The organism is Akkermansia sp. JRP_AM1 (assembly GCF_049262625.1).
GTDB lineage: Bacteria > Verrucomicrobiota > Verrucomicrobiia > Verrucomicrobiales > Akkermansiaceae > Akkermansia > Akkermansia massiliensis.
The window spans coordinates 3,091,597-3,146,808 of sequence record NZ_CP118234.1 but is presented as its reverse complement, the minus strand read 5'-3'; the positions used below and the strand labels follow the sequence as shown (position 1 = coordinate 3,146,808).

The window sequence follows — 55,212 nt, the reverse complement described above, 5'->3', positions numbered from 1 at the left end:
ATGGCCGTCTTGGCGTCGGTTTTCTCCCCTTCAAAAATCACGGAGTTATTGCCGGCAAACCCAATCACGCGGATTTCTCCCGCCAGCATCTTGCGCAGCTTGTTGGCCGCAAATTTCTCGTTGCTTTTATCCACTACCAGCGCCTTGCGGTAAGACTTTGGTACGGGGTCGAGTACATGCCGGATTATGGATTTCATCACGTCCATGTCATCCGTTTTCCAACGCACGACCAGCCGTTCGTAAAAGATGCCTTCCCACTGTTCCGTGACAGTCAGGGCACTGGGGTTCGATTTGTCGTCAATGGTGCTGGCCACGTCCAGGCCCAGGCATACCTTGCCGCCTTTCAAGTGTTCCGCCCAGGTTGGCGGGATGAGTTTGTTTAAATCCATCATGCTGCCAGTACCTCCTTGCTAAGATCAATGCCCGTGCAGCACTGCGCCCCCTTGTACATGGCATTGTTGATCCACGCCAGCTGCACGGCGGATTGGCCACCCTGGACAAACTTGAGCGCATAGTTGCGATCGGCAGATGCCTTGTCCATGGCGTGGGCGCGGTATTCTTCAAACGCCACCGGCTTGCCGGAGAGAGGATCGAACAGGGACAGGCCCGCCAGCTCGCTGTCAAAAATGTCCACACGGTGGACCGGATAGCCGGCCTCCGTCTTGTAAAAATTCCCCTGGGCGTTGGGCGTGAATTCCAACGGGCCGGGGTTGAGAAAATCATAGGTGAAATGCTTGTCGTCCTCCGGGGGCGTCGTGAACATCCACATCAGAAAATCAGGATTGCGGGAGATGATCGGCTCCACAGCGTCCAAGACCGCCCGGAAGTCTGGCCAGAACCCGACCTCATCCCCAAACACATCTCCGGTCCAGCCGCGCGCCGTGTCCGGGTTGGGGGCCAGAATCTTGGTTCGGCTGTAAGAGGTGCGCGTATGGTAGATGCGCACCTGGGCCGCCTGCTTGTCCATCAGTTCCGCCAGGTCATCCACGGCCAGCAGCTGATGGGATCTCTTGTCCACCACGTTGCCGCCCAGTTCCTTGCCCAGCGCTTCCTGCTTTTCTCGCAGTTTGGCCAGCGCGTCGTGCCAGATTTGAGCTTCCTTTTCCACGATTTCCTTGCCCGTGGCTATGGAGGCGCTGACAAAATAACAACTCCGTCCAGCACGTTCCAGCATGCGGTCTATCGCCTTGGCGGCAATAAGGTAGGACTTGCCGCGCTGCCGAGCCCACAAGAAAAACATGGTGCGCAGCCGCAGCCAAAAGGCCACTTCTTGGAAGGTAAGCAGATTGATCAGGGGCTGGGAGTTGCCTTTATCCATTGATAAATTCCGGTGTGATTGTTTGTGCCTTGCCAAACAGCAGCGGGCGCAGCATGGCCACCTTCTGGGCGTCACTGCCCTCGCCATTGACGATTGCCTGGACCTCCGGCGAAAGCGCCTTGTCCAGCAGTGCCTGGGCGGCCATCGTCTGCCATTTGTCGATGTCCAGTTGCAGGCGGGAGGATTCCAGCTTTCCCTTGGCGTAACTCTGCACGATGCCGAACAGAGTTTTCAGGGTTTTGGGGTCACTACCTGGTGAGGTAGCCAGGTCAAACACCGTGGAGCGCACAGCCTGCAAGGTAGCCTCATCCAGGTCGGAGGCATCCATTTTGTTGAGCTTGGCGGCTATGTCCTTGCGGCGTGTCGCCATCAGCGGCTGGACGTGGTTGTGGTAATACTGCGCGATGCTCGTCAGGCTCCAGCTGATGCCGTCTTCCGCCACCCGTTCCTGCACAGCCTTGTAGGTCGTCCCGGCAAAGAACATTTCATCCACCGCGTCCCGGAGATAGGGCGGCAGATTGGCGGCTACGCTGTCCTGACGGAGTTTCTTCATCGGTATTTGAAAAATAAATAGAGAGCAGTTAAGCTGAAAGCCATGGAGGCGACGGAGACAATGGCATCCGGGATAGTCATATCTGTCCAAGCTGCAATATGCCGGCATCCGTGATCATCCACTTGCGTTCCCCGGTCAGATCATTGCGGGTGCCGATAATGCAGGAGGATTGTTCCAGGTCCGTAAGGGCATCTTCCAGTTCCAGCAGCGTGGGGCGCGGCTGAACGTCCAGACAGACCTCCGCGCGCAATGCTTCGTCGCGCATCGTGTAGGTCTTGGGCATCCTCTTGAGACTGCGCAGGATAGCGATTTTAACCTTGGCATGTTGGTTCATAGTGATTTCCGTGATTTAAGAATTTCGATCATCATGTTTTGCTGTCCGTACATTTCATTGAGCTTGACCGTGATGCCGGTTAGGCGCGCGTGGAGGTCGGACACCTCCGCCCGGTGTTGTTGCTTGATTTCGGCAACTTCTTCACGGGTGGCGAATTTATCTTCCAGATAAACGCGTTGGGCATCTTCTGATTGCTGGGGCGACTTACGCGCCTTGCCCATCGCGTACCCACCCCCGCCGATCACGCCTGCTCCCATCAAGTAGGCTAGCATCTGGCCCACCGCTCCGGCGTCCATGGTGGCCGCCGCCTCTGCAATTACGCCCCACATTGCACTGCGTAAGCATGGATGCCGTGAGCAACGGCCTGGGCCAGTACCTCACCCTTTTTGCGGATAAATTTGACATCGGATTCCACGGAGAGGAAAGCCCCCTCAACTATCACAGCCGGGCAGACGGTGCCCTGTAAAAACACGTCGCCACGGTTGGCATAAGGCGTCCGTATGTTGCGGTCGGCCAGCTCCGCGATCAGGTCAAACTGCGCGTCAATCGCTTTGGCCAGGGCAATGCCTCTGGTGCTGCCGTCGTAATGCACCACCTCATGCCCACCTTTGCAGGCAGGACTATCGGCGGAGTTGAGATGGAGGCTTACCGCCACATCGGCCCCCCAGGCGTTGATGGCCACGCATTCATTCTTGATGCTGCGGCTGTAATCCTCGCGCCGGAAGACGCGCACCTGGTGCCCCAGCTTTTCAAGTTCCCTGGCGATTGCCGGCGTGTACTGCGCCCAAAAAGGATGCTCTGCCAGGCCGTCGCGGCTCACTGCGCCCTGGTCGCCCGTGGAGCAATGCCCTATGTCCAGTGCTACTTTCACAATTAGTTGATAGTTATTAGTTAAAGTTAATAGTCCGGTTACTTGGAAGTAGCCTGTACCACGGGAGGCGCCACAACCACCTCCGGCGTGGACTGGGACCAGGCAACGCTGTGGTTGTCACGATCCACCACCAGGGAAGACCCGCCACGGATGACCACCACCCGGCCGTCAGTAAGAGCCACGCTGGCGGCAGTCTGCTTGTCCGTGCTGCTGCACGCCCAGGTCATCATGACCAGGGACATGCCGATCATCAGCAAGAGAGCGGAGCCGCCGGCGCCGGATGTATGGGACGCTCTCGGCGCTGACTTGTCTGCGCCTCCATCCTGATCACCGGTCGGCTCCGCAAGTTGATACTTGCCCACGGTCACAAACCGGAGCAATACGTTGACCGCCCCAAGGGCGGCTGTAAATTCCACAGGGTTGGATTCAAGCCAATCCCTTACTGCCGGCACCAATAAAGAGAACAGGGCGGCAGCGTTGATCCAAAATGTCCGGCTCAAATACCAGGGCGTATTATTCTTTGCCGTTTGCTGCGTGGTAGCTGCCCCGGCGTTTGATTCGTTCGCCTCCGGCTCACTCACCCCGGCGTCTCCCGACGCCGGGGTGAGGGCTTGTTCGTCATGCGTTCCACTATCCGTTACAGCTCTAAAATCTTGTTTTTGCGCGTCGTTCATGTGGACAGTTTAGCCCACTTGCCGGATGGTGCTGCGGCGTTTGCGGCAAATGCGGCGTTTGCCGCAAAAGCTGTATTTGCGGCATTTGCGGCAAAATTAAAGGGGAAGCGTCAGTTGCTGCATGTCCCGCGCATACTGCACCGCCTGAGCCTGTGCCCTGGATGCGACATCTTTTACTTGCGCCCTGTACATCAAAAATTTACGGCCTCCGCGCCTGGCACGCCAACCGATCAATTCGCCGTCCTCAATCATCCGGCGCACGGTGTCCTGGCTGTAACCAAGTATCCGGGCGGCCTCCGTCACTCCACAAGTCCCCCCTTCACCCAGCGAGTGATATTTGCGTCCATGTGCTTAATATAACACACGGGCAACAGCCTTGTTCCAATATTTCAGGCCATACAAAAGCCCCATGCAATATCATTGCATGGGGTTTGCAAGAGGAATGTAGGAAAGATTATTTGAACGGATCACAATCCTCTGGATTATTAGGATCATGATAGAAAGAGTCTTCCGTGGTAACGTGGCTTGTTTCTGTTTTCTTGTAAACGATAACTACATCTTTATCAGTTTCGTACAAAGTACCGACATATTCTTCATCGTAAATAGGATCTAGTAATTGGTGGAGATTATCTTCAACAGTATCTCAATCAACACTCCCCTTTTTTACAAGGTCATCGTTGTCTATTTCTTCTTGTACATATTCTTCCGTCAATTGATCTTTTGGGACAGCTCTCCAGTAATAAGTAGTTATTTTTGATGTATTTAACTGTTTATCAAACTCTTTCTTCTTTAGATATTGAACTGCTTTCATTGGGAATACAGCCTCTGATTGCACCATACGGTAAGTGGTCCATGCTTGCATCAAGGTTATACATGCCGCAAGGCCAATTAGAGTGTATATCTGCCATGTTTTCATCCTACTATTTTTCTCCAAATTACAAATATCCTTTATTCTATGGATTTTAAAATGTATCTCTTATAAATAGGATTTCCCTTACCATCTCTGATATAAACAGCATAAATATCTGCACGAAAAGGCCTATCTAGAGAGTGGGCGAATATCTCTTTTTGTAATTCTGGTGAATCAACAATGAGCTGTTTTACTGTTTTAGGTAAAGGTATATTTTCATCCTCCTCTACTTGTGCTGACCAACTTACTTTCTCCTTACTCTTGCTCATTCGCGTTACGTTTAACAAGACTCCACCAAAAAAGGCTTTTTGCTCCTTTTGTTCCGGCTCTTCGTATTTATCAGGCACAAAATTTAACTGATCTTGTGTCAAAATTGGCGGCGGTAATGCAGACCCTTCTTCTTCATTTCCCAAAGTAATTGCGGAAACAGGTTGTCCATTAGGGGATTTTAATTTAACTAATCCTTTTTTTGCTGATTCAAACAATGTAACTTTTTTTTCCAAGGCTTTATCCACAGCCTCTAAAACCGCATCTATTTCCATTTCTCGTCCTGGATATTGTCTTAGTAATACTTCCTTGAGTTGTGGAGACGTATTTTCCCCAATAATGATGGGAGCATTGTTTTCTATACGGATATCATTTCCTATCAAATTATTCGTTCTACCGCCCTCTTTAAAAACGTCTATTCCCTTCCATAAGACAGCGGCAAGACAGATGGGAATAACGATTTTTGGATCCATACTATTCAATGCTGGTAGAGTTTTTTCAGTAATAAACTTGAGTTTTTTTAACCAAGAACTACCTGATTGTATCGATCCAATGGCAAGCCCTTCCAATGCTACCCGTTCCTGATATACCTCGGAAAGAATCGGAGTACAACTTTTTATTACGCTATCTAATCCGCTCAGAACATCCCTTAAGGAACGTGATGTCATAACTCCATCGTGTGATAATTTGATAAAAAAATCACCAGATAGTTCGTATTCAGATCCTTTCATAGCTATCTCTTCACTCATATTATTTCCGGCAACTTCTTATTTTTTTTTGGTTATGTCAAGAGAACTGTTCCCCGCGAACATTTTTGTAAATTTTTTTCAGCCACCCCTGCATGGCTGATTTCAGCATCTTCAGCTTCTCTTCAGACTTGAGAGCGCGGTCTCGCCAATGATTGTCCTGCGGGGCAGGATCTTTTGTGCGAGATGTTTCTCCAGATATAAGCCATTCCATAGACACTTCCAGTGCTTTTGATAGCCTGTAAAGCACCTCCGAGGATGGCATGCCTTTCTCATTACAATAGTTTGATATAGCTCCTTGAGGAACACTTGCAATTTCTGAAAGCTCTTTTTGGTTAATGCCTTTCCGCACCATCGCCTCCATCAGTCTGTGAGAAAAATTCATAATTATGATATTTCTTTCTTGCCCTTAATTCATAAATCGTATATCTGATTTCTTATGTTCGCACGAGCACAAGAGAAACACAAGGCCAAAGCCCTGACCGGGAATCTGGTGAAAGCACGGCAAGAACTCAAGGACAAGGGCTGGAGCTATAGAACAGCCGCCCCGGAATTAGGTGTCTGTTACCAGCACTTGGCCAGCGTCCTCACAGGGATAAGACAGAGTAAAGCTCTGCTGGACAGGATTAGCAAGCTTCCTGAACGCCTCCGCCATTAACATCAATATCACTATGCGGGACATTGCAAAATTTGCTGGAGCCGTTGCCGTTATGGCCCTGATGGGCTGGCTGGTGGCCTGGGCGGTGGTGTATTGCCTGGACAAGGAAGCCGCCCAGGTCCGCGAGGGCCTCAAGGATGGCCGCACCGCCGTATTGCCTGTACCCCTCACCAAGTAACGCCATGCAACCTGAGGCCGACGTGAACATGAACACCCCCATGACGGAGGAAGAATGGGCCATTTGGCAGGCCCTCTGGCGGGTGCCGGAATTCCGGCGTCATTATGGCCTGGATCATGCCGGCAGCCTGACGCAACGGGAAATTGGCCTCTATCTGGGCCTGACCCGGCAACGGGTTTTCAGCATTGAGCGCGCCGCCATGCGCAAAATCAAAATCGCTTTCAGAAAATTCAAAGATGAAATATGAGATTCAGATCATGCCTCAAAATGAGGTGACAACTACCAACCGGGATTGGGAAATTGCAATCGTCCGGGCCAACGCGCTGCACGGCCAGATCACCGGATTGACTGGGCAAATTCAAACCCTTGAACAGAAACGCTGGATGACTGCGGTAGTACTGGGCGGGTTGCTCGCACGCATGAAAGCGGCAGCCCAGCACGGAGAGTGGAAAGCTTTATTCACCAAAAACGACACATGTGTCGTTTTTGACAAAAGGACCGCTCAACGCTACATGAAACTCTACCGAGAAGTGCTCAAGCGCGCCCGGAAGCTAGGCACGGTGGATGTAGCGCTTATAGAAAGCGGCCGCCGAGACGCCCGCACGCTGGAAGAGATCGGCAAGCTGTCCGACGCCGACAGCCTCCGGCAAGCCTACTTTGACTTTGGCGTGGTCACTCCGCCCAAATCTCACGGATTCCAGGCATCCGGCAACCCTGACGGACGCCCGGCAAGGGAAAAAGAAACCGACCCGGAAGCGGAACTCGCGGAAGCCCGGAAGCTGGCCACCTACGCAAAAAACAAACTTTGCCAGGACTTGAGCGAGTTCTGCGACCTTGGCCGCCACGCCTTGTTGGACAAGGACGACCTGGCCGCCCTGGAAATCGTGCTGCGCTCCACCCTGGACCAGGTACAGTCCGCCCGAAAATCCGCCCAAGACAGGCCCAGCAATCTGGACAGCCTCCCCGTGGCGGATGTGTTTGCCGGTAACGGCGAGGGCCTCCCTTCAATTCCTTTCCCCGCAGTATAAGCCACTATGAAAAAAGTACCCGTACCTGCCCATGATCCAGACTGGCTGGCACTTGACATGCCTACCCGCGACCGGGTCTATTGCTGGCTGGCAGCCCTTTCCGACTTGCCTTCCGGCCTGCCGATTTGCGGAACGGGTGGCATCATCGACCGGCTGGCCAAGGCTATGGGATGCAGCAAGGGGCTTGCCAAAAAAAGATACTATGCCTGGCGTGAAGACCCCGGCAACTGGCGTTCCTTGGTAAATGGCAACACGCTTAAATCCCGCACCGCCAACACGGGGGTTCATTCCCCCCGTTTCATTGCCTGGGGCAAGGCGATCCTGGACAAGCACCAGAGATCGGAGCAGCAGGGCATTCTGGAAATCCAGCACCGCATCATTTCCGGCAGGGAACAAGTGCCGGGGTTTGAGGACTGGACCAAGGCCACATTGCCGCCCGGATGCTCGGCGGCCAATCTCCGCAAAGTGCTGGCCCGCACCAAGGCCGAAAAACAGCAGGGCAAATGGGGATCGCGCGCCGCCGCTGCCGTGCTGCCTTACGTGCGCACTTCCCGCGTAGGGCTGCCCGTGGGAGGTCAATACATGTTCGACGACGTATGGCATGACCACTACGTCACCTTTGCAGGCAAGCCTGTGCGCGTGCTGGAATTCGGCGCCCATGACGTTGCGTCCGGCTGCCGGTTTGACTGGGGGCACATGCCCTTTGTGACATTGCCGGATGATCCCAAAAAGCGGAAAGCCCTGGACAATGAAATGTTCCGCCTCTTCCTGGCCAACATTCTTTATTCCACCGGCTACCACCCGGATGGCTGCCTGCTGATGATGGAACACGGCACGGCCAATCTATCCGAAAAATATATTGCCGCGCTTCACGACCGCACGGGCGGCGTGATCCGCGTGGGTATGGGCGGCATGACCGGAGCCGGCAACGCCCTGATGGGAGGCTGGGCCGGACGCGGCGCGGGTAATCCGCGCTACAAGGCCATGATCGAATGTCTGCACAGCCTGATTCACAATGTACTGGGGGCGTTGCCCGGACAGTCAGGCCGCGACCGCCGCCAGCCGGAAAGCACCGACGGCATGATTGCCTATCAGAACCAGCTGTGCAAGGCGCTGCCACGCTTGGGTGAGTATGCCGACATGATCAAATCCCCCTTCCTGGATTTTTACCAGTTCAGCCTGATTCTGCGGGACGTGTACGCCATCATCAACAACCGCACCAACCACATGCTGGAAGGCTGGCGGGAATGCGGCCACATGATCCGCGAGTACGCGCTGGCGGAAGGAGTATGGACGCCGGAAAACAAACTGCCCGATCCCACCAGGGGACAAGCGGAATTGCAGGCATGGCAGGCTATCCGCGCGCTGGTGCTGGCCGATCCTTCGCGCCTCCGGGAAACGCGCCTGTCTCCCGCCGCTGTGTGGGAGCAGGGTAAAAAGCAACTCTGGCGCATACCGCTGGACCTGTACGTCACCCTGCTGGGGCCGGAAAAGGTGCGTACCCTGACCGTCAAACGGGGGTACATGACCTTGCAGGACAAGACGCTTTCCCCGGAACCGCGCATCTACCACGCCTATTATACAGACCTTGACGACGGGCGCCGCCATGAACTGGCGGACGACAAGCATGATGTCGTGATCAACCCGTTCAAGCCGGACACGGTGATCGTGCTGGACAAGCGCGGCGGCATCCTGGGGGCGGCTCCGTTGAGCGTGGCAGCGCCCAGGCATGACGAGGATGCCGTGAAATCCCAAATGGGCCTGATCGCTTCCCGCCGCGCTGACCTGATGATGGACTACAAAGTCCGCAATGCCCCCGCCAGGGAAAGTGCGGCGGCGCTCAAGGAACACAATGATGCCGTGCTCCGTCTGGCGCGCCAGCAGCCTGACGCCCTCCCGGATGACCGGGACGCGCTGCCCGGCGCCCCCTCTGCCCCGGCGTGGACGTGTTCGCCGCTCCATCCTTGCCTGACAGGGAAGACGAACCGGAGCCAGAAACAGGAGCGGAATATCACCTTTCCCTGGAAGACATGATCCCCGGCTAAAGCTCTTTTTTCAAACAACAACCAAACCAATAACAATATGGACGCAATAGAAACAACCGAATCCCTCTGGGACAATTACGCCGCATCACTGGCGGCATCCGGCTACGATCCACGAACCAAGGACTTGCTTGCCTGGCTGGTGGCTACGGCCAAACAGGAAAAATGGACGCTCAAGCAAACCGCCGAGACTGTGGGGTATTCCCCCTCCACGCTTTCCAAACTCTTTTATGAGAGCCGTGAAGCAGCTCCGGACCAGGTAGTGAACAGCATTGCCAACTTCCGGCGCAGGTACAACAACAAGACATGGGTTGCGGGCATCCCGTTTGTTGATACGGACATATTCCGCAAAATCAGCCAGGCTTTTGAATATTCCGTGGAGTACCAGGAGATTGTCAGCCTGGTGGGGAACCCGCAAATAGGCAAAACCTGGGCCTGCGAAGAATACAAGCGCCGCAAGGATATTGCCGACCGTCAAGCCGGTTGCGACACCAGCCGTGTGGTACTGGTACGCATACCCACGTCCCCTTCCGCCTTGCGTGTCGTGAACCTGATTGCCCGTGAATTGGGCCTTGGGCAAAACCTGCGCTATGAAAAGATGGTGGACCGCATCAAGCAGACGGTTACTCCGTCCCATCTCCTGATTTTTGACGAAGTGCATCAGGTGTGCATGACCGGAGCGCGGGGCCTCAAAACCATAGAAACCCTGCGGGAAATCTATGATGAAACGCATTGCGGCATGGCTCTGGTAGGCACGGATGTATGGGGGAAAACCCTTTCCGGCCAGTCCAAAAACGGACAGGTGAAATGGCATGGGATGCCCGCGAGCTGGGAAGGTGTGTTGAGCCAGACCATCCTGCGCGGCATCAATATCTACTTGCCCAAGAACATCACCTATGCCGACCAGCAGCGCGTCTGGCAGGCGTTCGGCTTGCCGGACCCCGACCCGGCCACGCTCAAAATCGTGCAGGAAATGGTCAAGCAGTACGGCCTGGGGCGTTATACCAAGCGCATGCGTTCCGGAGCCACGACCGCCCGCAAGGCCGGCAAGGAATTTACGTGGGGCTATTTTGTAGCCGTTCACAAGCAACTGGAAAAACTGGCCACTGCCTCCTGACCATGCCCGCTCCTTTATATATTGCCCTGATCCGGTATGCCAACGGCTCGCTGGACATCCGCACCTACATCACCCCCTCCACCATGCGGGCAGACAGCAAATGCGCCCGCATCGTGGTGGATTGGGAAGAAAGGAACAAACTAAAGAACATCATCTGCACGGGTCAGGACTGGCCCGTGAACATTCCCGAAAATCAGAGGGAAGCCATGCTGGGAAAGCTTAACCGCCTGATTGCCCTTCATGATGATCAAAATGACTAACCCACTCCACTATCATGAACAACACCAACAGCAATAAAAACTGCGGCACTTTGGCGACGCCGTACACTGTGCTCGGACGGTTACTCAAGGATGAGATTTTCCTTGTGGGAAGCCATAATTCAGCAAGAAAAAACTAACCTTTGATCATCATAACTATCATGAAAGACCTAGTGGCAGAAAAGTGACCAAATGAGGAAGCCGGCAGTTTTCTGAAAGAGACGAGAGGGAAATATATATGAGGAAAAAATGTATTTTGAAAATGCTCCTGAATAGTGAGGGCGCATTTCATGCATACCTCACGAACAGAAAAAAGAAAAAAATGAATAATTCCCATATTCGTCGATTCAAGTCAAAACTGCTGGCATGTTCCGTATCTCAAAATTTCCACCTTGCTAAATTGGAATGGAGACACGTAGAAACGTATTTTCCCGAAGACGGAGAATTTGGAACGTGTATTTGCGGCCATTTCATCATTGAACATTGTGTAATCCGGAATATTCACAACGGAATTTCTCTCATTGTAGGGAACTGTTGTGTGAAAAAAATTCTGAATATTAATGTATCCAAAAATTTTCCCGCTATACGGAGAGTTCAGAAGGATATTACTAAACCGCTTAATCTATCATGTTTACGGGAAGCATTGATCAACAAAACTATTAATAACACTGAATATATATTTTATTCTGAAACATGGCGTAAGAGGACCCTTTCCTCTAAACAGATAAAATGGCGCATTGCCATCAACGAAAGAATCTTGAGAACAAAAAAAATGACTATTGAACTTGAAACTATCTGCACAAAAATCTGCATGGAATTAAACCGTTTCCCCGGTCTTGGTAACGCTTGGACAAACTGCGATTCCCGCTGGCCTGGGAAAGTTGCCATCAAGATAGAGCAGGTTGGGGATGTATGGATTCCGGTCAAGGGACAAGAATTTATGACTGGATTACTGACCCCAAACGGACATTGAAAGATGTTCTCCAAACAATCCACCGCAAGCAAAAATCACTTAACAAAAAACGCACACACAACAATGGCTAAAATAACAACACGCAACACCGGGCTGTCCACATTGGCCGAATATGAACAATGCCTGGACAAGATTGCCGATCTGACCGTCAAGCGAGACAAGGCACAGGCCCAGCTGGACAAGGCCATTCTGGCCGCCCGTGAAGAATACGGCGGCGTGATTAAAGGTCTCAACAACCAGATTGCCGTCAAGCTGGCCCAGGCCGAGCAATACGCCACCCGCAACCGGGAAAATCTGTTGCAAGGAGATGCCAAGTCCGGCGAAACTGGCAAAGCCCGCTGGGGCTGGCGGCTGGGCAACCCCACCCTGGTACTGCTTTCCCGCAAATTCACCTGGGGGGCCGTCTGCGCCAGAATCAGGGAAATGGGCCTGACCTCCTATCTCAAAGTTTCCGACCCCAAGCCCGACAAGGATAAACTCAAGGCCGAACTGGATGACGAGCGGCTGGCCTCCCTAGGGTTGCGCATTGAGCAGACGGAGGCTTACTGGGTAGAACCAAAAACCGATACCGGAGAAAGAATCAGCGCATGACCAAGATTGAGGTTAAAGACTATGGCTTCCGCATCCTGCTGGCTATCTGGACAGGCACTGAAAGAGGAGGAGCAACTGCCACTCTTGTCTATCTGACGCCCAAGCAGAGGCAACAACTGATCAAGGCTCTACAAAATCCCGAATAACAATCCGATCATGAGCAATAAGCCACTTACCAAGCGACAGATTGCCGTACTGTCCATTATGGCCGGCAAGGCCTACAAGCGTATCCAGTCCCAGGGATGCCCCCTCCCGTCTCTGACGGATTGGAGGCACGACGAGGTCTGGGCTGCCACAGGGATCACCGAGTCACTGACCAAAGCCACCCAGGAGCACTACGTGCCTATCTATAATAGGCTGGCATCTTATCTTGGCTGTGCGCCTGTCAAGGACCGTACCTGGTCGGAGATGGACAAGGCCATCCACCTGCTTGATGATGCCATGCAACGCTATGAGATAACTCCGGACTATCTGGCCGAGATCGTGCGCGACCAGCTGCACCTGCCTTGCACGGGCCGGGATGTGTACCAGGCATTACGCAACTGGGCCGCCGTGGAACACGTCCGGCAGCTGATGTACACCGTCATCAACCGGGGACGATCAGAGGCCCGCAAGCTGGCCGCCGAGACCGGCCAGGAGACCTACGAGCCGCATGCCCGCCGCGACACCATGCCGCCCGGCAGGCTGGCTGATCATGTCGGGGCTGTACGTATTGTTCCCACTCCTGGGCCGCATAAGTCCACCAAGCGGGGATTCCGCAGTAATATATGGATGCCAGATCAGGAGGTGCAGCCATGAGTGATCCTGACTATCCACTCACATGGCCTGAGGCGCTCATGGCTGCCAAGGATGGGGCCGTCATCGTTGACGAGTTCCCTGTCCCCAATCCTTCCACATCCCGTGGATGGAAAAACGCCGTACAATTCCCATTCTAACTCTTTTCGCCCCCTTGTGGGGCGCGGATTGAACCAACAGAAAAACCATCATGAAAACCTTAACGCCGGGCGATAAGCTTAATTGCTACGTTATTGATCGCAATGGTCAACAGTCCAATTTAGCCATCCAGATGCTTGTTGTCGCTACCAAGCAGTCACTATATGCTGATGGTCTCTATTCTACTGTCCTGTGTATCATTGACGAAAGGATAGAGCAACTGCTGGAGGATCATCAGGGCGAGGAAATGACGCCTTTTGTCCGTGCTTTATGTTGCGATGATTAGCCCACTGGGCAGATACAATTCAGGCCGTCAGGTTGTTCCTGGCGGCCTTTTTCTTTTCAATCATCTTTTCTTTCGTTCCTGATCACAATCCACACGTTGTCGAGCACATCCCGCACCCAGCATGTCGTCTTGCTTCTTTCACGAGTTGTCCACATCAACACGACAGCGGTATCATGGAGATGATAAATTTGCGGATTCTTTTTCCTTCGGTCTTCGGGCGAGATAACAGTCATGGAGCCATACAAGGGGATGCAATATGCAGGTGTACACATGCGGGACATCTTACCATGATTATTTTCCACGATGCTTGATAATTTCCTCTTCTGACAACAACATTTTCCACACTGTCTTTCTCTGCTCACTTAACGCTTGCACCCCTTGATTTTTCTAGCGTTCACCCCTATTCACCCTAAATTCACCCCTTTCCACCCTTCATTGATAAAGATCACGTGGATTGAAACATACCATTCGGCGGGATAAAGCGTTAAGTGCGCTGTCGCACTCCGCAAGGAGTGCGTGGATTGAAACTTTGAACATTTCACACGGCCTTAATTCGCATCCAGTCGCACTCCGCAAGGAGTGCGTGGATTGAAACCCCACTATGGGCGTGGTAAGGGAAAACGCGGTCCGTCGCACTCCGCAAGGAGTGCGTGGATTGAAACCGTAGTTGTATTCCCACGCGTAGAATTGAGCGGGTCGCACTCCGCAAGGAGTGCGTGGATTGAAACTTCACCGTCTTGACGGCAAACACCCCAGCCAGTTGTCGCACTCCGCAAGGAGTGCGTGGATTGAAACGGTATCATGGTCACAGGTCAGGTGCAGGACAACGGTCGCACTCCGCAAGGAGTGCGTGGATTGAAACTCGTTGAGATTATCCAAAGCTATAGCAGACAAATGTCGCACTCCGCAAGGAATGCGTGGATTGAAACATCGGAAAGGCTTGCTATGTCCGGATTTGCGTAACTCTTCCTAAAAATGAAAAGCTCTCCAGGCTTGTTTGGTCTGGAGAGCTTTTTTTCGGGTTTCGTTGTTTATTTTTCAGCCGGGGGCTGCCGGTTCAGATTGAGTTCTGCGGGAGGGAGGGACTGGAGCAGGGTCAGAATGGGGTCCTGCGGTGCGGCGCCCGCTTCCCGCTGGCGTTTGAATTCCTCCTCTTCCTGCTGGAGGGCCGCCAGTTTGGTATCTTCCACCAGCGCCTTGAATTTGTCCGCCTGGGAGTATTCTCCATCCGTATCCCGGAAGACGCGGGCCAGCCAGCGGCGTTTTTCTTCCGTGCTGAGCAGGGGCTCTTTCATGGGCTGGGGAGGGTGTTTTTATCCAGCAGGTTTCCTGCAAGCTGTTCCCCATCCGCGGTGGGGCGGTAGACGTAAGGGCGGCTGTCCCCGAAGCGGTTGATGTATCCCTGTGCAATGAGGTCCTGCAGGATGTTGGTAACGGTATTGGGATGCAAGCGCGTGGCTTCCGTAATGGTACTGTGGCGCCTGTATCCGGCAATGACGGCCAGGATGACCTGGGCGCTGCTGAGGCGGAAGTCCAGCCTGCGGACGTTGGAGGCGAATATCTGTATGAAGTCCAGGGCTTTCATGAGCTTGTATTCACAAGTTGTTGTTATGTTGCTGCCTTGTTATTCTCCTGTTATTCACATTCCTCCGGGCAGGCGGGCGACTTGATTTTCCTCAGCAGGTCCAGCAGGGGGTGGGAGTCGTTGGAGAAGCTCTGCACCGCATTGACGGTTGCCGCCTGCGGGAGAATGATTTTATGGAATTCCTGGTGAAGATTCTGGCGAAGGCTTTGGTTGCCCGTCAGGGGCATGGCCAGCTTTTCTGCCAGGCGGGTAGCCAGCGCGTCCATGAAGAGGGGATCGAATTGTTCGGCGTCTTCAATGTCGGCTATGTAGCTCATGGGCAGCGGCGCGCGGGAGGCGTGGATGCGCCTTCCCTGCATTTTCCATTCCGTGCATTCCACATCCAGCACGCGCAGGCAGTCCGCAGGCAGGGTGAATTGATAGGGTGTCAGGGAGTTGGGCGCCTGAGCGGAGACGGAGTCCAGCGTGGTTTGCGTGGTGGCGAAGGTCCAGCGCGCCATGCAGAGGGTTTCCCTCCGTGCCGGGTGGTAATGAAGAACGCAGAGACGGGATGCCGTGGATTCATTGGCAATCAGCGCGTCCAGCGGAGCCTCCCCTATTTTGGAGAGTGCCGCGTTGCAGATGTCCAGCGCGGAGGGAGTGTCCGGCTGAAGTAAGGATTCATTGATCATAACGCCACATGTTTGGCGGAAACGGATGCGGAATGCATCACGTTTGGGAACACCCTCTTTGATGCCACCGGTGGCACGTATGCGCCCGGTTTTTCCCCGGATGCATTTTCCTCCAATTCATCTATTTGATAAATGCATGCACCTTCCCGGGCAATTCCGGGCAGGTGAGGAGACCGCCCTTTTCCTCCGCGGGGAGCGAACGTTCCCGCCGCATGGATCGTCCGTGCGGCAGGCGTGGAAGGGGCCATCAGTATAAACCATGCATAGAAAGTAAAAGAGATTATGGGATTTATGAAACCGTCCACTCCTTCCACTCCAGCTCCGGAGCAGGCCATCCCGGTTAAGGCGGAGAGCGTGGGAGAGGAAGTGGGAGAAGATTATCAGGCCCGGGAGCGGCAGAGGCAGGGGATGATTTCCACCATTCTGGCGCGCCGCAATTCTTCCGTCGGGCAGGGGGAGGTCAATCCCCGGACTCTGCTTAGGAAAACCCTGGGATAGGCACCGCCATGGAAGAGAGAGTTGCGGAGCTGAATTCCGTGTACAAGTCCCTGGCCGCCCAGCGCGCGCCGTGGGAGACGTGGTGGGACCGCCTGAGGGATTACGTGCTGCCCCGCCGCCTGAACCGGGAAGGGGAGGTTTCCCTCCCCAACAGGGACGCCATGGACCGCATGACGGATACCACTGCCGTGGAGGCGTGCCAGAAGCTGGCCAGCGGCCATATGTCCTACATTACGCCCAGCCATGACGTGTGGTTCAAGTGGTCGGCTCCGGACGACCGGGGAGGGGACGAGGCGGAGGCCTGGTACAATCAGTGTTCGGAGATTGCCCTGAAGGAGCTGTCCGTTTCCAATTTCTATACGGAGATCCATGAGTGTTTTCTGGACCGCGTGGCTTTGGGGACCGGCAGTTTGTTTACGGGAAGTTCCTCGGACGGAAGGCTGCTGTTCACCAATATTCCGTGCGGTCAGTTCGCCTGTGCGGAGAATGCGGAAGGCCGGGTGGATACCTACGTCAGGGAGTTTACCTATACCGCCCACCAGGCGCGTTCCATGTTCGGCATGAAGGCCCTGGGGCCCAGGGCGCGGGAGGTGCTGGAACGCGGCGGCAATCCGTACGCCACGTCCCTGCGGTTCCTGCATGTGGTGCGTCCGCGCACCCGCCGGAGCCGCCGCAGGGAGCAGGCCGCCCACATGCCGTTTGAAAGCGTGTATCTGTCCCTGGACGACCAGGTGATCGTGGAGGAGGGGGGATATATGGAGTTCCCTACCTGGTAACCCGGTTTTTGAAGTGGGGCAGCGGTCCGTACGGCCTCGCGCCCGGCAGGCTGGTGTTTCCCGCCATCCAGCAGGTTCAGTTCCTGAACCGCATTCTGGACACGCTGGGGGAGGTGGCCGCCTTCCCACGCATTCTGGAGCTCGCCAACCAGATTGGGGAGGTGGACCTGCGGGCCGGCGGCAGAACCGTCATTACCCCGGAGGCCGCCTCCCTCCACCTTCCGCGGGAGTGGGCCACGCAGGGCAGGTATGACGTCGGGATGGACCGTCTGGCGCAGAAGCAGGACGCCATCCGGCGCGCCTATTACCTGCCCATGCTGGAGCTTTGGAGCGGCCACCGCGGCAGCATGACCGCCACGGAGGTGATGGCCCGGGAGAACGAGCGCGTGCTGATGTTTTCCCCGTCCTTCACGCTGTTTGTGAGTGATCTGTATTCCACCATGACGCGCATTTTCTCCCTGCTGTTCCGCATGGGCAAGTTTCCCAGGCCTCCCCGCGCCGTTCTGCGGGAGGGGAGGGACGGCTCCATTGCCGTCGGAGAGCCCAGGGTGGTGTACCAGTCAAAGATTGCGCTGGTGCTCAGGCGCTTGCAGAGCGAGGGGATGGACCGCAGCCTTCAGCGCCTGAATATGATGATGCAGGCCGCTCCGGATTTGGCGGATCATGTGGACTGGGACCATTGCTTCCGCCTGTCCACCCGTGTGGACGGCGCTCCGGAGAGCATGCTGAGGCCCTGGGCCGATGTCCAGGCCATGCGGAAGGAACGGGCGGACCGCCAGCAGGGGGCCGCACAGGCTCCGGCGGAAGAGGATCCGTACGCTTCCCTCAATCCCTTGCTTGACCAGTTAACCACGATTCAGGAATGAACCAGGATACGACATTGCAGCAGGAGGCCTCCGTCCGGGAGGCCCGTCTCAGAAGGCGCCAGCTTTTCCGGGTGTTTGACACTCCGGACGGGCGGGAGGTGCTGACCTTTCTGGAAGCCCGCTTCCAGACTGATTTGCCCGTTTTTCAAGGCAGCCCGGGGAGTTATGACCCCCTGGACGCCATGAGGCGCGATGCCTACAGGGAGGTTTTCCTGTACATCCGCCGTCAAGTTCAGTTAGCCATTAAAGAATCCACAGCAGAAGAAAAGAATGATTGATTCCATTGATAATAATATGGCCGCTCCCTCCGGGGAGGCGGATTTTTCCGGGGCAGTTTCCCCGGAGGCGGAAGCGTTGACAGAAGCCGCGGCTCAAGCCGTGCCTCTTCCTTCCCTTCTGGGGGAGGACGGCGGTTTTGTTCCGGATTGGTATGCCCGGTTTGATGAGTTGAAGGGGATGGAGAAGTCCCTTTCCAAGTTCAAGACGCCAGAAGCGCTGGCGAAGAGTTATGCGGAGCTGGAGCGCCTGCGGCATTATCCCGGTGTGGAGAATGAGGAGCAGATGGCTCGGTTCCGCCGGATGGCCGGCCTGCCGGAATCGGAGGAAGATTACCGCCTGGAACGTCCGGAGTCCACGCCGGAAAGCGAGTGGAATGCAGGGCTCGCAGAACGCATGGCCCGCACGGCCTACCGTTACGGCGTACCGCCGGAAGCCATGAACGCTCTCCAGGAAACGATGGCCCAGGCATATGAGGAGGCCCGGGAACAGATGGCGGATTCCCGGATGGAGATGGAAACGCAGGCGGAACAGTCCCTGCAGCAGGAATGGGGCGCCAATTATGAGCGCAACATGGGCAGGGCTACCGCCGCACTCCAGCGGCTTGCGTCCGAGACGGGAGTGGATGCGGATGCCCTGCTTGACAATCCGGGTTTAGGGTCCAATCCGGACGTCATCCGCCTGCTGTACCAGGCCTCACGCCTGCTTGATGAAGCTCCTCTTCATCATTCGGGGGCCGCAACGCCCTCTCCGGCAGAAGAAGCCATGCGCATGGAGTCGGATCCCTCCCATCCGCTTTATGAGGCGTATATGAATGTGAACCATCCCAATCACAGATACGCCAATGAGTTATACGACCGTTTGACTTCCCGGTAGCCGTCCGGGCCGTTTCAGCAACGGAATTGGTTGAAAAGCAAGCCCGGCGGGAGAATTTTCCGCCGGGCTTTTAATGGTCATTATTTCATCAGGGAAGGAGGGTCAAGGGCTGGGGCCTTCATCTGCCTTCATACCTTTAGCGTCCCGAAACAGGGCTTGCGTTCAAAAAAAGTTGGAAAAATATTTTTTTCCGTATGGATGGAGAAGGGAGGAAGATATGACTTATACCTTTTACCGTAAGTAGGTATGGATAGTATTTTCACACTGGTTCTTATTCAGGCAGCTTCCATCAATTTTTACACAAACCGTCCGTTGATGCTGGCATTTTTCAACAGGCGCCAGACCGCATCATCCCATTCATCAGGGAGGGGCAATAAAAAATCCCGTCCGGAAAGGGACGGGATTTTAAGAAGATGGTACGCGGTATAGGATTTGAACCTACGACCTCCACCATGTCAAGGTGTTGCTCTACCACTGAGCTAACCGCGCGTTTTGGAAGTGCGGGCGGATTATTACCCGATTAAGGCGGAAAGAGCAATACTTTTTTTGAAAGCGGTCCATTTTGTGAAAGGGGGAGGAAGCATTCCTGCCGGGAGGAAGACGCTGATTTTTCTTCCTATGCGGTGTATTTTTGCTAATTTGGGAAGAACATTTCACAAGTATGATGAACAGACATTTTATTTTTGCGTTGTGCGCCGTCTTGGGATTCAGCGTTTCCGGCGTTTCCATGGCCCAGAGCACTCCCGCGGACAAGGAAGCCGCCGCCAAGGCCGCCAAGGCGGCGAAGGTGAAATTCCGCTGGGGCAAGAGCCTGAAGAGCGCCCAGAAGCAGGCGGAGGAAACCGGCCTTCCCATCGTCCTTCTTTTCACGGGAACGTCCTGGTGCGGCTACTGCATTAAGCTGGAGAAGGAAATCCTTTCCAAGAAGGAGTTCAAACAGGGCATGGACGGCGTGGCTATCGGCGTCAAGTTCGAGTTCGGCAGTTCTGATTTCAGCAAGTCCAAGGAAGCCAAGACGTATAGAATCACCGGCGTTCCGGCCATGGTCGTGGTGGACGCGGAGGGCAAGGAACTGGGCCGCACGGGTTATATTCCCGGCCAGACTCCTGTCCAGTACGTTGAATTTTTCAAGAAGTACGCGCCCAAGACTGCGGAGGCCAAGTAACGTATTTGTTCCGGATCGGAACGTTTTCAGCGGGAGCGGCGGCAGAACAATCGTCGCTCCTGCCGTGTTTTGGGAAGAAAGATGGGAAATTTTCCCTACACTGTTTTTGATGGCTCAAGTTCAAAAGAAGCTCCATGAAATTATGACAAACGCATATTGAATGAAGGATTTGCCCATCCGGTCCTACCTGCATGCCTGAATTTACAAATGCATTTAGCGGATTAAAGGAAGGCCGGATGCTTACCCATGATGAATTGGTAAGGGCCATCCGGTTCATGATTGCTGCGGAATATGAATCTATTCAGATTTATACCCAGCTTGCCGCGTCCATTGACCACAAATTGGCCCAGGAAGTCCTTTGGGATATTTCCAATGAAGAAAAGGAACACGCGGGCGAATTCCTCCGCCTCCTTCAAGTGCTGGCCCCGGACGAACAGGGTTTCTACGATGAAGGGATGGGTGAAACCAATGAAAAGATCGACAAATTGAAGGCGTCCTGCCCGGACGGCAAATGCAGTTCTCAAGCCACCCAATAAAGGGTTTTCCAGCCGCCACTGCAAGACGCCCGTTTTTTTCCACGAAGAATCCGGGCGTTTTCTCATGCCGCGCATGTGTCCCGGCTCGCCTCTTTCATTTCATGCCGACAGTGGGGAAAGTCCCGCAGCGGGAAAATTGAGGAGGGAAAAACTGCCGTTTCCTCATATGGAAAAAAGCCGGAATGCGAGGCTGGATTCCTTAGACCGTTTTTAATGGAAAAAGTTCAAAGAATGTCGCGAAAAATATATGACAAAAACATTTTGAATACATTAGTGGTGATTTGAGTCATACCTGCATGCCTGAATTTACAAATGCATTTAGTGGACAAAAAGAAGACCGGATGCTTACCCATGACGAATTGGTAAGGGCCATCCGGTTCATGATTGCTGCGGAATATGAGGCCATCCAGCTTTATACCCAGCTTGCGGAATCCATCGATAACAAGCTTGCGCAGGAAGTCCTTTTGGACATTTCCAATGAAGAAAAGGAACACGCGGGCGAATTCCTCCGCCTCCTTCAAGTGCTGGCCCCGGATGAACAGGGCTTCTACGATGAAGGGATGGGTGAAACCAATGAAAAAATTGACAAATTGAAGGCGTCCTGCCCGGACGGCAAATGCAGTTCCCAGGCCGCTCATTGACGGAATCTTCTGTCTGATTAAAATGCCCGGTTTCCCTCCATGGGGGACCGGGCATTTTAATGATGCCGGGCTTTTGCTTCCAGCTCGGCCCCGTGGCGGGCGCAGAAGGCAATGCAGCGTTCACAGGGGCGGGAGGCGTAGTAGGCGGCGGTTCTTTCTCCGGGGCGCGCCGTCTCCGCAGCCAGGCGTTCCGGAGACAATCCCAGCAGTTCCCTGCAGTAAAGCGTGCCGAATTCCTGCTTGAAGGAGGCGGCCAGTGATTGGACCAGGGAAAAGATTTTTTCCTTTTCTCCGGTTTCCGGAGAGCTGTTTCCATACAGGCTCCCCGCCAGCATGCTCAGTCCGCAAAAAGCGCCGCATACTTCCCGCATGCGTCCGATGCCCGCTCCCAGGGGGAGGAGAGCTTCAGGGCCGTTTCCTCCGTCAGGCCGCAGACGTCTGCAAAAGCCGCAAAGACGGACTGGGAACAGTTGTATCCCTGGTGGAAGTAATCCAGCGCCCGGACTGCCCGGTCTTCCTTGGAACCGTTCATGGGAAAAAGGTTTTCTTTTACTGCTCCTTTTCAGCGGGAGCGTCCGCTGCGGCGTCTTCCGGTTTTTTGCGGTCCGTCAGGCGCAGCATGAGGATGTAGCAGACGGCCAGCACCAGCACGGCCAGAATAAGGGGAAGGCTTTCGCTCTTGACGGTGGAAATCAGCTCCTCCGGGGACTTGAGCAGTTCCGGATGCCGTTCCCCGATGCGGTGGCCGTACCAGGCGAGCACCGTGCACCAGACAAACGCGCCGAGCACGGTGACCAGGGAAAAGACGCCGAAGCCCATGCGGACAATGCCTGCGGGAATGGAGATCAGGTGCCGGATGACGGGCAGAAGGCGGGCGAAGAAAACGCCTGACACCTCATACCGCTGGAGGAAGACTTCCGCCTTCTCCACCTTGTTGGGCGGCATGAAAAGAATTTGCCCCAGCGCATGATGACCGGGCGCCCCACAATACGGGCTACGGCGTAGGTAATGGCGGATCCCAGCCAGGAGCCGAACGTTCCGGCAACCACCACCCCCCAGAAGCTCATGGATGCTCCATCCTGGGCGGACAGAATGGCCGCAGGCGGGATGACTACCTCACTGGGGACGGGGAAAATGGAGCTTTCCATGGCCATCAGGACGATGACGCCCGCATATCCCCAGTCCTGCACCCAGGACATCCAAAGTGAGATCAACTCATGCATAACGGCGCGTATCTTGCATTAAAATCCTTGAAAGAAAAGTCTTTTATTGCACCTTGGAAAAGAGGCTGGTAAGGTTGGAAGGCATACGGCGCGCGCCGTTGCAGAGAGTGATGAAGCTTTACATGATAGCAGGCGAGAAGAGCGGGGACATTCACGGAGCCCTGCTGTTGAAGAATCTGCTGCGCCTGATGCCCGGCATGGAGGTCAGGGGACTGGGCGGCCACGGCATGCATGCGTTATGCCCCGGCGTGGAGGATTGGGCGGATGAAGCCGCCGTCATCGGCGTGGTGGAGGTGCTCAAGAAATACGGGTGGTTCCGGAAGCGTTTTCTCTCCATTCTGGAGCAGATACGGCAGGACCAGCCGGACTGCCTCATTCTGATCGACTACCCGGGATTCAACCTGCGTCTGGCGGAAAAGGTGCGCAAGTGCTGCCCGCATACCAAAATCATTTATTTTATTTCCCCGCAGGTATGGGCATGGCACCGCGGCCGCATTCCCAAGATGGTGCGCATGCTGGACCTGATGATGTGCATCTTCCCCTTTGAGGCTCCCTTGTTCCAGGAAGCCGGGCTGAAAACGGAGTTCGTAGGGCACCCCCTGGTGGACGAGATTGCTTCCATCCGGAAGGATGACGTCCGGGAGGCGTCCCTGGTCGGTCTCTTTCCCGGCAGCCGGAACCGTGAGATTGACAGGCATTTCCCGGTGTTGATAGAGGTGGTCCGCCGCCTTTCCGGGAACGGCCGGAGCTGTCTTTTGAAACCGCAGCTTCCACGGAGGCGCTTGCAGAAAGAATGCGCGGCATGGCGCAGAAGGCCGGCATGCCGCCGGAGCTGTTCCACATTACGGTGGGGGGCTATCATGAACTGATGGACCGCGCCGCCGTGGGCGTGGTGGCTTCCGGCACCGCCACGATGGAGGCCGCCTTGCACCGGCTTCCGTACATGCTGGTGTACAAGGTTCCCCTGCTCACGTACTGGATGGCGCGCATGCTTATTAAAATACGCTTCATCGGCATGGTGAACATTCTGGCGCAGAAATCCGTAGTCAAGGAGCTGATCCAGTTTGATTTTACGCCGGACCAGGTGATTGAGGAAATAGAACGCCTGCTGGTTCCGGAAAACAGGGATGCCCTGCTGGCGGAAATGAAGCAGGCCTCCGACAAGCTGGGGCAGGGCGGAGCGGCGGAACACGCGGCCCAGGCCGTCTGCCGTCTGCTGAAGGAGTAATGCTCCGGTTTTTTGACGATTTGAACCGGGAAGAATTGCGCCGGCCATTTTATTGATGGAAACGGGTTCGCAACCGGAATGGGGAAAATACATCCGTGGCCGTTGTCTGGTGAAATGCCGGTTCCGTTTTTCCATTCTGTCTCCCGGTCCGGACCAGGGGATTTGTTGCCGTGAATTCCCGGTGAACGTTCCTTTTGGAATCGGAAGTAGTTTTTCAGGCAGAGAAATCCTTCTGTGGAATGTTCCTGCTCGTTCTGCCGGGCGCAGCATTTAAAGCTATTTCCGGGCCGGAGAGGCCCCTTGAAAGGAATAAAAGAAAAGCGCCGGGCGAACCCGGCGCTTCTGTTGTGTTTTACGTTGGCAGCAAGTGTGTCACAACCGGGACTCAAACCACTCCCTGGTCGATCATGGAATCCGCCACCTTCACGAAGCCGGCAATATTGGCGCCGGTGACGTAGTTGGTGAAGGATTTGTCGGAAGAGTATTCCTGGGCGTGGGCCAGGGCGTTCGCGTGGATGTTGGCCATGATGCTCTTCAGCTTGTGGTCCACTTCCTCGCGCGTCCAGGAGAGGCGCTGGCTGTTCTGGGACATTTCCAGACCGGACGTGGCCACGCCGCCGGCGTTGGCGGCCTTGGCCGGGCCGTACAGGATTTTGGCGGCCAGGTAGGTTTCAATGCCTTCCAGGTCCGTGGGCATGTTGGCGCCTTCCGCCACCAGGGTACAGCCGTTCTTGATGAGGGTGCGGGCGTCTTCTCCGTTGATTTCGTTCTGCGTGGCGGAGGGGAAGGCGCAGTCGCACGGAACGCTCCAGGGACGCTGGCCTTCAAAGTACTGCGCCTTCGGGAACTGCTTCACGTATTCCGCAATGCGGCCGCGGCGATTGTTCTTGAGTTCCATGACCCAGGCCAGTTTTTCCGGGGAAATGCCGTCCGGATCGTAAATGTAGCCGTTGGAATCGGACATCGTGACGGGCTTTGCGCCCAGTTCATTGAGTTTTTCCACCGTGTACTGGGCCACGTTGCCGGAGCCGGACACCAGGCAAACCTTGCCCTGCAAATCGTCGTTGCGGGTGGCGAGCATGTTCTGGGCGAAGTACACGCAGCCGTAGCCGGTGGCTTCCGGACGGATGAGGGAACCGCCCCAGTTCAGGCTCTTGCCGGTGAGAACGCCGGTGAATTCATTGCGGATTCTCTTGTACTGGCCGAAGAGGTAGCCGATCTCGCGGCCGCCCACGCCGATGTCCCCGGCGGGAACGTCCGTATCCGCGCCGATGTGGCGCTGGAGTTCCGTCATGAAGCTCTGGCAGAAGCGCATCACTTCATTATCGCTCTTGCCCTTGGGGTCGAAGTCGGAGCCTCCCTTGCCGCCGCCCATGGGCAGGGTGGTGAGGGAGTTTTTGAAAACCTGTTCAAAGCCCAGGAACTTCAGAATGCCGAGGTTCACGCTGGGGTGGAAGCGGAGGCCGCCCTTGTACGGCCCGATGGCGCTGTTGAATTCCACACGGTACCCGCGGTTCACCTGAACCTTCCCCCGGTCGTCGATCCACGGCACGCGGAACAGGATGGTTCTTTCCGGTTCCACGATCCGTTCCAGAATCGCGTGGGCTTCATACTTGGAATTCGCGGCCAGAACCGGCTCAATCGTGTTGAGCACTTCCTGAACGGCCTGGATGAATTCTTTTTCGTGGCTGTTCCTGGTTTTCACCAAGTCGAGCACGCGCTGGGAATATGTCTGTGCCATCTTCTCTGTTGTTGTATTTGGGTTGACGCTTCATGCGCGGTTTTTCGCACGCGCTTTTCGTTTATCATTCCGCGGCGCGGACTGGCAATCATTTTTTTCCCCGGAAAGTGTAAAGGGTCAGCAGGAAAATAGAAAATATCTTTTTATGTTGTAATTTGTAAACTGACCCCTATGGACGATGGATATTCGTTCATACGGCATATTCCGGGGGTGGAAACCGGAGGACATACCTGGTAATCCGGCTTCTTTTTCCCCGGAGGCGGATTTTGAATCCGGTGTCAATAAGGAATGAATGAAAAAGAAAAAGTTATCAGGAAACGCCGCTGTGCCATAGGCGGAATTCGCCTGTGATGAATGGACGGGACATTTTTTATAAACAGGCGGTTTTCTGCGTCTTGCGTGATTGTCCGGATTCAAAATCCTTAAACTGGCCTCCATTGTCAGAATAGTCAAAAACCATGAAGAAAACATTATTCCTGCTTATTTCCGGAGGGGCTTTTTCCATCGCCCAGGCGGCTTCCGTTTTTGTGGACGTGTACAGGGATGGCCCAGGCAGAGACGGCATGAACCAGTACACTTCCAATGCTGCGGCTGTTCTCCCCTTGGCGGACGCTTCCGGAAGCGATACTCCCTACACGCTTAAAATCGTTAAAAGCGCCGGGAATTTCTTTAACACGGAGCTTTCCGCCGTAACTTCCGGGGAGGGTGACCCTGCCTATTACGCCTATTACCAGAACAAGGCGGCGATGACGGATCTGGTCAATACCCTCGGTTCTTTTGATTACGGTGCGCTGTCCTCCTACATGGCTCCCGGCGCCGGAGGCTCCACCACATCCTCCATTCAATTGGGGGGCTGACGGTGGGAGACACGGTGACATTTTACATGTTCATTTCCAGTATCGTGGCCGCTCCGGGGGCCACTACCGTGACCGGGGGAACCGGCACCTTTGAATACGCGGCAACGGACGGGACCGGTTTTTCGTCCACGCCTTCCTTCGCCAACGGCAAGCTGACCCTGGTCAAATGGACAGGGGAGGCGACGGCGGATACTCTTGATTTCCGTATCGGAGGGCAGAAAGCCGGGGTTGCGGCCATGGCGTTTTCAGTTGTTCCGGAACCGGCTTCGGCATCCATGGGATTGCTTGGCCTGGCCGCTATGCTGGTGCGCCGGCGCAGGGCATAACATCGTTCGCTCCGGCGTTCTTTATCCTGTCACGGGGTGATGTCCGGAGGGACGGCATGGTTCCCTCCCTCCGGATTTTTCCATGTGACGGGCCGGGAGAAGCTTCTTTTGGACGCTCCCGCAGGGAAAAATCAGGCGGTCAGGCGTTCGATCCATGCCCGCGTCTTCAAGTCTGTTTCCGCCATCTTCTTGGCCCGGTGGAGCAGGGTGCCCATGGATTTGGGAATGCCCATGTGCAGGCGGTTGCTGATCCAGGCGTACGGAACCAGCGTGCTTTGCCGGACGGCCAGGGCAATGATGAGCTTGGACGGATGGCTGTAGGGCGTGACGAGCAAGTCCTCCTCCGAGAGCCCGAACGCCTTCAGGCCGTTTTTCACAATGATCTCCGCCTGGTATTCCCCTATTTCCGAGGCGCGCATGCCCGTCGTGACGGGCTTTCTGCGCGCCAGCCGGGGAAGTTCGCCCACCAGCCTGGCGCGAAAGGCGCTGGAGCCGTAGCACCAGCCCCGCTGGACGGTGCCGGGGCCCACATGGCCGGCGGGGAGCAGGGAGCGTTCGTCCATGCGTTCCGCTTCAAAGCGGCCCATCAGGTGGTTGAGGTATTTCTGGCGGCCGTCGTCCGTGTCGTCGCAGCCAAAGCAGACGAGGCCGCGCTCCGGATGAATCCACTTGGGCCTTTTGGCGGGCGCGTCCAGCCATGCGGGCAGGCTGGTCCATTTGCAGCCGGAAAGGAACGTGTGGCGGCGTGCCAGGCCGGACCGCGCCGGATTCAGATGGATATAGTCGATGATGGTGGAAAAATAGTGGGCGTTTTCCGCTTCCACCACCATGGCGTGGTACCTGCCCGCAAACAGGTGGCCCCGCATGCGGTGGCGCGCGTTGAAACGCTGGGTGTAGGCAGTCTGGAGCCATTTCATGCCGTCCACCAGGTTCGCGCGCGCGGTCTGGAAGAGAATGTGGTAGTGGTTGGCCATCAGGGCATAGGCGTACACGGTCCAGCCGCTTCTGCGGGCCGCCTCCTGGAAAGTGCGCAGAAAGGTCTCCCTGTCTTCGTCATCCAGGTAAATGGCGTCTCCGCGGTTGCCCTCGCTCTGCACGTGATAGACCGCTCCAGGGTATTCTATTCTCAGGGTACGGCTCATGCCGGAAGCATACCGGATGAGGTCAAAAATGCAAGTTTGTTGTTATTTTTAACCTGACCCCTATTGCGAAAAAAGAGGGTGGAAAAAATGCGTTTTTAAGCGGGTCCGTGTTTCCGGAAAGGGGGAGCCCGCCTCCGGTGAACGCCGGACAGGATGCTGCCGGGAAAGACCGGGAAGCCCTTTGCCCGGATGGCAGCGGCGCAGCCATGCCGGCGTTTCCCCGTCTTTTTTCATGAAAGGTTTGCGGAGGAATGAGGCGCCGGAGAAGGCCGCGGTGTTTTATTCCCTGAATTCCGTCGGGAGCGCCGCATGCCAATGCGGCGACGGAAAAGAAAAAGGGAGCCAGCGGACGAAGAGAAAAGAGAAGGCTTCCTTTGAATTAACGGAGAGGGTTGCCTTTGTCCGTGTATTTTTTAAGAGCCCCTGGGGCCTGGTGCGCTTCCCGCGGGTCTTCCCGGAACCAGGGCGCGGCCCGGAAAACGCCTCTCCTATTGCAGCTTTTCCCGCCGCATGATTTCGGAGAGAACCAGGTAAAGGTCCGTCTTGTTGACCACTCCCAGCAGCAGATTGTTGTTCGGGTTCACCAGCGCCAGGGATTCCGAGCAGTGGGGGCGCGAGAAGATGCCCAGAGCTTCCGGAAGGTGCATGTCCGCGGGAAGCGTGGGCATGTCGCTGCGCAGCACGTCCATGGCCAGGACGGCCTGGGCCAGTTCCTTGTTGCGGGCGAAGGCCGCCACATCTTCCGCTACCACGCTGCCCAGGTATTTGCCCGCCGGGGAGGTGACGAAGATGGGCTGCGCCGGGTTCTTGATGAGCATGGAGGCAATCGTGCCGAATTTATCCAGCGGGTGGACCACGGGCGGGTCCTTGCGCGCCACGTCCTGGAGCTGCACCTGGGCCAGGGGCTTGTCAAAGGTGCTTCTGGGTCCGAAGGCCAGGGAATCATGGTACATGGACTGGGCCTTGGTGAGCCTCGCCATGCCGTAGGAGACCAGAACGCCGATGATCAGGGGGAACATCATGTGCCCGGCCATGGTGAATTCCACTACCAGCACCAGGGAGGTGATGGGGGCGTTGGCCGCCGTGGTGAAGAAGGCGGCCATGCCCACCAGGGAATAGGCGATGGCATGGTCCCCCGGAACTCCGAGCTGGGTGAGCGCCGCGCTGAACAGGAAGCCGCAGACGCTCCCGATGGTCAGGCTGGGCGTCAGGGCGCCCCCCACCGTACCCACGCCGAAGACGATGGCGACGGTGAAGATTTTCAGGAATAGCAGGATGCCGGCCCTCGTGGCGTCAAATTCATAATGAATGAGGGAGGTGATGATGTTTTTGCCGTTCCCCACGATTTCCGGGTAAAAGATGGCGATGACGCCCACCAGCATCCCTGCGGCCATCAGGCGCACGGGAAGCCACTGGCGCTTCCCGTTCAGGTACTGGCGCGATTTTTTGAGGATCAGGAGCCAGAAGCTGGCGACCAGGGAGGCCAGCGCGCCCAGCAGAACGCACCAGAGCACATGCTGGTTGCCCGTCAGGGACACTTCCTGCTGGAGCTGGTAGATGGGGGCCGGTTCATGGAACAGGCCCATGGTGAAGTATCCGGCGCAGCTCGCCACCAGCAGGGGGGCGAGAAAGTCAATGGTCAGCGCGCCCAGCACGATTTCACTCACGAACAGGCCGCCGGCCAGGGGCGTATGGAAGGCGGAGGACATGCCGGAGGCGGCGGCGCAGGCAACCACCAGGCGCAGGCGCGGGGCGGAGAGATGGAAGAAGCGGCCCAGGGCGGACCCCACCACGGCGGCGGCCTGCACCAGCGGGCCTTCACGGCCGATGGAGGCGCCGGAACCTACGGAGAAAACGGCGGACAGGGAGCGCAGCAGGCTGGGCTTGGGCGGCACATAGCCGTTGCCCAGCGCCACGGCTTCCATGTATTCCGTGGCCTTGGCCGGGACAAAGCGATGGGTGAAGAGAAGGGTGAGGCCGGCCAGCAGGCCGCCCGCCGCCGGAACGAAGATGCACCAGGCCCAGTCCTGGCTGGCCATTTCCTGAAAGACCTGGATTTGCTTGTAGCTGGTGCGTCCCGTCAGGACGTCCTGCACCAGTTCCACCCCCATTTCAAAAACAAGGGCCGTCAGGGCGCCCAGCGCGCCGACGACGACTGCCCAGATGAAGATGACTTGCTTGTCACCCAGCTTGACCTTTTCACGCAGGCTCAGCGCCATGCGCAGCCATGACCAGGAAATGTGCGTCTTCGCCGCAGGCTGGTTCTTCTTGTCCGTCATTGCAGGGCGTGTTGAAGGGACGCCAGCAGGCTGGCTTCGTCTCCCGTCCATTCCCCGTTGGGGCCCAGGGGAGCGTTTTTATGCCACCGCAGCAGCTTCTGCATGGTGGTCAGGTAGCCGGTCACCATGGCGGTGGGAACGCCCAGCATCACGATGAGGTGGGCATTGCGTGCGTCATCCGGCCAGAGGACGCCTTCCGGACTGATGCCTACGGTGACTTGCATGGAGTCCAGCGCGCTGGTGCGCCCGTGGGGGACGGCCAGGCCGTGGTCCAGATAGGTGGTTTGCGTTTCCTCGCGCAGAAGGACCGCATTCTTGATGTGCCTTAGCTGACGTTCGTCAAGGACTTCCGCCATGGAATCCGTCAAGGTTTCCAGAGCCTGTTCCTGAGTGGTTGCGGGCTGGAACGTGCGTACGTGAATTTGAAGATTGTCTGCCACCGGGTCTGCTAAAGGCTTTTGGCTTTTAATTCTATGAAGGGAACCATGATTATCAAGGAAATTCTGGCCTGCGTACGGGGAAGGAGGCTTTCCCTGTGAATTGGGGCGGACAAAAAGGACCCCCGCGCCTTTCCGGCGCGGCTTTTTTGACACAAACGCGGCGGAACGGCCTGTTTTTAGGCTTTCTCTTCCGCGGGAATGAAGCTACCCTGCCGCCATGATGCAGGATTCAGAGGTCATCAAACTCGTCAAGCCCGTGCCTTCCGACCGCCTGGCGACCCAGGTGCTGGTGATGTGGTACAATACGGTGCGCCCCAAGTGGAAGAAACCGCTGGATCTGGCCATCACCGCCTTTTTTGTGCTGATGACGCTGTACTCCTTCTCCCTGCGCCCGCTGCCCATATTCGCGTGGCTGTCCCTGGCCGGGGCGCTGATGGCGATCATCCTGTCCTGGTTCTATGTTCCCTTTCTGGCGAAGGCCGCCCTGGCCGCGAACAAGAAGGTGCCCATGTACCATCAGGAAAAGGATTACGTCTTCCATGAGGATTACATGACTTTCTCCAGCAAGGACGTCGAGCCCATGAATATCCCCTACGACCGCTTCACTACCCTGTGCAAGACGCGCCACGCCCTGCTGTTCCTGTTCGGCAAGAAGCTGGTGCTGTGGTTGCCGCTCAAGCTCATGAGCACGGATCAATTGGAAAGCATCATGCGCCGGTTCCGGAACCACGGCGTGGAAGTCCGGGATATTTCCTGAGGCGGAAAGCCGTTCGGGGCCGTTCCGGAAGGGGCTCAAATTTGCCGTTTCCGCGCCTTTTTTGTTGAGCGCGGGGTCAAAACGGGTAGGGTGTCTCCATGTCACGTTACAATGGAGAACAGGTTCTGGTGGTTCCCCGCGCCACGTTTGAAGAAGCGGGTTATTTCCAGGGACACCGGGAAGGCGGGGATCATTATCTGAATGCGTTCATGAAGCCGGGGGTCTCCTCCTTCATGGACCGGGAGGCGGCGGAAAACGACCCCTCCCACAAGCAGATCATCGCCTATGCCATTTTCTGCCACCAGGGCCGCATCCTGCATTACACGCGCGGCGGCTCCGGCGGTGAGGCCCGGCTGCATGACAAGGGCTCCATCGGCATCGGCGGCCATATCAATCCGGTGGACCGCCAGTCCGGCCATGACGATGTTTCCACCTATCTGGCCGGGGTGGAGCGTGAAATCCGCGAGGAACTGGTTATTGACGGGAGCTGCACCCAGCGGGTGCTAGGCGTGATCAATGACGATTCCAATGACGTGGGAGCCGTGCATCTGGGCATCGTCCATCTGTTTGAGCTGGATACGGACCGGGTGCGCGCGAATGAAGCCGCGCTGGCCAATCTCCGTTTCGTGGCCCCGGAGGAACTGTCCGGGGAGATGTTTGAGAAGCTGGAAACCTGGTCCCAGCTTGCGCTGGAGCTGTTTAAAAACAGGGGAGCCTGAAGCCTTGCGCTTCCATGAAGCGCCCGGCGGGCGTAGCAATACGCCTCCTCTTTCGTTTCCTTCCATGGGAAGCCCCCGCGGCATACGCCTGCGGGGGCTTCTTTCGTCCATCAGGGCCTGAAGAAAACAAAGGGCCGTTAATGGAAGATTTTTCTGCGCCTGCGCCACAGCAGGGCGGCCAGTCCGGCCAGACCCAGGGAAGCGCTCCCCGGCTCCGGCGCCTGGGCGAAGACCATGGCGGAATTGGCCTGGAGGTCCGTGGACATGGCCGCATCATACAGAATGCCGCCGTTCAGGAATTTGATGTTGTCCAGATTGGCGGGAATCTCCGTCAGGGAAAGCGTGTAGTGGCTGGTGCCCGTAATGTCCACGATGACTTTGTCCGCGGTAAGTCCCTGAAGAGTCAGGGAGGCGTGTTCCCCAAGAATGAGCGTGGTCATGTCTGAAACTCCGTTCAGGACGAGTCCGCTTCCGGCTTCAATGGTTACGGTGAGCGCTCCTCCCAGGGAATCCAGCGTGGTGCGGGTCTGGTTGACGGCGGAAACATGGGTGAAATCGCTCAGGGAAGCCTGGAAATGCTCCACGGTCACATGGTCCAGCACCAGGCTTCTGCCGCCGCTCACATTCGTGCCGCCGCTGATGGTTCCGGCATACTTGTCAAAACCGTAGGCCGCCGTCCCGGAGGAAAGATCCTGGATGCGCACGATGGAGCTGCCGTTGACGGCGCCGCCGGAACCGCCCCCGGAGATACTGCTCCAGGACTTCCCGTTGTGAAGCGTGGCGGAGTTTCCGGCCACGGTGACGGACGTATTTCCCTGAACGGTGCCGCCGGAGCCTCCCGCATACACATCTCCCTTGATGGTGCCCCCTGTAACGCGTACCGCGCTTCCCTCCCGGATGGAGCCTCCCTTGCCTGCGCCGTAAACGGAGCCGGCGATGACTCCGCCCGTGACGGTGGCGTTGGAACCGCCGGAAATGGAGCCTGCCAGGCCTCCCCCCATCACGTCTCCGTTAATGGAGCCTCCGTTGACGTAAACGTGCGTGGCTCCCCGATGCTGGTCGTGCCGTTGTTGGCATTCGCGTAAATGCCGCCCATGATTTGGCTGGAAAAAGAGCCGGAGTTAATCACGATGTCCACGTTCCCCTTGATATCCGTAGCATAGGATCCGACCACGGAGGAGGCGCTATTGCTGGTGAAGGTGCCGAAGGAGGCGTTTTCCGCGGAGAATTCCAGATAAACGTTTCCGGTCACGCCGGAGGCGTTCACGGCGCCGAAGACGGTGCTTCCGCCCGTGGCGGCGTCCGTAAAGCGCAGGGCGGCATTCCCGTTCAGCGTTCCGGAATTTCCATGGGCCCCGTACCAGGCGGAGGCCTGCCCTTCCTTGGCGATGGTCAGCCAGACGTCCCCCGTATAATTGCCGGTGCTGGCATACACATGCGTGGCGTTTCCGGAAGTGATGGTGACGTTCACGGAGTTTCCCAGCCTCCCGGAGGAGGCGTCCGCCTGGGCGCGGGCATCGAAGACGCCGGAGCAATTCTGGTTGGCGGCGGAATGCGTGAAGCCAGTTTCCGGCCACGCGATGTTGCCCTCCGGAGTGCCTGACGAGCCCCCGGAGTCCGCTCCGGCGGAAATAAAGGCGTTCTCTTCATTGACCAGCCCGGAAGTGGGTGGGGCATACGATCCTGTACCATCCATGGACAGGTCTTTCAGGATGGCGTTTCCGCTGCCGTCATACTGGATGATGACGCCGTTGCTGCCGGAACCGGAGGTGACGGAAAGCGCTTCCCCGATCAGCATGTCCCCCAGCCAGACGTAATAGCCGCCTTTCAGGCCTTCCTGCTCATTGCCCGTGACGTACGCCATGCGCAGGTTTTCCGTATTGGCGGACATGTCCAGGGAATACAGGATGGTATCCCCCCATTTGATATAGGCCTCGTTAATGTTGAGCGTGCCGTAAAAAGAGCCGTTCCCCAGGCTGACGCTGAACTGGTCCGAGAGATTCCAGCCGTTTGCCGCCCCGTCTCCCAGGACCAGGTTAAAATCAAAGGTAAAGCCGTTTTTCAGGGCCGTTCCCTCCGTCCATGTCCGGGAAATGGAACTTGTCCCCGCCTGTCCCAGGCTGATGCCTTCCGCGTTCACGCCAATGTTGGATACGGAAAAGCCCGCATCCGCCAGGTTCTGCACTCCGTTCCATGCGGGCGCTCCTGCGCCCTGGTGGAAGTTGACGGCCATTTCCCCGGCGTCCCGGCGCAGTTGTCCGGCAGAGCGGCCCGCATAGCCCATGGCTTTGGCGATGTTGCCAGCCATGAGCAGGTCTCCCTGGGCGTTGGGGTGGAGTCCGTCCGCCGCGGGATTATTGAACATGGACCGCACCCCGTAAAACGGCTTGGAGGAAGCCACGTCGATGATCCCTCTGTTGACGTCGATGACCGTGACGCCCTGCCTGGACTGCCCCCAGGAATTCAGGGAGGCGTTATAGGTTTCCACCGCCTGGTGGGTGGCGTCCGAATTGCCATTGGAATGCTGGGTCCAGCAGGGAATGGTTAGAACGATGACGTTCGCGCTGCCGTTGGCGGCGTGCATGGTGTCTACGATGGCGTCCATGTCTGCCAGAAGATCCCGGGTGACTGAATCAAGACGGCTGTCCAGGGTGGAATTGTCGCCGTCGGAGAGAAGGTCGTTGGTGCCGATCATCACGAAAAAGGTATCCGGCGTGTCCGTTCCCGTGAAGGTCGGGCCCTGGTAGGCTGCTCCGTTTGCTTTGGCATCGGAAAGCCCCAGCCAGTTGGAGATGTTGGAGCCGTCAAACCTGCTTCCGGTTTTCCTGCCGGATATTTCCCAGGCCCTTGCGCTTGCCTGGGAGGAATGTTCGTTGTTGAAAACCTGGCCGCCGTAGGAGGTTCCCGCGGTGACGCCTCCGGAATTCACGCCTTCCGCATGGTAGGAAATGCCGTTGTCCGCAAATATTTTATGGAGGGCCCAGCGGTAAGTGCCGCTGTTCATGCCGTGGGTGATGGAATCGCCTACGTACATGACGTTGCCCAGGTCCGTGCCCGCAGGGGCGGCGATGGCGGAGGGGAAAGCCGCCAGCAGGGCGGCCAGGAGGGAGAGAGGGAGCCTGGTTTTCATCAAGGGGAGCAGGGGAATGAAACGGATGTTTGAAAAAAGTGAATAAAACGGCCATCCCTGAATGGACAGGGATGGCCGTGGCTGGAAGAGACTAGGCTCTCCGGCGGCGTACCAGCAGGATGCCCAGGCCCAGCAGGCCGAGGGAGGCCGCGGCCGGCTCCGGAACGGCGCTCAAGGCGTATTCCTTCATCTGGTCTTCTGTCAGTGCTCCCAGGTACAGGTCAAAATTGTTCAGGGTATATTCCCCGGTGACGCCGTCCGGAGGAGTCCAGGTGTTTCCGGAACCGTCCTTGGCGGAAAAATTGAGCTGGTTCATGGTGACGCTGCCGAATTTGACCCCGGAGCCGTTCAGGGAGGCCAGAGTGGTCAGGGTGGACGTATCGTCCCCCAGCATGGCGGAAATAGTGACATTCCCGTCATTGTATGTGTAAAACAGGGTGAGAGCCTGTCCTGCGGAATAGCCGGAAAGCGTTTGCGTTTTCCAGGGGGAGGTGCCTGCCGTGCCTCCGTTGTAGTTAAAGCCGCCTGCGCACAGAGTGAGATCTCCCGACTCCGTCAGCCGGTAGCCCATCCCCTCCAGGTTCTTATAATTGGATGTGGTATTATAGGTAAACAGCAGGCCTACATCCGTCCCCGAGGTGGTGCCCAGGTCGGAAATGGTCAGGGCCATGGTCCATGGAGTGGCTCCGGAGCCGGTATGCACGGGTACGGAGGGAGAGGAAACATTCAGGGTGTCTCCGTTGTTTCCGTCATAAATGGTGTAACCCTTTGAATAAGAGGAATCCATTCCATTGATGGAAGCGGCGAAGGATAGACTACCTCCCAGAACGGCGGCCAGGAGGGTCAGGTATGTGGTCTTCATATTGATTGCTGTACGGATTGGAGAAATGTTCCCGCGCAAGAGAACGTCCGTTTTTTATCGGATTCCTAATCCGTCAACAATTAAAAATATTAACGGTAAATGTATTGTTTGTCATAAAATATTGATATTCATCATAATTTAAAAGATCTGGTCTTTTCAGGACAATTCCTTTTCCCATGATTCTCTAGCCTTTATCCATGCTTGCATTGGATGGGTCCACAAGCGGATTAGGAATCCGCCCAGGCGCTTGAAATCAGCTGTAAGAGCAGGAGCAGTATGGAGTTGCCCGTAATTATGGAATAGAAAAATCGTGGATAATTAATTCCTGAAAAAGACGATGCAATTCTTTTACGCCATCTTGATTGTAAATGAATTGGTTCCAAATCAATTCCAAAACTGCTTCCGTCCCCGCGGAACCCGAGCCGGGGAAAGGGAAAAAAAGGAGGTGGGCAGGAGATGCGATGCCCGGCAATCCGTGAAGCGGCGAAAACAGTGGATAATCCATTGATCGTCCCGCTCCGGACTCATCAATCCCTTCTGCCGGAAGCGGGAAGACCGCGGATGCCCGGCCTGCCAGGGACTGGGAAGGCGGCGCGTCTGTTTTCCGCTCCGCCGGAGAGCAAATTCCCCGGCAAGCTTGTACTTGCCGGGGAATGAAAAAAACAGTCAAGGAAACTCCCGATTTTAAGGGAGGAGCGTTTTTTATCGCTTGGGCGGGCCATCCATGATAGCCTTGTGGCTCATGTTCCAGCCGCCGCCCAGGGCCGTGTACAGGGAAACCAGCGTGCTGGCGTGCTGATAGTAGTACTGGGAAAGCTGAATCTGCGCAGGGTACAGGTTCTGCTGGGCGTACAGCACTTCAATGTAGTTGGAAAGGCCCGTGCGGTAGCGCTCAAAGGAGAGCTTCACCGCTGTTTGGTAGGCTTCCACGGCCTCTGACTGGATGGAGGTGATATTGCGCAGCTTGGCCCGCTGGATGAGCGTGCTGGAGACTTCCGCCAGGGCGTTCAGCACCGTCTGTTCATAGTCGTTGCTGGCTGCCAGGAATTCGGCCTTGGCAGCCTTTTCGGAAGCCGTCAGTTTGCCCGCCTGGAAGAGGGGGCCGGTCAGGTTGGTTCCAAAGCCCCAGCCGCCGCGGCGCCCCTGCACGTGGCGCAGGTCTGCGGAGGCCAGGCCGCCGGCCGCCGTCAGGGAAATGGTTGGGAAATAGTTGGCAATGGCTACGCCCACTTCCGCGTTGGCCGCGCGCAACTGGTATTCGCTCTGGCGGACGTCGGGCCTTCTGGAAAGGATGTAGGCCGGAATGCCGGCGGGAACCTTCACGTTGTAGGCGATGTCACGGGTGCTGCCGGAACGGCGGATGCGGCCGGGAGCGCGTCCGGCCAGGACGGAGACCGCGTTTTCCAGATTGGCGATCTGCACCTGGATGGCGGGAATCTGTGCCTGGGAGGAAGCCAGGGCGGCCTTGGCGGAGGCTACCTGGAGCCTGTCGCCCACCTGGCCTTCAAGCTGTTCGTCGAACAGGCGGAGGCTTTCGGAATAGGATTCCACGGATTTCTGCACAATGGCAAGCTGTTCGTCCAGCTGGAGGAGCTGGAGGTAGGAGTCAGCCACCTGGCGGAGCAGGGAGAGCATGAGCGCGCGCTGGCCTTCTTCGGAAGCGAGGTAGTCTGCGCGGGCCGCTTCCGTCATCCGGCGCGTCTTGCCCCAGATGTCCAGCTCCCAGGAGATGCCGGCGTCAATGGATCCGGGCGTCAAGGTATTGCCAACGGCGGAGGTTTGGACCACGTTGCCGCTGGTGTAGTTGGAGCCCTTGCTGAGGGAGCCGGAATAATCCGCCCACGGGAAGAGCGGGGCTTCCGTGATGGTGATGTACTGGCGGGCCTTTTCCACGCGCGCCATGGTGGCCTTCAGGTCACGGTTGTTTTGGTAGGTATCCGTCAGGAGGTCCTGGAGATCCTTGTTCTTGAAAACTTTCCACCAGGGCAGGTCCGCAATGGACTCCGTGGCCGCGGAGGCTCCTCTGAACGCCGTGGGCATGGGCATGTCCACCGGCTTGAAGTCGGGACCCATCATGCAGGAGGAAGCCGTGATGGCCGTGCCCAGCAGGATGGCGCGTGTGATGTATTGGTTCGGTCGCATAATGGCGTTTTGTCTGTTTTTAAATGGTTTCAAGGGCGGTTTTTACCCTTTCAGTGATTCATGGGCTTCATGGAAGAGGTGCTTCCGGGCGATGATTTCATCCGGATCCTCCGTTTCCACCGTCTTCCGGGCGATGCGGACACGGAAAAGCTTCATGATGAAGTAGAAGGAGCACGGGATCAGGAAGACGCCCACTACCGTCGCCATCGTCATCCCGGCAATCACCACAATACCGATGATGTTGCGGGAGTAGGCGCCGGAACCGGAGGCCAGGGCCAGCGGAACGCAGCCCAGGATGAAGGCGAAGGAGGTCATCAGGATGGGGCGCAGACGGATTCTGGCCGCGGAGAGCGTGGCTTCCATCAGCGTCTTGCCGCGTTCCATTTCAATGACGGCGAATTCCACGATCAGGATGGCGTTCTTGGCCGCCAGGCCGATGAGCATCACCAGGCCGATCTGCGCGTACAGGTTCAGTTCATACCCGAACCAGTACAGGCCCAGGAAAGCGCCCAGGGCCGCGATGGGCACCGTCATGAAGATGCTGAGCGGCAGGGACCACCGTTCATACAGGGCCGCCAGGATCAGGAAGACGAAGACGGAGGAGAGCAGGAAGATCTGCACGATGCCGATGCCGTTCTGGATTTTTTGTTCCTGATAGCTCATGTCTGCGTAGCTGTAGCCCATGTCCGTGGGCATGCTGGCCTCAAAGGTCTGTTCCAGCGCTTCCATGGCCTGGGAGTTGGAGTAGCCCTGGGCCGGGGTGACCATGAGCTTGGAGGAGTTGTACAGGTTCTGGCGCAGCAGGAATTCCGGACCCTTGATGTCCGTGATCTTCACGAGGGTGGAGAGGGGGACGGAACTGCCCGAGTCATTCTTCACATAGAAGTTCTTGAGCATGTCCGTTCCGGTGCGGTCGCTGCCCTGCGCCTGGATGTACACCTGCCATTGCTGGCCGTACAGGGTGATGTAGTTGATGAACAGGGAGCCCATGTAGGCCTGGAGCAGGCTGTTGGCCTCACTGATGCTGACGCCCAGCGTGGCGCACTTTTCTTCATCCAGCCGCACGTCCTTCTGCTCCACGGCAAAGGACATCACGCTGCGCACGCCGCCGTTCTTCTGCGGGTCGAATATCGGGAGCTTGCTTGCTTCCTTGACAAAGATGTCCGTTTGTTCCGCCAGGTATTCCGTGCCCTTGCCGTCGCGGTCTTCCAGCATGAAGGTGACGCCGTTGGCGGAGCCCACCCCTGCAATGGCCGGGGGCTGGAAGCACATGGGGATGCCTTCCGGAACCTTGGTGCTCAGCAGGGCGTTGAGCTGGGCGGTGACCGCCTTGGCGCTCTGGTCCGGATTGGGGCGTTCCTCCCAGGGCTTCAGCATGACGAAGAAGAAGGCGTTGTTCGTGCTCTGCACCCCGGTCAGCAGGCTGAAGCCGGAAATGGCGATCACGTCCTTCACGTTCGGGTTCTGGCGGATGAGGTCTGAAACCTTGTCCGCGGCGGCCGTTGTCAGCTGGAGGGAGCGGGCTTCCGGCATGATCAGGGCGGAGAACAGGTAACCCTGGTCTTCGTCCGGCAGGAAGCCGTTGGGAATCTGCTTGGCTACGGGCAGGATGGCGTACGCGATCAGGGCCAGCAGGGGAATGGAGATGATGAGCTTGCGGGTCAGGAAGTGGCACACCTTGGTGTAGCCGCTGGCCGTAGCGTCATAACCGCGGTTGAAAATGCGGTAGAAGAATTTCAGCGGGCCGCCCTTGTTCGGGTCCTTGGGCTTGAGCAGGATGGCGGAGAGGGCCGGGGACAGCGTTAGCGCGTTGAACGCGGAAATCAGCATGGAAATGGCGATGGTCACGGCAAACTGCTGGAACAGCGTGCCCGTAATGCCCGGCAGCAGCAGGGAGGGAAGGAACACCGCCGCCAGCACCAGGGCGATGGCGATGACGGGGCCGGACACTTCCTCCATGGCGGCGAAGGCCGCCTGGCGCGGAGTCAGCCCGCGTTCCATGTGGGATTCAACGGCTTCCACCACCACGATGGCGTCATCCACCACCAGGCCGATGGCCAGCACCATGCCCATCAAACAGATGGTATTCAGGGTGAAGCCCAGGAGCGGGAACAGCGCGAAGGTGGCGATGATGGAGACCGGCACGGCAATGGCCGGAATCAGCGTGGCGCGCCAGCCCTGGAGGAAGACGAACACCACCAGCACCACCAGCAGGAGGGCTTCCACCAGCGTGTGCTCGATTTCCTCAATGGAGGCGCGCACGGCCAGCGTGGTGTCCAGCGTCACGTTGTACTCCATCCCGGCGGGGAAGCTGCGGGCGCGGTCTTCAAAAAGCTTCACCAGGGCGTCCACCGTATTGATGGCGTTGGAGCCGGGGGCGGCATACACGGCGATGGCGCCTGAATCCCTGCCGTTGTATTTACTGGATACGTTGTAGGTCTGGGAACCCAGTTCCACCTTGGCGATGTCTTTCAGGTAAAGGAGCTTGTTCCCGTCCGCACGGATGATGATGTTGCCGAATTCCTCCGCAGTCTGGAGGCGGCCCTTGGTCTGGATGCTGTACGTGAATTCCGTTCCGGGAGGGGCCGGTTCCGCGCCAATCTGGCCGCCGGGAATCACGGTGTTCTGCGCCCGGATGGCGGACTGGACTTCTCCCACGGAGATGTTCTGGGCGGCCATCTTGGTGGTGTCCAGCCAGATGCGCATGGCGTAGCGTCCTGCGCCGAACACCTGCACGTCGCCCACGCCGGGAACGCGCTTCACGGGGTCCACCAGGCTCACGTACGCATAGTTGCTCAGGAAGATGGCGTTCAGGCTGTCATCCGGGGAATACAGGTTGATTACGGCCAGCGGGCTGCCCGTGGACTGGGTGATGGTGATGCCCATCTGGGAGACTTCCGCAGGGATCTGGGCGGTGGCCTGCCCGTAGCGCATGTAGGCCAGCGTCTGGTCCATGTTGGGGTCCGTGCCCACTTCAAAGACGATGCTCAGGGAGCAGATGCCGTTGTTGGCGTTGGTGGAAGTCATGTAGTCCATCCCCACGACGCCGGAAATGGATTGCTCAATGGGGAGGCCACGGAGTTGGCCACCGTCTCCGCATTGGCGCCCGGATAGGTCGCCTGCATCTTGATGGTGGGCGGGACGATGTTCGGGTACTGCTCAATGGGGAGCCCCATCAGGGACAGTCCGCCGAGCAGGATCATCACGATCGAGATGACGATGGCGATGGTCGGGTGTTTGATGAAGAAGCTGGACATGGTATTAAATCATGAGAGTGCGCGGGAAAGGCGGGGAGGGGAGAGGGGCTTCCCAGGAGAGGGGGGGATTATTTGGCGGCGGGCTGGGCTTCGTCGTGCTTCATGCCTTCGGGCGTCTTGGCCTTTTCAAAGGACTGCGCTCCTACGGAAGGCATGACGGGCTGGGAAACGACAGGCTTGTAGGGCAGGGGCTTCACGGGGGACTGTCCCTGGAGCTTGGCCGCCTGCATGATTCCTTCCACTACGATGGGGCTGTCCTTCGTGAAGGAGGAGTGCGGCATGGGAACGATGTTGATCACCTGCATGCCGTCCACCACGGGCCCGAGGTTCACCACCTGCATGTGGGGAACGTTCTTGTCATCCAGATAAATGATGAATTTGGCGCTCTGGGCGGAGAGGATGGCGCGCGGGGGAACCAGCGTGGCGTTTTCCAAAGTCTTCACCGTGGCGCGGACGCGGACGAACATGCCGGGACGGAGCGTCAGGTTCGGATTGGGAATATGGCCCACGATGTTGATCGTGCCGGTCTGGGCGTCCACGTTTCTGTCAATGGCTACGGGTTCGCCCTGCATGGGGAATTCCGTGCCGTTGGCCAGAATGACGTCAAACTTGAGGTGCTTCTCCTTGGCCAGGTTGCTGTCCATGGAGTTCAGGAAGTCCTGTTCACTCACGGAGAAGTCCACGCGGATGGGGTCAATGGCGGAAATGGTGGTCAGCGGATTGGGGCTGGAGGGCGTCAGCAGGTTGCCGATGGAAGGAGTTGCCAGGCCCGCCAGACCGGAAATGGGGGCCGTGATGGTGGTGAATTTAAGATTGATTTTCGCTTCGTCCACCTGGGCCTTTGCCGTGGCGATGGCAGCCTCCGTTTCCTGGACCTGCTGCAGGGCGTCATCCAGCTGCTTGCGGCTGACGGAGCCGGTCTTTACCAGCGGCGTGTAGCGTTCCACGTCCAGCTTGTATTTCTTCAGCGTGGCTTCATACTGTTCCAGGCGCCCCTGGGCCTGGTCCAGCGTTGCCTGGAACGGGCGGGGATCAATCTGGAAAAGCACTTGGCCTTTCTTCACATAGGCGCCGTCCTTGTAATCCTTGGAAAGAAGGTATCCCGTCACCTGGGAGCGGATTTCAGCATCTTCCGTACCGCGCAGGGTGCCCACCCACTCCTGCCTGATGGGAACGTCCCTGGTTACCAGCTTGGTCACCTGCACTTCGGGAACGAGCGCCGGCATCTGGCCTGCTGAATCCTTTTTCCCTTCACAGGAAGTTAAAATCATCACCGGAGAGCACAGGAGCAGAGTTGTGGCGGCAATCGTCAAAGGCTTGTTGTACATAAATGGATGCGGTTGGTTGCAAGCTGGTGCCGGAAGATGCGGCAGAGCGAGCAAATTTTGCTTCTTTTTCTCATAAAGTCAACGCAAAGATGTGTTCTGATTCTTGTGAAATATCCGTAACCTTTGCATATTGAAGGGATAATTTAATTAAACAAATGTATAATATGTTGACTCCTCCATGCTCCTCTGCGGAGGCGGAACGGCGCTCCTCTCCGCGCCTTCGTTCAGGAGGCCAGCCGCCTCTTGCGGAGCATGGCGTCCATGCGTGGTTTTCTGCCCATGAAATCCATGAACTGCTGCATGGGCGGGACCGTATATCCCTTTTCCAGAATGGCCTTACGGAATTTCCGGGCGGTTTCCCTGTCCGGTCCTCCGGCCCGTTCAAAAGCTTCGAAAATGTCCTTGTCCAGAACTTCCGCCCAGCGGTAGGCGAAGTAAAAGGAGGCATAACCCGCCGGGGAGGAAAACAAATGGCGCGCCGTGCGCAGCTTGCCGGTTCGTTTGAAATCCTTGAAATAATCCATGTCTCCGGCTACGGCGGCGTCCACCTCGTCCAGGGGGCCGGCGGCGAAGCGTTCCGGGTCCGTGTGCACGGCCAGGTCCATTTTTGCGTACAGGAGCTGCCCGGCCAGGGCGAGGGCGGGCGTATTGCCGCGGGAAGCGTCCAGGGAGCGCAGCATTTCCTCCGGAATGGGGAGCCCCGTTTTTTCATGGCGCGCGAAGCTTTTCAGCACGTCCGGATGCCAGCACCAGTTCTCCATGAACTGGGAGGGAACCTCCACAAAATCCCGCGGCACGCTGGTCCCCGCCAGGGAGGGGGTGGAAACCCGGGTGAACATCAGGTGCAGCAAATGGCCGAATTCATGGAACAGAATCCTGGTCTCCTGATGTGAAAGAAGCACCGCGGCTCCTTCTGCGGAGGGATGAAGGTTCAGGCAGACCATGCCCAGGCGGGGCTTGCCCGGGTTTTCCCGCGTGGCCGGGCTCCCCGTGTCCAGCGCGTTCATCCATGCTCCGGCCCTTTTGCTTTTGCGGGAAAAGAGGTCCAGGTAAAAGGATCCCAGGCGGTTGCCCCTGACGTCCTCAATGGTGAAAAAGCGCACGTCCGGATGCCAGGTCCCCACGGCTCCTGCGCCTTCCCCTGCCGGAACCTCCGCCACGCGGATGCCGTATAACTGCTCCGCCAGGGAAAACAGGCCGTCCAGCACGCGGGGAAGGGGGAAGTAACGGCGCAGTTCCTCCTGGTCCAGCCGGAACTGTTCCTTTGCCTGGAGGCTGGTGTAATACGCCACGTCCCAGGGATTCAGACGGGCGTTTTCCTGTCTCGTGAGACGGGCCTTGAGTCGGCGCAGCGCTTCCATTTCACGGAAAAAGGGGGCTTTTACCTTGTCCAGCAGCTCATTCACGAACTTCATGGCGTTTTCCCCGTTTCCCGCCATGCTCTCCCGCAGGGCGTAATCCGGATACGTTCCATACCCGCACAAATGCGCCTTTTCACGGCGCAGGGAAAGAATCTCCCGGATGACGGGTTCCGTATCGCATGCTCCCGTGGCGACGGTCTGGAGATGTTCCCATAAATCCTTCCGGCATTCTTCGCGGTGCGCCTTCTCCATCACCCGGGCGGAAGCCGCGGAATCCAGCGTAAACGTCCAGCCCGGGCCGGAATGGCCTGGGCTGCGTGACTGGAACTCCTCCCGCGCCTGTTGAAGAGCGTTGTTGTCTATCCCTTCCAGAAAGGCGGCGTCCCGCACCGTCCAGGTCCAGGACTTCCGCGCGTCCATGTACAGATTGTTGAAACGCTGTGAGGCGAGAGTCAATTCCCTGTCAATTACCTCAAGCCGCGCGCGCTTGTCCGGCGGCAGGTCCGCCCCGTTGTCCCGGAAGCTCTGCATGGTCAGCTCCATGTACCGTTTCTGTTCCGGGCCCGGATTGGTCTGCCGCAGGCGTTCCTCAGCGATTTTCAGGACGTTCCACAGGGCCTGGTCCTTCGTGACGGAGGAAAGGAAGGCGGACACGCGGGGCGCAACCGAATCCATGGCCTTGCGCAGTTCCGCGCTGTCGCACAGGCTTTTCAGGACATAGGCCTTGCGCATGCCTTCCATGAGGAGGTCATTGCTGCATTCCAGGGCGCCGAACGTGTTTTCATACGTCATTTCCTCCGGTTGGAGACGGCTGATCTCTTCCACGGCGGACCGGGTGAGGCGCATCGCTTCCCGGATGTCCGGTTCCAGCCTGTCCGGGGTCAGGCGGTTCCAGCAAATGGGGCGGCTCTTGTCCAGAAAAGGGTGGGTGGAAGAATCCGCCGGAGAGGGAAGGGCCGCGGAAAGAAAAAGGAGAAGGAGATGGAAAAACTGCCTGGGTAACCGCATGGCGGCTATCCTACCGGAAGCCCTCTCCCCCTTCAAGCCTTGTGCTTTTCGTGTCTGCATCCGGGGAAAAACCGGGCCCCGGTCTTGAACGGAACCGCGTTTGCATGTATGAACAAAGGCGATGTCCACCAAAATTTTCCTCTATGATACCACGCTGCGCGATGGAGCGCAGAGTGAAGACGTCAACTTGAGTGCGACGGACAAGGTCCGCATCGCCCGGCAGCTGGATTATCTGGGCATGGACTACATTGAGGGCGGCTGGCCCGGCGCCAACCCGGTGGAGACGGAATTTTTCAAGGCCATGAAGGACGTGGAGCTCAGGAATGCGAAGCTGGCCGCCTTCGGCAGCACGCACCATCCGTCCAGTACGCCGGAGACGGACCCCACGCTGAACGCCCTGGTTTCCAGCGGCGCGCGGGTGGCCGCCATCTTCGGGAAATCCTGCCCCCGCCATGTGGAAGTGGCGCTGGCCATCTCCCGGGAACGCAATCTGGAAATCATCGGCAACTCCATCTCCTTCCTTAAAAAGAATTTGGAAGAAGCTTTTTTTGACGCGGAACACTTTTTTGACGGCTTCAAGCGGGACCCGGAATACGCCCTGGCCGTGCTCCGCGCCGCCCATGAGCACGGCGCGGACTGCCTGGTCCTGTGCGATACCAACGGAGGCACCATGCCGGAGGAAATCGGTTCCATCATCCGGACGGTCAGGGAACGCCTTCCGCATGCCGCCCTGGGCATCCACGCCCACAATGACTGCGAGCTGGCCGTCGCCAACAGCCTGGCCGCCGTGAACAGCGGGGCCGTCCAGGTGCAGGGCACCGTGAACGGCATCGGGGAACGCTGCGGAAACGCCAACTTGTGCTCCGTCATTCCCAACCTTCAGTTGAAGATGGAGGGCTTTTCCTGCCTCAGTGACGCCTCCCTGACGCGCCTCAAATCCACCGCCGCCTTCGTTTCGGAAGTGTCCAACCTGGCCCCCTTCCGGCGGCAGCCCTTTGTGGGGAACGCCGCCTTCGCCCACAAGGGGGGCGTGCATGTGAGCGCCATCATGAAGGACTCCGCCCTGTACGAGCACATTGACCCCTCCCTGGTGGGGAACGCCCAGCGCGTGCTGATGACGGAGCAGGGAGGCAAAAGCAACATCCTTTCCCTGTCCCGTACCTTGGGCTTTGAACTGGAGAAAGGGGACCCGCTTCTGGACGTGCTCTCCGCCGCCGTGAAAAAAAACGCTGCGCTGGGGTATGACTACGTGGCCGCCCCGGCCAGCGCGGAACTGCTCTTCCTGCGGCACATGCCGGACAGCGCGCTGAAGCCGTACTTCAACATCCTGCGCACCGTGGTGCTTACCTCCCGCCATGAAATGGATCCGGACATGATGGTGGAAGCCTCCCTCAAGCTGGACGTCCACGGCAACGTGGAGCACACCGCCGCCGGAGGCTTCGGCCCCGTGCATGCGCTGGACCGCGCCCTGCGCCGCGCCCTGACGCGCTGGTACCCGGAACTGGAACAAATGCACCTGATTGACTACAAGGTGCGCGTGCTCTCCCCCACCCGGACGAACATTCCGGACGCGGCGGAGGAAAATGGCACCGGCTCCAATGTGCGCGTGCTCATTGAATCCTCGGACGGCGTCGCCACCTGGACCACAGTGGGCGTCTCCTACAACATCATTGAGGCCAGCCTGGAAGCCCTGGCGGACGCCGTCACGTACAAGCTCTACAAGACGGAGCAGGCCAGATGGCGCGCGGAATGCTGATGGACAGGCTCCCTGGAAGCTGACTGCCTGACGATCTTATATTCTCTCTGAAGCGCACGGCGGCTTCCGGCAGGGAGAGAAGGCGCGCTCCGGATAAAATTCATTTGAATTTTACTTCCTCCGGTGTTGGCATATCTTCCGGCAGGTCAAAAGGAAGGACTACAGGACAGTTGTAATCAAGTATACCGGGCTCCTGCTTCATGGTCAGGGGACGGCTTTCAGGTTTAAAATGAAATACCTGGGCATTACTTGGGAATTCAGTTGCATAACGATGATGTTCTACATCATACATCAATGTCCAGTTAACGGCGGAAAAAATGCCGTACCGTTTATTCGTTCCATGCTGATCCCTTCTGGTGTATTCGCCCAGCAGGGCGATTCCCTGGACAACCACGCATAAATAAGGGTAGCTTCCCAGGTTTGCGGATTGTTGCCGTCCATTGCGGAAAATGAGTTCCTGACTGAATGGAATGATCAGCACTGGAAGCTATCCTTTGGAACCGGGCCATTCCGGGAATGCAGATAAATACCTCCATTCCCGCTGTATGACCGGCAGTTGATTTCTCATGACCGTCCATAAATAATTAAGGCAAAGAGGCTGGTTTAACATCATCCATAATAGATGGGGAGGCATCGTATTGCGGTTGTAGGCCTCTACAAATTCCTCGCCGCAGCTGCGTACAAAACTCAATTCCCAAAGCTGGGAGGTCAAGTTAAAGCTTCGTTCCATTTCACACCATTCCACCAGCCGCCGATAGCTGTAAATGTGGCTGACCTCCTCCCGGTTAATTTCCACCAATACCATCTTGTTGTTTGAAGACGGCATAGAGAGCAAATTGGCGTCGGCATGGATCGGTTGGGCTAGTATCAACCCAAAAAAATGCAACAAATGAACACAACGAAACAATTAACAAATATCCTTTTCATTTTTCCTTCTTGGAAAATCTTATTATAATGTAAATCAATAAATATGTCCGTTCATTATTGCAATTGAATTTAAAAATCTTCCACTTGATAATGTATTTTATGTAGAGAAACTCTTTCTTTGAAATGGTTATATTTTTCTTTTTCTGGATTGCATCAATCTTTGTTGAAATCTTGTTTCACGAGAATTTTTATTACCGTTTTCAAGGATTAAAAAAACGGGAATTGACTAAAAGTTCGACTTTTTATTTTCCAATAGGATTCTGATTTCTTCCGTTTCCTCATCCTGTACCTGTTCTGTCATCCCTCTGTTTTTGCCAAGATCCATGAAATAGTAAATAACTTTTTGTAAATCAGATGGAATCTCATTAAACGCGAACCAGGGATAGGAAGAAGAGAATCGAAATTAAGTAATAATTAATGGAATATATTCCATTAATATTTTATGATTGCATTTGTGTCTACAATAAAAAAGAATCCTATATTTTTCTATTTCGAAAGAATAAGTTTAATGTATGGTTTGATGATTTCTTTTATTGTTTTTTTCCTATCCTCAGAAAGATCAATTGGCATATATTCCGGAATATCGCCCATTGGAGTAATATCAATGGAGTATTCTCCTTCCTTTTTGCTAATAATATTTAATGATAAAGAATAGGAAGGATATACATGGACACCTTTATTTATTAATGGTTTTTTATAAGAAACAGTTGTCAGTAGATTAGCTATACGTTCTTTATCGTTATTTTTTAACTCCAGTTCTCTTTTTCCTTCGTCGTCGGAATAATATAACTTAATGCTGCTACAACATTTAGATATTTTTACTATTTCTTTGAAGGTGTTTTTTTGCATTTCAATTATATCTTTATCTTCCCCATGAGAAATCGAGGTAATTAAAAATAATATAGATAATACTATAGAATATTTTTTCATAAACTATATTTTTATTTGAGGATAAATCTCATCTACTACTTTTCTTGCAGATGTTTCTCCACCACAGGAAGGAGCTGCAGACCTTGTTGCACCTTTTTTAACACATTCGTCAAAATTAGGAATTGTATTATGCAAAACCTTACATCTACCATCATATTTATATGCTACTATTTCTCTCTTTACCATTTCTCTACATCCTGTCTTGCCAGGCCTTTCGCATTCCTGATATGCATGAATATATTCATGTGTTAAAATTTGCTCTAATGTTGTTTTGTTTTTAATTTTATTGTAATAAATATTTATGATATTTTTTATTGCATAATAAACACCTAAAAATGTAGACTTTTTATTCAGATTGCACATACATATCGTTGAAGGCAATGCACATTTTTTATTACTTTTTATAGCTTTAATTGAAGCTTTTAGATATCCGGAAGGATTATTCAATAAATATTGAACTTCTTTAGTGCATTCTTGGTAGGTTATTTTTCCTAATAAATCAAAATCAATAATAGAATTATTTCTTACAAACCCATACAAATTCCGCCCACCCTGTTCCGAGATAGGATCCCTGCTAATCCATCTTCCGTCTGTGGGATTGAGATAACGGTAATTATAATACACAAGTCCCAGTTCGTCGTCTACATATTCACAGGAAAAACGAAACTTGTTTTCCTGAGCCATGTCTCCTTCAGTAGCCAGCAGATCACCAAAGGATGCATATTCATAGAGAGCCCTTCTCGTCTGCTGTCCGTCGAAGATGGAAGTAACATTTTTAATGGCATCGTATATGAAGTAAAAATGTTTATCAATTTCCTTACCGCTGTTCTTCCAATAGTTCACTGCCAAAAGGCGTGTGGCCATGGGTTCCGTCGGGTCCCACAGGTAGCTCTTTACCAGCAAAGGTTCGGGATGCGTCAAATCCAGTTCAGCTACCTGCAGGTAGTCCCGGTACAGGAACCGGCAATGGCTGGATACTGCCCCATTGACGGAGACCTTCTTCTCGAAGCGCCTTCCTCGGTAGTCGTAGCCGCAGGTGATGGTTGTTCTGCCATCCTGGCTGGTGAAGACGATGGGGCGGTCGTTGGCGTCGTAACTGATTTCCCAGATACCTGTCGAGGTCCTGATGCGGGTCTGGTTGCCGTCGGCGTCGTAGACGGGGGTAAAATGTTCTTCTCTCCCGGCAATCTCCGCGTACTGGTTAAGACAGTTGGCATCGTAGGATACTTCCTCTTCCAGTTCCCGAGCGGTTTTGCGGTTGCCGATGTTGTCGTATCGGTAGCTGAAGCATCCTCCCCGGCTGATCCGGTCTTCCACCAGCTCGCTGCGGCCATTGTAGGTAAAATCTCTTAGCGCGGCAGGAGTGGCGACATCCCAGGAATCACGTCGCTGAATGGGACGCCCCAGGGCGTCGTAGTCGTATTCGTGGCCGGCTGCCAATTCGCCGTCCGCTCCCTTCCTGTAACCGATGGCGGTTACGAGGTTGAGCCTGGGATGGTAGGTATTGCAGCGGGCCATGCCGTTGGGGTAGGTGAGATAGTTGAGGAAGCCGCTGGTTGGATTGTACTGCCAGGTAAAGGGATACTCCAGTCCTTCCAGATTCATCCCGATGATGGCACCTTTGGAATCGTAGTCAAGATGAGAGTGCTGCACCGTGCGTGTGCCGACCATCAGGCGGTAGCCTTCAGAACGTCCCAAGACATCATATTGTTCCTGAATGGAGCTTTCTACGGTTCCAAAGGAAGTGTCCTGGATTATGCGGCCATAGGCATCATAGGAAAGTTCCCTGATTCCGGAGGCGTCCCGGACGGAGGTCATTTGTCCGAGGTGGTTGCAGGAGAACTCCCATCCTGGCGTACCGTCACTGTGGGAGACGGAGACGAGTTCCCCGGTGAGAGGAGCATAGGCGTAGGTGGTGGTGATTCCTCTGGCCTTGGTCAATGTCTCCAGACGGTTGAGAGTGTCGTAGGTTTTCGAGACACAGGACCCGTCTGCATAGGTCTTCTTGAGTTCAAGCCCCGTAGCCTCGTCATGGAGCCACGCGGTGGTGTCTCCGTCAGTACGGCCGCAAGGATCGGAAGTGATGTCTCCCTCATCTGCCCGGAAGGTAGTCAGGGAGACCATGTGATCGGCTTCGTCGTAGGCGAAGCAGGCCGGCTGGGTGGCGGTGCCGTACTTGGCCGTCTTTCTGCCGCGTATGTCATAAGAATAGCAAACTGTTCCCCCCAGGGCGTCGATGATGCAGGCGGGATTGTCACAGCAGGGCGAGTAGCTAGTGGTAGTCACGTTTCCTGCAGAATCGGTAGTTTTGACAGGACGTCCCGCAAGGTCGGTTTCAGTCGTCGCGGCATTGCCTCTGGAGTCCGTCTGCTTGAGAACCATGCCCGTGGAGGCGTAGGAGCGGGTTTGTGAGGAACGGATTCCGGAGTGGTCGGTCTGGCTTACGGTAAAGCCGTCCACGACAAGAGACTCGGCTACCATGTTTGAAGTGGGAATGCGGCTGAACCGGGTGCGCCTGGTAGGAGCGGTGTACTCCGTCCACTCGACGCTCTGCTGTCCGTAGACGTCCGTGGAAATGGTCTTGCTTTCCAGGAGGGGATTGAGCAGGGAAACCATATTCTCCGTGATTTGAGTAAGGGGGAGACCGTCGGCATTGTAGGTGGTGGAAGTCTGCACCTGGCAGACGCCGTCTTCCCGGAACCGGTAACAGGAGGAGTGCTCAGTGATTCTGTTTTTAGCAGGGTTATCAGGATGTAACTCGTCCAGCAGGACGGTTTTCTTCATGGCCTGCCCCAGTTGGTTGTATTCTGTGATAGTAGGAGCAAGGTTCTCCGTTTGAGATCGGATCAATTGTCCCTTGTCATTGTATGTATTACTGGTGACGATGAACCCTCCCTTCGTATTGGGCTGTTCCTGCCGGACGGTCTGTCCAAAGCCGTTTTCCAGAGACCTCGACAGCACAACTCCCTTGGACAAGGTCGTGGTCAGGATGCCTTCTTCGGTTAGTTCCAGCTGGGTCTCCATCTCTCTTTGCCCTGTTCCTCCTTGTAAGGTGGTTGTGCCGTCGTAGTAGGTTCGAGTGACCAGGGTAGCCCCTGCAGAGTGGTGACGGTGGTGGTGAGTCCGTCTTCGCCGTACTCGGTTCGGGTGGTGCGTCCCAGTAGGTCTATGGAGGAAACGACCCGTCCCTGATCGTCGTACTCCGTCCTTTCCGTCGTCGTCATCGGACCCACGTCGCGCCGCACGGCGATCGTCCTTCCCGCCGCATCATAGCTGTAGGAGGTAATCATTTCAGGGGTGGTTTCTGTCGCCGAGCGGATGGTTTCCACCAGCTGCTTGGCCGTGTTGTAGCCGTAGCTGGTGGTGATGCCGTCTTCGTCGGTTTCCCTCAACGGGCCGCAGCACATCCACTCAGTCGTACTGACTCTGCCGTTGCCCTTCGTCGTCTTGACGAGCCTCTGTTCGTCATCATATTCATAGTCCTCCGAGGCAATCAGCGACCAGCCTTCTCCGGTGTGAACGTATTGTTCTTTCCTGGTAGTGGTGCCGTTTTCAGCGATGTATTGCACGTTTCGTGTACTTTGTCCCGGAACGATGCTTCCGTTGGCCTGCACGGTCTCCGTCACCTTGTGGACGGCCCCGTATTCCGCGGTGGCTTCGTAAGTATAAACGGTTTGCACCCCGTCAATACTCTGGCTCATCTTCCGCCTGCCCCGGGCGTAGGGATACTCCGCTGCCTCCCCATAAGTCTCTTCCACGCGGGTATGAACCTGGTCGCTTCCCAGCGCGGTTTCCGTCACGGTCGTGCGGCTGGCCTGCGGACTGTCTTCATAGGTATAAGTGCGTTTGAGAAGCGCCGTTTCTTCTCCATTCTCGGCAATAATTACTTCGGTTTCCGTGGCGGGCCTGAAGTCGTTGAAGCGCAAGTCGGCGTAAGTCGTGCGTGTCCCCTTTTCGCCGCCTCCGGCCCAGGGAGCAGCGGAAAGCACGGTTCTGCCCTGGTCATCGTACTCGTAGCGCGTGTACCCTCCATCGGGCTTGATCTCCAGGGACACCCGGAACTGGTCGTTGTAGGTGTAAAGCGTAGTCTGGGCCAGAGGGGTGTTGTAGCCCTGGGTGCTGCTGATGGTCAGCCAGCCTCCCTCGGTGTACTTCTTGACTGTACGCGTGCAGGAAGAAGGTGTTTCCTCGTTGATGCCCTGAATAGTTTCAATGCGCTCCCACTTGGAACCGGGCAGCACGTTTTTCTCCACCGTTCGCACGGTGCGCTCATCCCCCTCTCCCTGAATGGTCGTCACCTTGTTGCCTTCCGTCCTTCGCTGCGTCCGGAAGACAGGCATCCCCTCCCTCTGTTCGGCGATATCCATCACCTGCACGCCCTGGTCGTCACTCAGTTCATAGCTGACCGTCTTGTAGGGAGTTCCGGTGCCGGCAAAGCCGCGCGCATTCTTGCTCACCTGGCCGGGAGCGTACCATTCCAGAGTGAGCCTGTTGCCTTCCGGAACCGCCTGGAGCAGTCCCCGGGACTTGGACCAGATGCTTTGGATGGCTCCCGTGGAAGGATGGCGGTTCACCTTCATCTGCCGGGAATAAGCTTCCGCCGTGGTTTCCACGCCGGAGGCGGAAACCATGGAGACGACCTTTCCGGTGGCTGCCGAGAAGCGCAGGGTGCGCCCATTGCTCTGGACCATGTCCAGATAGGCGGGAGAGCCGCCGGTGCAGGGAGACTTGTCGGCATTCAGCTTCCGAACCTTGTAGTTCAACTTGCGCGAACTTCCTGAGACGGAGGCTCCGGCATGGCCGTCAGAACTCTGGAAGGAGATGGAACTGCCCGTGGGTCGTTTGACGGAGATCTGTCCGGTTTCGGGATTGCAGGAGGCGCTCCATTCGAGGGGATGCTTGTAGCGCAGGGTGATGGAAGAGAGGGCGGAAGGTTCGGCAAGGGTGCGGAGAAGCGTGGGATTACCTCCTTCACTTCCGCCTCCGGAATCGCCCTCGCCCACTTCAAGCAATCCTTCGCAGTCGTCGGCTCCATCCGGGTTGCCGCCGAAGAAATGGGAGGTGTTCTTGCTGCAATCGGACTGTTCGACGTCTTCGTCACAATCACAGGAACAGGGACATGGACAACCTCCTTCCTCCGGCTCGCTGGAGGAAGAAGAGAGGGAACTTGAACTGCTGCTGGAAGAAGAGCTGGAGCTGGAAGAACTCGATGAACTTGACGAGGACCATGAAGAACTGCTTGACGAGGAAGAGCTGGAGCTACTCAAGGAACTTGAAGACGAAGAACTCGAACTGCTGGAGGACGACGAACTGGAAGAAGAACTGCTGGAACTGCTGGAACTGCTGGAACTGCTGGAACTGCTGGAACTGCTCGAGGAAGAGCTGGAAGACGGAGCGCTGCTGGAGGAATCCGGCTCCTGGGGCACCAAGGAACTGCTGTGGAAACTGGAAGACGACCAGCTGCTCGAGGAACTGGACGAGGAAGAACTGGAGCTGCTGGATAGAGACGAACTGGAAGAAGAATCCGGAAGCTCGGGAGCCGAAGAACTCTGCTGGGAGCTGGAAGACGAGCTGTTGGACGAGGAAGAACTCGAACTGCTGGAAGAGGAACTGGAGCTGCTGCTTGACTTGGGGTCAAACTCAAAGGAATCTCCTCCCCCTGCCGAGGAACTGCTCGACGAGTTCCCTTCCTCCTCTTCCTGGTACAGGTTGACCAGGGTTAGCACGGTTTCTCCTTGCCTGCTGGGAGGCGTGTTTTCCGCCAGCAGGTAATAATCCAGGTCGGGCTCGCCTTCCTTGTCGCACATTAAGGCAATGCAGAACTCGGCTTCCGACCCCTGGTCGGGCTGGTGTTGATGGACGATGTGGCACCAGTAATATCCCTGGTCGAACTGGATCTGGCGGCGGAGAGGGGTGGAAGGACCCGGCTCCGTGGAGAGTTCCAAATCCTTGGCGGGAATGGAAAGGGAGATGGAAGAGTGGGCGTGGAGATGGAGAAAACAGGTGGAGGGAGCCATGACCTTGAGGTATCCGAACCATTCGTGCCGGGTGTTGTTGGAAGCAGTTCGTTTGGGGATAAGGACGGGAGCGGAGAGGCCGTTGACCTGGAAGTCGCCCTGGGGCTGTCCGTTGGGGTACATGGGAATGAAGGGATAGACGGTGTCCATGGCACC

61 protein-coding genes, 1 tRNA gene, 2 pseudogenes and 1 CRISPR repeat array (2 of these 65 cut by a window edge) are annotated in these 55,212 nt (G+C 56.3%); of the genes and pseudogenes, 28 read left to right on the top strand and 36 right to left on the bottom strand.

Going from position 1 to position 55,212, the window contains the following annotated elements; translation table 11 throughout:
- From PVA48_RS15195 to PVA48_RS15145, 11 genes are all read right to left on the bottom strand, one after another.
- A protein-coding gene (locus PVA48_RS15195; RefSeq protein ID WP_423231999.1) for a hypothetical protein crosses the window boundary here: on the bottom strand, positions 1–392 show its 5' portion. Its footprint begins 307 nt before the window's first position; 392 of the gene's 699 nt are visible here — the first part of the coding sequence; its start codon is at positions 390–392; its stop codon lies beyond the left edge, outside the window.
- Positions 389–1,318 carry a terminase large subunit domain-containing protein gene (locus PVA48_RS15190; protein WP_423231998.1) on the bottom strand — a complete coding sequence of 310 codons (930 nt, stop codon included), beginning with the start codon at positions 1,316–1,318 and terminating at the stop codon, positions 389–391. Before PVA48_RS15190 ends, PVA48_RS15195 begins: the two co-directional genes overlap by 4 nt.
- Positions 1,311–1,871: a phage protein Gp27 family protein gene (locus PVA48_RS15185; protein WP_423231997.1), complete on the bottom strand. Its 561-nt coding sequence runs from the start codon at positions 1,869–1,871 to the stop codon at positions 1,311–1,313. The genes PVA48_RS15190 and PVA48_RS15185 overlap by 8 nt, the downstream gene beginning before the upstream one ends.
- A 76-nt stretch (positions 1,872–1,947) precedes the next feature.
- Positions 1,948–2,205: a hypothetical protein gene (locus PVA48_RS15180; protein ID WP_128252880.1), complete on the bottom strand. Its 258-nt coding sequence runs from the start codon at positions 2,203–2,205 to the stop codon at positions 1,948–1,950.
- Entirely contained in the window at positions 2,202–2,534 is a 333-nt protein-coding gene (locus PVA48_RS15175; RefSeq protein WP_102734036.1) for a hypothetical protein, read from the bottom strand. Before PVA48_RS15175 ends, PVA48_RS15180 begins: the two co-directional genes overlap by 4 nt.
- Positions 2,522–3,076 carry an N-acetylmuramoyl-L-alanine amidase gene (locus PVA48_RS15170; RefSeq protein WP_423231996.1) on the bottom strand — a complete coding sequence of 185 codons (555 nt, stop codon included), beginning with the start codon at positions 3,074–3,076 and terminating at the stop codon, positions 2,522–2,524. Before PVA48_RS15170 ends, PVA48_RS15175 begins: the two co-directional genes overlap by 13 nt.
- Before the next feature lie 38 nt (positions 3,077–3,114).
- Positions 3,115–3,750 (bottom strand): hypothetical protein, encoded by a 636-nt coding sequence (locus tag PVA48_RS15165; RefSeq protein WP_423231995.1) that lies wholly within the window; start codon positions 3,748–3,750, stop codon positions 3,115–3,117.
- A gap of 96 nt (positions 3,751–3,846) precedes the next feature.
- A complete protein-coding gene (locus tag PVA48_RS15160) occupies positions 3,847–4,053 on the bottom strand; it encodes an excisionase family DNA-binding protein (RefSeq protein ID WP_423231994.1) in 207 nt (68 codons plus the stop codon).
- A gap of 340 nt (positions 4,054–4,393) precedes the next feature.
- The gene (locus PVA48_RS15155) at positions 4,394–4,666 is read right to left on the bottom strand and encodes a hypothetical protein (RefSeq protein ID WP_423231993.1); all 273 of its coding nucleotides are present in this window, start codon (positions 4,664–4,666) and stop codon (positions 4,394–4,396) included.
- A gap of 32 nt (positions 4,667–4,698) precedes the next feature.
- Positions 4,699–5,676, bottom strand: a complete 978-nt coding sequence (locus tag PVA48_RS15150) for a hypothetical protein (RefSeq protein ID WP_143296649.1) — start codon at positions 5,674–5,676, stop codon at positions 4,699–4,701.
- Between the two features lie 37 nt (positions 5,677–5,713).
- Entirely contained in the window at positions 5,714–6,037 is a 324-nt protein-coding gene (locus tag PVA48_RS15145; RefSeq protein ID WP_423231992.1) for a helix-turn-helix domain-containing protein, read from the bottom strand.
- Between the two features lie 307 nt (positions 6,038–6,344).
- Here PVA48_RS15145 and PVA48_RS15140 point away from each other — a divergent pair, with 307 nt between their 5' ends.
- The 12 genes from PVA48_RS15140 (at position 6,345) to PVA48_RS15085 (ending at position 13,736) form a co-directional block, all read left to right on the top strand.
- Positions 6,345–6,509 (top strand): hypothetical protein, encoded by a 165-nt coding sequence (locus tag PVA48_RS15140; RefSeq protein WP_205575533.1) that lies wholly within the window; start codon positions 6,345–6,347, stop codon positions 6,507–6,509.
- Between the two features lie 40 nt (positions 6,510–6,549).
- Positions 6,550–6,756 (top strand): sigma factor-like helix-turn-helix DNA-binding protein, encoded by a 207-nt coding sequence (locus tag PVA48_RS15135; RefSeq protein ID WP_102734041.1) that lies wholly within the window; start codon positions 6,550–6,552, stop codon positions 6,754–6,756.
- Positions 6,757–6,766: 10 nt separating this feature from the next.
- The gene (locus PVA48_RS15130; RefSeq protein WP_423231991.1) at positions 6,767–7,537 is read left to right on the top strand and encodes a hypothetical protein; all 771 of its coding nucleotides are present in this window, start codon (positions 6,767–6,769) and stop codon (positions 7,535–7,537) included.
- Positions 7,538–7,543: 6 nt separating this feature from the next.
- On the top strand, positions 7,544–9,571 hold the full coding sequence (locus PVA48_RS15125) for a hypothetical protein (RefSeq protein WP_423231990.1): 2,028 nt from the start codon (positions 7,544–7,546) through the stop codon (positions 9,569–9,571).
- A 48-nt stretch (positions 9,572–9,619) separates the two neighbouring features.
- Positions 9,620–10,696 (top strand): AAA family ATPase, encoded by a 1,077-nt coding sequence (locus PVA48_RS15120; RefSeq protein WP_423231989.1) that lies wholly within the window; start codon positions 9,620–9,622, stop codon positions 10,694–10,696.
- A gap of 2 nt (positions 10,697–10,698) precedes the next feature.
- Entirely contained in the window at positions 10,699–10,956 is a 258-nt protein-coding gene (locus PVA48_RS15115; protein WP_205575529.1) for a hypothetical protein, read from the top strand.
- A gap of 14 nt (positions 10,957–10,970) precedes the next feature.
- On the top strand, positions 10,971–11,093 hold the full coding sequence (locus PVA48_RS15110; protein ID WP_267902304.1) for a hypothetical protein: 123 nt from the start codon (positions 10,971–10,973) through the stop codon (positions 11,091–11,093).
- Positions 11,094–11,275: 182 nt separating this feature from the next.
- Complete coding sequence (locus PVA48_RS15105) at positions 11,276–11,926, top strand: hypothetical protein (protein WP_423231988.1); 651 nt, start codon at positions 11,276–11,278, stop codon at positions 11,924–11,926.
- 63 nt (positions 11,927–11,989) lie between these two features.
- Positions 11,990–12,517 (top strand): host-nuclease inhibitor Gam family protein, encoded by a 528-nt coding sequence (locus PVA48_RS15100; protein ID WP_205575527.1) that lies wholly within the window; start codon positions 11,990–11,992, stop codon positions 12,515–12,517.
- Positions 12,514–12,663, top strand: coding sequence for a hypothetical protein (locus PVA48_RS15095; RefSeq protein ID WP_186438944.1), 150 nt, complete (start codon positions 12,514–12,516; stop codon positions 12,661–12,663). Before PVA48_RS15100 ends, PVA48_RS15095 begins: the two co-directional genes overlap by 4 nt.
- A gap of 262 nt (positions 12,664–12,925) precedes the next feature.
- Positions 12,926–13,315 carry a hypothetical protein gene (locus tag PVA48_RS15090; protein ID WP_423231987.1) on the top strand — a complete coding sequence of 130 codons (390 nt, stop codon included), beginning with the start codon at positions 12,926–12,928 and terminating at the stop codon, positions 13,313–13,315.
- A gap of 187 nt (positions 13,316–13,502) precedes the next feature.
- Positions 13,503–13,736 (top strand): hypothetical protein, encoded by a 234-nt coding sequence (locus PVA48_RS15085; protein ID WP_128252866.1) that lies wholly within the window; start codon positions 13,503–13,505, stop codon positions 13,734–13,736.
- Between the two features lie 495 nt (positions 13,737–14,231).
- Positions 14,232–14,665: a CRISPR direct-repeat array (repeat unit 33 nt; unit sequence GTCGCACTCCGCAAGGAGTGCGTGGATTGAAAC).
- 102 nt (positions 14,666–14,767) lie between these two features.
- Here the strand turns inward: PVA48_RS15085 and PVA48_RS15080 are convergent.
- Genes PVA48_RS15080 through PVA48_RS15070 form a run of 3 tightly spaced genes read right to left on the bottom strand, consistent with a single transcriptional unit; the run spans position 14,768 to position 15,992 of the window.
- Positions 14,768–15,031, bottom strand: coding sequence for a hypothetical protein (locus PVA48_RS15080; RefSeq protein ID WP_423231986.1), 264 nt, complete (start codon positions 15,029–15,031; stop codon positions 14,768–14,770).
- Positions 15,028–15,321: a BlaI/MecI/CopY family transcriptional regulator gene (locus PVA48_RS15075; protein WP_022398014.1), complete on the bottom strand. Its 294-nt coding sequence runs from the start codon at positions 15,319–15,321 to the stop codon at positions 15,028–15,030. Before PVA48_RS15075 ends, PVA48_RS15080 begins: the two co-directional genes overlap by 4 nt.
- Before the next feature lie 50 nt (positions 15,322–15,371).
- Positions 15,372–15,992 carry a hypothetical protein gene (locus PVA48_RS15070; RefSeq protein ID WP_022398013.1) on the bottom strand — a complete coding sequence of 207 codons (621 nt, stop codon included), beginning with the start codon at positions 15,990–15,992 and terminating at the stop codon, positions 15,372–15,374.
- A gap of 291 nt (positions 15,993–16,283) precedes the next feature.
- Here PVA48_RS15070 and PVA48_RS15065 point away from each other — a divergent pair, with 291 nt between their 5' ends.
- The 4 genes and pseudogenes from PVA48_RS15065 (at position 16,284) to PVA48_RS15050 (ending at position 19,284) form a co-directional block, all read left to right on the top strand.
- Positions 16,284–16,490, top strand: coding sequence for a hypothetical protein (locus tag PVA48_RS15065; RefSeq protein ID WP_102728419.1), 207 nt, complete (start codon positions 16,284–16,286; stop codon positions 16,488–16,490).
- Positions 16,491–16,498: 8 nt separating this feature from the next.
- A pseudogene (locus PVA48_RS15060) lies at positions 16,499–18,132 on the top strand (portal protein).
- Positions 18,129–18,410, top strand: coding sequence for a hypothetical protein (locus PVA48_RS15055; protein ID WP_102727524.1), 282 nt, complete (start codon positions 18,129–18,131; stop codon positions 18,408–18,410). Before PVA48_RS15060 ends, PVA48_RS15055 begins: the two are co-directional and overlap by 4 nt.
- The gene (locus tag PVA48_RS15050; RefSeq protein ID WP_102727525.1) at positions 18,403–19,284 is read left to right on the top strand and encodes a hypothetical protein; all 882 of its coding nucleotides are present in this window, start codon (positions 18,403–18,405) and stop codon (positions 19,282–19,284) included. The genes PVA48_RS15055 and PVA48_RS15050 overlap by 8 nt, the downstream gene beginning before the upstream one ends.
- A 414-nt stretch (positions 19,285–19,698) precedes the next feature.
- On the opposite strand, the gene PVA48_RS15045 is transcribed toward PVA48_RS15050, so the two are convergent.
- Positions 19,699–19,773 (bottom strand) — tRNA-Val (locus PVA48_RS15045).
- A 172-nt stretch (positions 19,774–19,945) separates the two neighbouring features.
- Here PVA48_RS15045 and PVA48_RS15040 point away from each other — a divergent pair.
- The 3 genes from PVA48_RS15040 (at position 19,946) to PVA48_RS15030 (ending at position 21,626) form a co-directional block, all read left to right on the top strand.
- A complete protein-coding gene (locus PVA48_RS15040) occupies positions 19,946–20,449 on the top strand; it encodes a thioredoxin family protein (RefSeq protein ID WP_022398008.1) in 504 nt (167 codons plus the stop codon).
- 191 nt (positions 20,450–20,640) lie between these two features.
- On the top strand, positions 20,641–20,985 hold the full coding sequence (locus PVA48_RS15035; protein WP_102728421.1) for a ferritin family protein: 345 nt from the start codon (positions 20,641–20,643) through the stop codon (positions 20,983–20,985).
- A gap of 296 nt (positions 20,986–21,281) precedes the next feature.
- Positions 21,282–21,626: a ferritin family protein gene (locus PVA48_RS15030; protein WP_102722244.1), complete on the top strand. Its 345-nt coding sequence runs from the start codon at positions 21,282–21,284 to the stop codon at positions 21,624–21,626.
- 56 nt (positions 21,627–21,682) lie between these two features.
- On the opposite strand, the gene PVA48_RS15025 is transcribed toward PVA48_RS15030, so the two are convergent.
- From PVA48_RS15025 to PVA48_RS15010, 4 genes are read right to left on the bottom strand one after another with little or no spacing between them, the layout of a single operon-like run.
- Positions 21,683–21,997, bottom strand: a complete 315-nt coding sequence (locus PVA48_RS15025; protein ID WP_423231985.1) for a C-GCAxxG-C-C family protein — start codon at positions 21,995–21,997, stop codon at positions 21,683–21,685.
- A complete protein-coding gene (locus PVA48_RS15020) occupies positions 21,964–22,158 on the bottom strand; it encodes a hypothetical protein (protein WP_423231984.1) in 195 nt (64 codons plus the stop codon). The genes PVA48_RS15025 and PVA48_RS15020 overlap by 34 nt, the downstream gene beginning before the upstream one ends.
- Before the next feature lie 17 nt (positions 22,159–22,175).
- A complete protein-coding gene (locus PVA48_RS15015) occupies positions 22,176–22,571 on the bottom strand; it encodes a DedA family protein (protein ID WP_423231983.1) in 396 nt (131 codons plus the stop codon).
- Complete coding sequence (locus PVA48_RS15010; protein ID WP_423231982.1) at positions 22,472–22,849, bottom strand: DedA family protein; 378 nt, start codon at positions 22,847–22,849, stop codon at positions 22,472–22,474. The genes PVA48_RS15015 and PVA48_RS15010 overlap by 100 nt, the downstream gene beginning before the upstream one ends.
- A gap of 122 nt (positions 22,850–22,971) precedes the next feature.
- On the opposite strand from PVA48_RS15010, the gene PVA48_RS15005 reads away from it, so the two are divergent.
- Together PVA48_RS15005 and PVA48_RS15000 are read left to right on the top strand one after the other, a co-directional pair.
- A complete protein-coding gene (locus tag PVA48_RS15005; protein ID WP_423231981.1) occupies positions 22,972–23,718 on the top strand; it encodes a lipid-A-disaccharide synthase in 747 nt (248 codons plus the stop codon).
- A complete protein-coding gene (locus tag PVA48_RS15000) occupies positions 23,697–24,077 on the top strand; it encodes a hypothetical protein (RefSeq protein WP_423231980.1) in 381 nt (126 codons plus the stop codon). The genes PVA48_RS15005 and PVA48_RS15000 overlap by 22 nt, the downstream gene beginning before the upstream one ends.
- Positions 24,078–24,462: 385 nt before the next feature.
- On the opposite strand, the gene gdhA is transcribed toward PVA48_RS15000, so the two are convergent.
- Positions 24,463–25,818, bottom strand: a complete 1,356-nt coding sequence (gdhA, locus tag PVA48_RS14995) for an NADP-specific glutamate dehydrogenase (RefSeq protein WP_102727528.1) — start codon at positions 25,816–25,818, stop codon at positions 24,463–24,465.
- 458 nt (positions 25,819–26,276) lie between these two features.
- Here gdhA and PVA48_RS14990 point away from each other — a divergent pair, with 458 nt between their 5' ends.
- Positions 26,277–26,675 carry a hypothetical protein gene (locus tag PVA48_RS14990; protein ID WP_423231979.1) on the top strand — a complete coding sequence of 133 codons (399 nt, stop codon included), beginning with the start codon at positions 26,277–26,279 and terminating at the stop codon, positions 26,673–26,675.
- A gap of 26 nt (positions 26,676–26,701) precedes the next feature.
- Complete coding sequence (locus tag PVA48_RS14985) at positions 26,702–27,001, top strand: PEP-CTERM sorting domain-containing protein (RefSeq protein WP_423231978.1); 300 nt, start codon at positions 26,702–26,704, stop codon at positions 26,999–27,001.
- A 131-nt stretch (positions 27,002–27,132) separates the two neighbouring features.
- On the opposite strand, the gene PVA48_RS14980 is transcribed toward PVA48_RS14985, so the two are convergent.
- The 3 genes from PVA48_RS14980 to PVA48_RS14970 all read right to left on the bottom strand — a co-directional run bounded on the left by PVA48_RS14980 (position 27,133) and on the right by PVA48_RS14970 (position 30,862).
- The gene (locus PVA48_RS14980) at positions 27,133–28,143 is read right to left on the bottom strand and encodes a transposase (RefSeq protein ID WP_102722250.1); all 1,011 of its coding nucleotides are present in this window, start codon (positions 28,141–28,143) and stop codon (positions 27,133–27,135) included.
- A 488-nt stretch (positions 28,144–28,631) separates the two neighbouring features.
- Positions 28,632–30,422: a chloride channel protein gene (locus tag PVA48_RS14975; RefSeq protein WP_423231977.1), complete on the bottom strand. Its 1,791-nt coding sequence runs from the start codon at positions 30,420–30,422 to the stop codon at positions 28,632–28,634.
- Positions 30,419–30,862, bottom strand: a complete 444-nt coding sequence (locus PVA48_RS14970; RefSeq protein WP_180971054.1) for a PTS sugar transporter subunit IIA — start codon at positions 30,860–30,862, stop codon at positions 30,419–30,421. Before PVA48_RS14970 ends, PVA48_RS14975 begins: the two co-directional genes overlap by 4 nt.
- Before the next feature lie 217 nt (positions 30,863–31,079).
- Between PVA48_RS14970 and PVA48_RS14965 the strand changes: the two genes are divergently transcribed.
- Entirely contained in the window at positions 31,080–31,619 is a 540-nt protein-coding gene (locus PVA48_RS14965; protein WP_022397997.1) for a YcxB family protein, read from the top strand.
- 98 nt (positions 31,620–31,717) lie between these two features.
- Complete coding sequence (locus tag PVA48_RS14960; RefSeq protein ID WP_022397996.1) at positions 31,718–32,338, top strand: hypothetical protein; 621 nt, start codon at positions 31,718–31,720, stop codon at positions 32,336–32,338.
- Positions 32,339–32,475: 137 nt separating this feature from the next.
- Here the strand turns inward: PVA48_RS14960 and PVA48_RS14955 are convergent, their stop codons facing one another.
- The 8 genes and pseudogenes from PVA48_RS14955 to PVA48_RS14920 form a co-directional block, all read right to left on the bottom strand.
- On the bottom strand, positions 32,476–33,339 hold the full coding sequence (locus PVA48_RS14955; RefSeq protein ID WP_423232542.1) for a PEP-CTERM sorting domain-containing protein: 864 nt from the start codon (positions 33,337–33,339) through the stop codon (positions 32,476–32,478).
- Positions 33,339–35,468, bottom strand: coding sequence for an SGNH/GDSL hydrolase family protein (locus tag PVA48_RS14950; protein WP_423232541.1), 2,130 nt, complete (start codon positions 35,466–35,468; stop codon positions 33,339–33,341). The genes PVA48_RS14955 and PVA48_RS14950 overlap by 1 nt, the downstream gene beginning before the upstream one ends.
- A gap of 91 nt (positions 35,469–35,559) precedes the next feature.
- A complete protein-coding gene (locus PVA48_RS14945; protein ID WP_102728426.1) occupies positions 35,560–36,330 on the bottom strand; it encodes a PEP-CTERM sorting domain-containing protein in 771 nt (256 codons plus the stop codon).
- 292 nt (positions 36,331–36,622) lie between these two features.
- Positions 36,623–37,000, bottom strand: a complete 378-nt coding sequence (locus PVA48_RS14940) for a hypothetical protein (RefSeq protein ID WP_146021123.1) — start codon at positions 36,998–37,000, stop codon at positions 36,623–36,625.
- A 32-nt stretch (positions 37,001–37,032) separates the two neighbouring features.
- Positions 37,033–38,472 carry an efflux transporter outer membrane subunit gene (locus PVA48_RS14935; protein WP_102722256.1) on the bottom strand — a complete coding sequence of 480 codons (1,440 nt, stop codon included), beginning with the start codon at positions 38,470–38,472 and terminating at the stop codon, positions 37,033–37,035.
- A 42-nt stretch (positions 38,473–38,514) separates the two neighbouring features.
- Positions 38,515–41,675 (bottom strand): annotated as a pseudogene (locus PVA48_RS14930) (efflux RND transporter permease subunit).
- A gap of 122 nt (positions 41,676–41,797) precedes the next feature.
- On the bottom strand, positions 41,798–43,057 hold the full coding sequence (locus PVA48_RS14925; protein WP_102722257.1) for an efflux RND transporter periplasmic adaptor subunit: 1,260 nt from the start codon (positions 43,055–43,057) through the stop codon (positions 41,798–41,800).
- Between the two features lie 224 nt (positions 43,058–43,281).
- The gene (locus PVA48_RS14920; RefSeq protein WP_180975186.1) at positions 43,282–45,426 is read right to left on the bottom strand and encodes a M3 family metallopeptidase; all 2,145 of its coding nucleotides are present in this window, start codon (positions 45,424–45,426) and stop codon (positions 43,282–43,284) included.
- A 121-nt stretch (positions 45,427–45,547) separates the two neighbouring features.
- Here PVA48_RS14920 and cimA point away from each other — a divergent pair, with 121 nt between their 5' ends.
- Positions 45,548–47,182: a citramalate synthase gene (gene cimA, locus PVA48_RS14915; protein ID WP_102722259.1), complete on the top strand. Its 1,635-nt coding sequence runs from the start codon at positions 45,548–45,550 to the stop codon at positions 47,180–47,182.
- Between the two features lie 100 nt (positions 47,183–47,282).
- Here cimA and PVA48_RS14910 read toward each other — a convergent pair whose 3' ends face one another.
- The 5 genes from PVA48_RS14910 to PVA48_RS14890 form a co-directional block, all read right to left on the bottom strand.
- On the bottom strand, positions 47,283–47,663 hold the full coding sequence (locus tag PVA48_RS14910) for a hypothetical protein (RefSeq protein ID WP_146021124.1): 381 nt from the start codon (positions 47,661–47,663) through the stop codon (positions 47,283–47,285).
- 6 nt (positions 47,664–47,669) lie between these two features.
- Complete coding sequence (locus PVA48_RS14905) at positions 47,670–47,987, bottom strand: hypothetical protein (protein ID WP_146021125.1); 318 nt, start codon at positions 47,985–47,987, stop codon at positions 47,670–47,672.
- Between the two features lie 608 nt (positions 47,988–48,595).
- The gene (locus PVA48_RS14900; protein ID WP_146021126.1) at positions 48,596–49,039 is read right to left on the bottom strand and encodes a hypothetical protein; all 444 of its coding nucleotides are present in this window, start codon (positions 49,037–49,039) and stop codon (positions 48,596–48,598) included.
- A 3-nt stretch (positions 49,040–49,042) separates the two neighbouring features.
- Positions 49,043–52,000, bottom strand: a complete 2,958-nt coding sequence (locus tag PVA48_RS14895) for an RHS repeat-associated core domain-containing protein (protein WP_423231976.1) — start codon at positions 51,998–52,000, stop codon at positions 49,043–49,045.
- A 41-nt stretch (positions 52,001–52,041) separates the two neighbouring features.
- Entirely contained in the window at positions 52,042–54,051 is a 2,010-nt protein-coding gene (locus PVA48_RS14890; RefSeq protein ID WP_423231975.1) for a hypothetical protein, read from the bottom strand.
- Between the two features lie 49 nt (positions 54,052–54,100).
- On the opposite strand from PVA48_RS14890, the gene PVA48_RS14885 reads away from it, so the two are divergent.
- Complete coding sequence (locus PVA48_RS14885; protein WP_215709540.1) at positions 54,101–54,811, top strand: hypothetical protein; 711 nt, start codon at positions 54,101–54,103, stop codon at positions 54,809–54,811.
- An 80-nt stretch (positions 54,812–54,891) separates the two neighbouring features.
- Positions 54,892–55,212: the 5' portion of a hypothetical protein gene (locus PVA48_RS14880; RefSeq protein WP_146021163.1), read on the top strand. Its footprint extends 63 nt past the window's final position; only the first 321 of its 384 coding nucleotides appear in the window; it begins with the start codon at positions 54,892–54,894; its stop codon lies off the right edge, out of view.

Coding starts and splice junctions, on each gene's coding strand:
- PVA48_RS14935 (WP_102722256.1), bottom strand. CDS start 38,472: ATGCGACCGAACCAATACATCACACGCGCCATCCTGCTGGGCACGGCC.
- PVA48_RS14980 (WP_102722250.1), bottom strand. CDS start 28,143: ATGAGCCGTACCCTGAGAATAGAATACCCTGGAGCGGTCTATCACGTG.
- PVA48_RS15145 (WP_423231992.1), bottom strand. CDS start 6,037: ATGGAGGCGATGGTGCGGAAAGGCATTAACCAAAAAGAGCTTTCAGAA.
- PVA48_RS15040 (WP_022398008.1), top strand. CDS start 19,946: ATGATGAACAGACATTTTATTTTTGCGTTGTGCGCCGTCTTGGGATTC.
- PVA48_RS15005 (WP_423231981.1), top strand. CDS start 22,972: ATGATAGCAGGCGAGAAGAGCGGGGACATTCACGGAGCCCTGCTGTTG.
- PVA48_RS14990 (WP_423231979.1), top strand. CDS start 26,277: ATGAAGAAAACATTATTCCTGCTTATTTCCGGAGGGGCTTTTTCCATC.
- PVA48_RS15130 (WP_423231991.1), top strand. CDS start 6,767: ATGCCTCAAAATGAGGTGACAACTACCAACCGGGATTGGGAAATTGCA.
- PVA48_RS15135 (WP_102734041.1), top strand. CDS start 6,550: ATGACGGAGGAAGAATGGGCCATTTGGCAGGCCCTCTGGCGGGTGCCG.
- PVA48_RS14925 (WP_102722257.1), bottom strand. CDS start 43,057: ATGTACAACAAGCCTTTGACGATTGCCGCCACAACTCTGCTCCTGTGC.
- PVA48_RS15015 (WP_423231983.1), bottom strand. CDS start 22,571: ATGCCGCCCAACAAGGTGGAGAAGGCGGAAGTCTTCCTCCAGCGGTAT.
- PVA48_RS15180 (WP_128252880.1), bottom strand. CDS start 2,205: ATGAACCAACATGCCAAGGTTAAAATCGCTATCCTGCGCAGTCTCAAG.
- PVA48_RS15090 (WP_423231987.1), top strand. CDS start 12,926: ATGGACAAGGCCATCCACCTGCTTGATGATGCCATGCAACGCTATGAG.
- PVA48_RS14945 (WP_102728426.1), bottom strand. CDS start 36,330: ATGAAGACCACATACCTGACCCTCCTGGCCGCCGTTCTGGGAGGTAGT.
- PVA48_RS14955 (WP_423232542.1), bottom strand. CDS start 33,339: ATGGGGGGAGGCCTGGCAGGCTCCATTTCCGGCGGTTCCAACGCCACC.
- PVA48_RS14965 (WP_022397997.1), top strand. CDS start 31,080: ATGATGCAGGATTCAGAGGTCATCAAACTCGTCAAGCCCGTGCCTTCC.
- PVA48_RS15070 (WP_022398013.1), bottom strand. CDS start 15,992: ATGATCAATGAATCCTTACTTCAGCCGGACACTCCCTCCGCGCTGGAC.
- PVA48_RS15100 (WP_205575527.1), top strand. CDS start 11,990: ATGGCTAAAATAACAACACGCAACACCGGGCTGTCCACATTGGCCGAA.
- PVA48_RS15050 (WP_102727525.1), top strand. CDS start 18,403: ATGATTGATTCCATTGATAATAATATGGCCGCTCCCTCCGGGGAGGCG.
- PVA48_RS15115 (WP_205575529.1), top strand. CDS start 10,699: ATGCCCGCTCCTTTATATATTGCCCTGATCCGGTATGCCAACGGCTCG.
- PVA48_RS15165 (WP_423231995.1), bottom strand. CDS start 3,750: ATGAACGACGCGCAAAAACAAGATTTTAGAGCTGTAACGGATAGTGGA.
- PVA48_RS15185 (WP_423231997.1), bottom strand. CDS start 1,871: ATGAAGAAACTCCGTCAGGACAGCGTAGCCGCCAATCTGCCGCCCTAT.
- PVA48_RS15020 (WP_423231984.1), bottom strand. CDS start 22,158: ATGAACGGTTCCAAGGAAGACCGGGCAGTCCGGGCGCTGGATTACTTC.
- PVA48_RS15190 (WP_423231998.1), bottom strand. CDS start 1,318: ATGGATAAAGGCAACTCCCAGCCCCTGATCAATCTGCTTACCTTCCAA.
- PVA48_RS15140 (WP_205575533.1), top strand. CDS start 6,345: ATGCGGGACATTGCAAAATTTGCTGGAGCCGTTGCCGTTATGGCCCTG.
- PVA48_RS15120 (WP_423231989.1), top strand. CDS start 9,620: ATGGACGCAATAGAAACAACCGAATCCCTCTGGGACAATTACGCCGCA.
- PVA48_RS14975 (WP_423231977.1), bottom strand. CDS start 30,422: ATGACGGACAAGAAGAACCAGCCTGCGGCGAAGACGCACATTTCCTGG.
- PVA48_RS15030 (WP_102722244.1), top strand. CDS start 21,282: ATGCCTGAATTTACAAATGCATTTAGTGGACAAAAAGAAGACCGGATG.
- PVA48_RS15055 (WP_102727524.1), top strand. CDS start 18,129: ATGAACCAGGATACGACATTGCAGCAGGAGGCCTCCGTCCGGGAGGCC.
- PVA48_RS15095 (WP_186438944.1), top strand. CDS start 12,514: ATGACCAAGATTGAGGTTAAAGACTATGGCTTCCGCATCCTGCTGGCT.
- PVA48_RS15110 (WP_267902304.1), top strand. CDS start 10,971: ATGAACAACACCAACAGCAATAAAAACTGCGGCACTTTGGCGACGCCG.
- PVA48_RS14960 (WP_022397996.1), top strand. CDS start 31,718: ATGTCACGTTACAATGGAGAACAGGTTCTGGTGGTTCCCCGCGCCACG.
- PVA48_RS15105 (WP_423231988.1), top strand. CDS start 11,276: ATGAATAATTCCCATATTCGTCGATTCAAGTCAAAACTGCTGGCATGT.
- PVA48_RS15025 (WP_423231985.1), bottom strand. CDS start 21,997: ATGCGGGAAGTATGCGGCGCTTTTTGCGGACTGAGCATGCTGGCGGGG.
- PVA48_RS14905 (WP_146021125.1), bottom strand. CDS start 47,987: ATGGTATTGGTGGAAATTAACCGGGAGGAGGTCAGCCACATTTACAGC.
- PVA48_RS15155 (WP_423231993.1), bottom strand. CDS start 4,666: ATGAAAACATGGCAGATATACACTCTAATTGGCCTTGCGGCATGTATA.
- PVA48_RS15175 (WP_102734036.1), bottom strand. CDS start 2,534: ATGTGGGGCGTAATTGCAGAGGCGGCGGCCACCATGGACGCCGGAGCG.
- PVA48_RS14985 (WP_423231978.1), top strand. CDS start 26,702: ATGTTCATTTCCAGTATCGTGGCCGCTCCGGGGGCCACTACCGTGACC.
- PVA48_RS15065 (WP_102728419.1), top strand. CDS start 16,284: ATGAAACCGTCCACTCCTTCCACTCCAGCTCCGGAGCAGGCCATCCCG.
- PVA48_RS14900 (WP_146021126.1), bottom strand. CDS start 49,039: ATGAAAAAATATTCTATAGTATTATCTATATTATTTTTAATTACCTCG.
- PVA48_RS15085 (WP_128252866.1), top strand. CDS start 13,503: ATGAAAACCTTAACGCCGGGCGATAAGCTTAATTGCTACGTTATTGAT.
- cimA (WP_102722259.1), top strand. CDS start 45,548: ATGTCCACCAAAATTTTCCTCTATGATACCACGCTGCGCGATGGAGCG.
- PVA48_RS15125 (WP_423231990.1), top strand. CDS start 7,544: ATGAAAAAAGTACCCGTACCTGCCCATGATCCAGACTGGCTGGCACTT.
- PVA48_RS14920 (WP_180975186.1), bottom strand. CDS start 45,426: ATGCGGTTACCCAGGCAGTTTTTCCATCTCCTTCTCCTTTTTCTTTCC.
- gdhA (WP_102727528.1), bottom strand. CDS start 25,818: ATGGCACAGACATATTCCCAGCGCGTGCTCGACTTGGTGAAAACCAGG.
- PVA48_RS15075 (WP_022398014.1), bottom strand. CDS start 15,321: ATGAAAGCCCTGGACTTCATACAGATATTCGCCTCCAACGTCCGCAGG.
- PVA48_RS15150 (WP_143296649.1), bottom strand. CDS start 5,676: ATGAGTGAAGAGATAGCTATGAAAGGATCTGAATACGAACTATCTGGT.
- PVA48_RS15035 (WP_102728421.1), top strand. CDS start 20,641: ATGCCTGAATTTACAAATGCATTTAGCGGATTAAAGGAAGGCCGGATG.
- PVA48_RS14950 (WP_423232541.1), bottom strand. CDS start 35,468: ATGAAAACCAGGCTCCCTCTCTCCCTCCTGGCCGCCCTGCTGGCGGCT.
- PVA48_RS15010 (WP_423231982.1), bottom strand. CDS start 22,849: ATGCATGAGTTGATCTCACTTTGGATGTCCTGGGTGCAGGACTGGGGA.
- PVA48_RS15080 (WP_423231986.1), bottom strand. CDS start 15,031: ATGAAAGAGCCCCTGCTCAGCACGGAAGAAAAACGCCGCTGGCTGGCC.